This is a genomic window from Massilia sp. CCM 8734, from assembly GCF_011682155.1.
Classification (GTDB): Bacteria; Pseudomonadota; Gammaproteobacteria; order Burkholderiales; family Burkholderiaceae_D; genus Telluria_A; species Telluria_A rubra.
In genome coordinates this window covers 1-56220 of the sequence record NZ_WHJI01000011.1, presented here as the reverse complement: position 1 = coordinate 56220, position 56220 = coordinate 1, and the positions used below count along the sequence as shown (strand labels likewise).

The 56220-nt window shown below is 63.4% G+C and carries 53 protein-coding genes and 2 tRNA genes (1 of these 55 only partly in view); 28 read left to right on the top strand and 27 right to left on the bottom strand.

What is annotated here, in order from left to right; translation table 11 throughout:
- The 3 genes in view from F2P46_RS12445 to F2P46_RS12435 are tightly spaced (at most 2 nt apart) and all read left to right on the top strand, a layout consistent with a single transcriptional unit that may run on beyond the window.
- Window positions 1-217: the 3' end of a hypothetical protein gene (locus tag F2P46_RS12445; protein ID WP_166889587.1), read on the top strand. It extends 461 nt beyond the left edge of the window; the window shows 217 of its 678 coding nt (coding positions 462-678); its start codon lies beyond the left edge, outside the window; the stop codon is at window positions 215-217.
- A gap of 2 nt (window positions 218-219) precedes the next feature.
- A complete protein-coding gene (locus F2P46_RS12440; RefSeq protein WP_166889584.1) occupies window positions 220-411 on the top strand; it encodes a hypothetical protein in 192 nt (63 codons plus the stop codon).
- Window positions 392-1432: a tyrosine-type recombinase/integrase gene (locus F2P46_RS12435; RefSeq protein ID WP_166889581.1), complete on the top strand. Its 1041-nt coding sequence runs from the start codon at window positions 392-394 to the stop codon at window positions 1430-1432. Before F2P46_RS12440 ends, F2P46_RS12435 begins: the two co-directional genes overlap by 20 nt.
- A gap of 52 nt (window positions 1433-1484) precedes the next feature.
- Here F2P46_RS12435 and F2P46_RS12430 read toward each other — a convergent pair.
- Window positions 1485-1558 (bottom strand) — tRNA-Ile (locus F2P46_RS12430).
- A 133-nt stretch (window positions 1559-1691) separates the two neighbouring features.
- On the bottom strand, window positions 1692-3896 hold the full coding sequence (gene rpoD, locus F2P46_RS12425) for an RNA polymerase sigma factor RpoD (RefSeq protein WP_166889578.1): 2205 nt from the start codon (window positions 3894-3896) through the stop codon (window positions 1692-1694).
- Window positions 3897-4175: 279 nt separating this feature from the next.
- Here rpoD and F2P46_RS12420 point away from each other — a divergent pair, with 279 nt between their 5' ends.
- Complete coding sequence (locus F2P46_RS12420) at window positions 4176-4337, top strand: hypothetical protein (RefSeq protein ID WP_166889575.1); 162 nt, start codon at window positions 4176-4178, stop codon at window positions 4335-4337.
- 71 nt (window positions 4338-4408) lie between these two features.
- Here the strand turns inward: F2P46_RS12420 and dnaG are convergent, their stop codons facing one another.
- The 6 genes from dnaG to ybiB all read right to left on the bottom strand — a co-directional run bounded on the left by dnaG (window position 4409) and on the right by ybiB (window position 10444).
- The gene (gene dnaG / locus F2P46_RS12415; RefSeq protein WP_166889572.1) at window positions 4409-6193 is read right to left on the bottom strand and encodes a DNA primase; all 1785 of its coding nucleotides are present in this window, start codon (window positions 6191-6193) and stop codon (window positions 4409-4411) included.
- A 143-nt stretch (window positions 6194-6336) separates the two neighbouring features.
- Complete coding sequence (locus F2P46_RS12410; protein WP_166889569.1) at window positions 6337-6786, bottom strand: GatB/YqeY domain-containing protein; 450 nt, start codon at window positions 6784-6786, stop codon at window positions 6337-6339.
- A 161-nt stretch (window positions 6787-6947) separates the two neighbouring features.
- Window positions 6948-7160 carry a 30S ribosomal protein S21 gene (gene rpsU, locus F2P46_RS12405; protein ID WP_008451879.1) on the bottom strand — a complete coding sequence of 71 codons (213 nt, stop codon included), beginning with the start codon at window positions 7158-7160 and terminating at the stop codon, window positions 6948-6950.
- Window positions 7161-7281: 121 nt separating this feature from the next.
- Window positions 7282-8490, bottom strand: a complete 1209-nt coding sequence (locus tag F2P46_RS12400; RefSeq protein WP_166889565.1) for an NAD(P)/FAD-dependent oxidoreductase — start codon at window positions 8488-8490, stop codon at window positions 7282-7284.
- Between the two features lie 204 nt (window positions 8491-8694).
- On the bottom strand, window positions 8695-9471 hold the full coding sequence (gene cobA, locus F2P46_RS12395; protein WP_166889562.1) for a uroporphyrinogen-III C-methyltransferase: 777 nt from the start codon (window positions 9469-9471) through the stop codon (window positions 8695-8697).
- Window positions 9455-10444 (bottom strand): DNA-binding protein YbiB, encoded by a 990-nt coding sequence (ybiB, locus tag F2P46_RS12390; protein ID WP_166889559.1) that lies wholly within the window; start codon window positions 10442-10444, stop codon window positions 9455-9457. The genes cobA and ybiB overlap by 17 nt, the downstream gene beginning before the upstream one ends.
- 120 nt (window positions 10445-10564) lie before the next feature.
- Here ybiB and F2P46_RS12385 point away from each other — a divergent pair, with 120 nt between their 5' ends.
- The 4 genes from F2P46_RS12385 to F2P46_RS12370 all read left to right on the top strand — a co-directional run bounded on the left by F2P46_RS12385 (window position 10565) and on the right by F2P46_RS12370 (window position 14746).
- On the top strand, window positions 10565-12070 hold the full coding sequence (locus F2P46_RS12385) for a DUF4331 domain-containing protein (protein WP_166889556.1): 1506 nt from the start codon (window positions 10565-10567) through the stop codon (window positions 12068-12070).
- Window positions 12071-12091: 21 nt separating this feature from the next.
- Entirely contained in the window at window positions 12092-12331 is a 240-nt protein-coding gene (locus tag F2P46_RS12380; RefSeq protein ID WP_166889553.1) for a hypothetical protein, read from the top strand.
- 91 nt (window positions 12332-12422) lie between these two features.
- Window positions 12423-13622 carry a hypothetical protein gene (locus F2P46_RS12375; RefSeq protein ID WP_229509249.1) on the top strand — a complete coding sequence of 400 codons (1200 nt, stop codon included), beginning with the start codon at window positions 12423-12425 and terminating at the stop codon, window positions 13620-13622.
- Window positions 13622-14746 (top strand): HupE/UreJ family protein, encoded by a 1125-nt coding sequence (locus F2P46_RS12370; protein WP_166889924.1) that lies wholly within the window; start codon window positions 13622-13624, stop codon window positions 14744-14746. Before F2P46_RS12375 ends, F2P46_RS12370 begins: the two co-directional genes overlap by 1 nt.
- A gap of 67 nt (window positions 14747-14813) precedes the next feature.
- Here F2P46_RS12370 and F2P46_RS12365 read toward each other — a convergent pair whose 3' ends face one another.
- Window positions 14814-16502, bottom strand: a complete 1689-nt coding sequence (locus F2P46_RS12365; protein ID WP_166889550.1) for an alkaline phosphatase D family protein — start codon at window positions 16500-16502, stop codon at window positions 14814-14816.
- A gap of 175 nt (window positions 16503-16677) precedes the next feature.
- Between F2P46_RS12365 and F2P46_RS12360 the strand changes: the two genes are divergently transcribed.
- From F2P46_RS12360 to F2P46_RS12350, 3 genes are all read left to right on the top strand, one after another.
- The gene (locus F2P46_RS12360) at window positions 16678-17736 is read left to right on the top strand and encodes a 3-deoxy-7-phosphoheptulonate synthase (RefSeq protein ID WP_166889921.1); all 1059 of its coding nucleotides are present in this window, start codon (window positions 16678-16680) and stop codon (window positions 17734-17736) included.
- 95 nt (window positions 17737-17831) lie between these two features.
- Window positions 17832-18872, top strand: coding sequence for a tRNA (adenosine(37)-N6)-threonylcarbamoyltransferase complex transferase subunit TsaD (tsaD, locus tag F2P46_RS12355; protein ID WP_166889547.1), 1041 nt, complete (start codon window positions 17832-17834; stop codon window positions 18870-18872).
- Window positions 18873-18979: 107 nt separating this feature from the next.
- Complete coding sequence (locus tag F2P46_RS12350; RefSeq protein ID WP_166889543.1) at window positions 18980-19825, top strand: endonuclease/exonuclease/phosphatase family protein; 846 nt, start codon at window positions 18980-18982, stop codon at window positions 19823-19825.
- Window positions 19826-19847: 22 nt separating this feature from the next.
- Here F2P46_RS12350 and F2P46_RS12345 read toward each other — a convergent pair whose 3' ends face one another.
- The 6 genes from F2P46_RS12345 to plsY all read right to left on the bottom strand — a co-directional run bounded on the left by F2P46_RS12345 (window position 19848) and on the right by plsY (window position 24809).
- Window positions 19848-20645, bottom strand: a complete 798-nt coding sequence (locus F2P46_RS12345; protein WP_166889540.1) for an ABC transporter ATP-binding protein — start codon at window positions 20643-20645, stop codon at window positions 19848-19850.
- A gap of 1 nt (window position 20646) precedes the next feature.
- Entirely contained in the window at window positions 20647-21534 is an 888-nt protein-coding gene (ntrB, locus tag F2P46_RS12340) for a nitrate ABC transporter permease (protein WP_229509248.1), read from the bottom strand.
- A 26-nt stretch (window positions 21535-21560) separates the two neighbouring features.
- Window positions 21561-22799 (bottom strand): CmpA/NrtA family ABC transporter substrate-binding protein, encoded by a 1239-nt coding sequence (locus F2P46_RS12335; RefSeq protein WP_166889535.1) that lies wholly within the window; start codon window positions 22797-22799, stop codon window positions 21561-21563.
- 201 nt (window positions 22800-23000) lie between these two features.
- A complete protein-coding gene (locus tag F2P46_RS12330; protein ID WP_166889534.1) occupies window positions 23001-23291 on the bottom strand; it encodes a DUF427 domain-containing protein in 291 nt (96 codons plus the stop codon).
- A 1-nt stretch (window position 23292) separates the two neighbouring features.
- Window positions 23293-23967 (bottom strand): DsbA family oxidoreductase, encoded by a 675-nt coding sequence (locus tag F2P46_RS12325; protein ID WP_166889918.1) that lies wholly within the window; start codon window positions 23965-23967, stop codon window positions 23293-23295.
- Window positions 23968-24191: 224 nt separating this feature from the next.
- On the bottom strand, window positions 24192-24809 hold the full coding sequence (plsY, locus tag F2P46_RS12320; RefSeq protein WP_166889532.1) for a glycerol-3-phosphate 1-O-acyltransferase PlsY: 618 nt from the start codon (window positions 24807-24809) through the stop codon (window positions 24192-24194).
- 289 nt (window positions 24810-25098) lie between these two features.
- On the opposite strand from plsY, the gene F2P46_RS12315 reads away from it, so the two are divergent.
- Window positions 25099-26340 (top strand): TerD family protein, encoded by a 1242-nt coding sequence (locus F2P46_RS12315; protein WP_166889530.1) that lies wholly within the window; start codon window positions 25099-25101, stop codon window positions 26338-26340.
- Window positions 26341-26378: 38 nt separating this feature from the next.
- Here F2P46_RS12315 and F2P46_RS12310 read toward each other — a convergent pair whose 3' ends face one another.
- A complete protein-coding gene (locus F2P46_RS12310; protein WP_166889528.1) occupies window positions 26379-26870 on the bottom strand; it encodes an aminoacyl-tRNA deacylase in 492 nt (163 codons plus the stop codon).
- Window positions 26871-26908: 38 nt separating this feature from the next.
- On the opposite strand from F2P46_RS12310, the gene F2P46_RS12305 reads away from it, so the two are divergent.
- The gene (locus F2P46_RS12305) at window positions 26909-27883 is read left to right on the top strand and encodes an endonuclease/exonuclease/phosphatase family protein (protein ID WP_166889527.1); all 975 of its coding nucleotides are present in this window, start codon (window positions 26909-26911) and stop codon (window positions 27881-27883) included.
- Here the strand turns inward: F2P46_RS12305 and F2P46_RS12300 are convergent.
- Window positions 27864-30344 carry an EAL domain-containing protein gene (locus F2P46_RS12300; RefSeq protein ID WP_166889525.1) on the bottom strand — a complete coding sequence of 827 codons (2481 nt, stop codon included), beginning with the start codon at window positions 30342-30344 and terminating at the stop codon, window positions 27864-27866. The genes F2P46_RS12305 and F2P46_RS12300 overlap by 20 nt on opposite strands.
- 340 nt (window positions 30345-30684) lie before the next feature.
- Here F2P46_RS12300 and F2P46_RS12295 point away from each other — a divergent pair, with 340 nt between their 5' ends.
- The 3 genes from F2P46_RS12295 (at window position 30685) to F2P46_RS12285 (ending at window position 35589) form a co-directional block, all read left to right on the top strand.
- Window positions 30685-31905 carry an efflux RND transporter periplasmic adaptor subunit gene (locus F2P46_RS12295; RefSeq protein WP_166889522.1) on the top strand — a complete coding sequence of 407 codons (1221 nt, stop codon included), beginning with the start codon at window positions 30685-30687 and terminating at the stop codon, window positions 31903-31905.
- Window positions 31906-31909: 4 nt separating this feature from the next.
- Entirely contained in the window at window positions 31910-35035 is a 3126-nt protein-coding gene (locus F2P46_RS12290; protein WP_166889519.1) for an efflux RND transporter permease subunit, read from the top strand.
- Window positions 35036-35130: 95 nt separating this feature from the next.
- Complete coding sequence (locus F2P46_RS12285) at window positions 35131-35589, top strand: nuclear transport factor 2 family protein (protein ID WP_166889515.1); 459 nt, start codon at window positions 35131-35133, stop codon at window positions 35587-35589.
- Window positions 35590-35684: 95 nt separating this feature from the next.
- Here the strand turns inward: F2P46_RS12285 and F2P46_RS12280 are convergent, their stop codons facing one another.
- The 6 genes from F2P46_RS12280 to F2P46_RS12255 form a co-directional block, all read right to left on the bottom strand.
- Complete coding sequence (locus tag F2P46_RS12280) at window positions 35685-35849, bottom strand: hypothetical protein (protein ID WP_166889512.1); 165 nt, start codon at window positions 35847-35849, stop codon at window positions 35685-35687.
- A gap of 238 nt (window positions 35850-36087) precedes the next feature.
- Window positions 36088-36993 carry a site-specific tyrosine recombinase XerD gene (gene xerD / locus F2P46_RS12275; RefSeq protein ID WP_166889510.1) on the bottom strand — a complete coding sequence of 302 codons (906 nt, stop codon included), beginning with the start codon at window positions 36991-36993 and terminating at the stop codon, window positions 36088-36090.
- Window positions 36966-37466, bottom strand: coding sequence for a methylated-DNA--[protein]-cysteine S-methyltransferase (locus F2P46_RS12270; protein ID WP_229509247.1), 501 nt, complete (start codon window positions 37464-37466; stop codon window positions 36966-36968). Before F2P46_RS12270 ends, xerD begins: the two co-directional genes overlap by 28 nt.
- 338 nt (window positions 37467-37804) lie before the next feature.
- Complete coding sequence (locus F2P46_RS12265) at window positions 37805-39085, bottom strand: TRAP transporter large permease subunit (RefSeq protein WP_166889507.1); 1281 nt, start codon at window positions 39083-39085, stop codon at window positions 37805-37807.
- On the bottom strand, window positions 39082-39651 hold the full coding sequence (locus F2P46_RS12260; RefSeq protein WP_166889505.1) for a TRAP transporter small permease: 570 nt from the start codon (window positions 39649-39651) through the stop codon (window positions 39082-39084). The genes F2P46_RS12265 and F2P46_RS12260 overlap by 4 nt, the downstream gene beginning before the upstream one ends.
- A gap of 100 nt (window positions 39652-39751) precedes the next feature.
- Window positions 39752-40744: a TRAP transporter substrate-binding protein gene (locus F2P46_RS12255; RefSeq protein ID WP_166889503.1), complete on the bottom strand. Its 993-nt coding sequence runs from the start codon at window positions 40742-40744 to the stop codon at window positions 39752-39754.
- A gap of 126 nt (window positions 40745-40870) precedes the next feature.
- On the opposite strand from F2P46_RS12255, the gene F2P46_RS12250 reads away from it, so the two are divergent.
- The 4 genes from F2P46_RS12250 (at window position 40871) to F2P46_RS12235 (ending at window position 44464) form a co-directional block, all read left to right on the top strand.
- Window positions 40871-42859: a PAS domain S-box protein gene (locus F2P46_RS12250; protein WP_166889915.1), complete on the top strand. Its 1989-nt coding sequence runs from the start codon at window positions 40871-40873 to the stop codon at window positions 42857-42859.
- Between the two features lie 25 nt (window positions 42860-42884).
- Window positions 42885-43469 (top strand): response regulator transcription factor, encoded by a 585-nt coding sequence (locus F2P46_RS12245; protein WP_166889501.1) that lies wholly within the window; start codon window positions 42885-42887, stop codon window positions 43467-43469.
- A 119-nt stretch (window positions 43470-43588) separates the two neighbouring features.
- Window positions 43589-44056, top strand: coding sequence for a DUF2061 domain-containing protein (locus F2P46_RS12240; RefSeq protein WP_166889499.1), 468 nt, complete (start codon window positions 43589-43591; stop codon window positions 44054-44056).
- 33 nt (window positions 44057-44089) lie between these two features.
- Window positions 44090-44464: a DUF3052 family protein gene (locus F2P46_RS12235; RefSeq protein ID WP_166889496.1), complete on the top strand. Its 375-nt coding sequence runs from the start codon at window positions 44090-44092 to the stop codon at window positions 44462-44464.
- Between the two features lie 168 nt (window positions 44465-44632).
- Here F2P46_RS12235 and queG read toward each other — a convergent pair whose 3' ends face one another.
- Window positions 44633-45724 carry a tRNA epoxyqueuosine(34) reductase QueG gene (gene queG / locus F2P46_RS12230; RefSeq protein ID WP_166889493.1) on the bottom strand — a complete coding sequence of 364 codons (1092 nt, stop codon included), beginning with the start codon at window positions 45722-45724 and terminating at the stop codon, window positions 44633-44635.
- A gap of 55 nt (window positions 45725-45779) precedes the next feature.
- Between queG and tsaE the strand changes: the two genes are divergently transcribed.
- The 3 genes from tsaE to F2P46_RS12215 are packed head-to-tail and all read left to right on the top strand — an operon-like array spanning window position 45780 to window position 48555.
- Window positions 45780-46265, top strand: a complete 486-nt coding sequence (tsaE, locus tag F2P46_RS12225) for a tRNA (adenosine(37)-N6)-threonylcarbamoyltransferase complex ATPase subunit type 1 TsaE (RefSeq protein ID WP_166889490.1) — start codon at window positions 45780-45782, stop codon at window positions 46263-46265.
- Window positions 46265-47752: an N-acetylmuramoyl-L-alanine amidase gene (locus F2P46_RS12220; protein WP_229509246.1), complete on the top strand. Its 1488-nt coding sequence runs from the start codon at window positions 46265-46267 to the stop codon at window positions 47750-47752. Before tsaE ends, F2P46_RS12220 begins: the two co-directional genes overlap by 1 nt.
- Window positions 47749-48555, top strand: coding sequence for a D-hexose-6-phosphate mutarotase (locus F2P46_RS12215; protein ID WP_229509245.1), 807 nt, complete (start codon window positions 47749-47751; stop codon window positions 48553-48555). The genes F2P46_RS12220 and F2P46_RS12215 overlap by 4 nt, the downstream gene beginning before the upstream one ends.
- A 4-nt stretch (window positions 48556-48559) precedes the next feature.
- Here the strand turns inward: F2P46_RS12215 and F2P46_RS12210 are convergent, their stop codons facing one another.
- Together F2P46_RS12210 and F2P46_RS12205 are read right to left on the bottom strand one after the other, a co-directional pair.
- Complete coding sequence (locus tag F2P46_RS12210) at window positions 48560-49621, bottom strand: carbonic anhydrase family protein (RefSeq protein WP_166889484.1); 1062 nt, start codon at window positions 49619-49621, stop codon at window positions 48560-48562.
- Window positions 49622-49730: 109 nt separating this feature from the next.
- Window positions 49731-50375, bottom strand: a complete 645-nt coding sequence (locus F2P46_RS12205) for a VTT domain-containing protein (protein ID WP_166889481.1) — start codon at window positions 50373-50375, stop codon at window positions 49731-49733.
- 184 nt (window positions 50376-50559) lie between these two features.
- Between F2P46_RS12205 and F2P46_RS12200 the strand changes: the two genes are divergently transcribed.
- The 5 genes from F2P46_RS12200 (at window position 50560) to F2P46_RS12180 (ending at window position 55914) form a co-directional block, all read left to right on the top strand.
- Entirely contained in the window at window positions 50560-51492 is a 933-nt protein-coding gene (locus F2P46_RS12200; RefSeq protein ID WP_166889479.1) for a peptidylprolyl isomerase, read from the top strand.
- 241 nt (window positions 51493-51733) lie between these two features.
- Entirely contained in the window at window positions 51734-53602 is a 1869-nt protein-coding gene (gene mutL, locus F2P46_RS12195) for a DNA mismatch repair endonuclease MutL (RefSeq protein WP_166889476.1), read from the top strand.
- Window positions 53599-54825, top strand: coding sequence for a multidrug effflux MFS transporter (locus F2P46_RS12190; RefSeq protein WP_166889473.1), 1227 nt, complete (start codon window positions 53599-53601; stop codon window positions 54823-54825). The genes mutL and F2P46_RS12190 overlap by 4 nt, the downstream gene beginning before the upstream one ends.
- Window positions 54826-54841: 16 nt before the next feature.
- Complete coding sequence (gene miaA / locus F2P46_RS12185) at window positions 54842-55786, top strand: tRNA (adenosine(37)-N6)-dimethylallyltransferase MiaA (RefSeq protein ID WP_166889470.1); 945 nt, start codon at window positions 54842-54844, stop codon at window positions 55784-55786.
- A gap of 51 nt (window positions 55787-55837) precedes the next feature.
- Window positions 55838-55914, top strand: a tRNA-Met gene (locus F2P46_RS12180).
- 86 nt (window positions 55915-56000) lie between these two features.
- Here F2P46_RS12180 and F2P46_RS37030 read toward each other — a convergent pair.
- A partial coding sequence (locus F2P46_RS37030; protein WP_208296599.1) for a hypothetical protein occupies window positions 56001-56220 on the bottom strand: 220 nt, incomplete at its 5' end.

Genomic DNA, 56220 nt, shown 5'->3' with positions numbered 1-56220 from the left:
ATTTCTCGACAATTACATAGTCGAGCTGGGAATCGATGATGCAATAAGCACGTACAACATGATGAGGGGAATAACAAAAGGAATAGAGAGAGCTGCGTCGGAAATCGGCGAAGCGAATGTAGTTAATACAATTCTGGGTAAGTTTATCGCGACTAAAATTCAACTTGAGAAAAAGCGTGACTTGATAATTGAGATGAAACAAGAGAGAGTAATATAAACATGAAAAATTCAATCGAACTAGTCAATCCAACCGGGCAGGAACTGAATGAAGACGAAATCATTTTGCCACTGTGCATAGCTGAACGCTATAACGTCATTGGCGGAAAATTTTACGACAAGAAAACCAATGTGCTCGCATTTGAAATCATTGGAAACAAAATCATGCAAAACAATGACGATCAAGGCAGTTAAGACCGGCTGGCAGGTCAACATTCAACCAGGCGGGAGAAGTGGAAAGCGCGTCAAAAAGACCTTTACCACGAAAGCCGAGGCGCTTGCATGGGAGCGGCATGTTCAAGCTAAAGTAATGCAAGCGCCCGAATGGACACCACCGAAAAAGGATGCTCGTAAACTCTCTGACCTAGTTGATATCTGGTTTCGCCACCACGGTTCAGGTCTGAGTGCCGGTAAGGGTACAAACAGTCGTTTATTGGCGCTATGCGAGGCCATGGGAAACCCACGCTGCGATCTGTTCACCGCTGATCAATTTGCGGAATATCGAGCTTTGCGTATGGAGGCGGGGATCTCAGCGAACAACATGAACAGAGAGCAAGCTTACCTTCGTGCAGTGTTCAATGAACTCATTCGCCTAGGTCACTGGAAAAAGGAAAATCCGCTGAAAAGACTACGGGCTTTCAAAATTCAAGAGCGCGAACTTTCGTATCTAACTCCACCGCAGATTGTTCTGCTGCTGGACGAACTGTACAAAGCACAAAATCCCCACGTCGCGTTGGTCGCAACAGTGTGTCTCGCGACTGGAGCCCGATGGGGTGAGGTAGAAAGCTTGCGGACATCGCAGGCACGAAACGGGGTCATCCAGTTCGTTCAAACCAAATCCAGTAAAGCACGCGCAGTCCCAATCACAAAGGAGCTGGAAGAAGCTTTAGAAAATCACCAACGCACACATAGCGACGATGACCGATTTTTCTCAACCTGCTACGCAGCATTTCGGGACGGCATAAAACGCTCAAAGATTAAGCTGCCTGCCGGTCAAATGACCCATATCCTGAGACATACATTTGCAAGCCATTTTATGATGAATGGGGGCAACATTTTGGCGCTCAAAAATGTTCTAGGCCATCAAAGCCTGACCATGACAATGCGTTACGCCCACCTCTCGCCTGAGCATCTTCAAGAGACACGTCAGTTGAACCCTATAGCGGCGTTAAATTTGCGTTGTACTTTGGTTGACCCTTTGCTAGAAGCAGCATAAAAAAAGGGGCTGCAAAAATTTGCAACCCCTTGTTTTTACTACTAAATAAAGGTAGGCCCGGACGGACTTGAACCGTCGACCAAAGGATTATGAGTCCTCTGCTCTAACCAACTGAGCTACAGGCCCAAAATTTGTACTGAATAACTGTCGTGCTTGGAATACAGCCCCGGCATCGGTGCGGCAGGGAGCCCGCCATCACCAACTCCTCCCGTCACAAAGTGGCGTGAGGATATGGCTTTTCGTATCAGCCCGTCAAGGCTTAATTACCTTCCAGGAAGCTCTTGAGCTTGTCGGAGCGCGATGGGTGGCGCAGCTTGCGCAGTGCCTTCGCTTCGATCTGGCGAATCCGCTCGCGCGTGACGTCGAATTGCTTGCCCACTTCTTCCAGGGTGTGGTCGGTCGACATCTCGATGCCGAAACGCATGCGCAGCACCTTCGCTTCGCGCGGCGTCAGGGAGTCCAGCACATCCTTGACCACCCCGCGCATCGAAGCATGCAAGGCCGCGTCCGATGGCGCCAGGGTATTGTTGTCTTCGATGAAGTCGCCCAGGTGCGAATCGTCATCGTCGCCAATTGGCGTTTCCATCGAGATCGGCTCTTTCGCGATCTTCATGATCTTGCGGATCTTGTCTTCCGGCATTTCCATCTTGATCGCCAGGGTCGCCGGATCGGGTTCGGCGCCGGTTTCCTGCAAGATCTGGCGCGAGATGCGGTTCATCTTGTTGATCGTTTCGATCATGTGCACCGGGATGCGGATCGTGCGCGCCTGGTCGGCGATCGAGCGCGTGATGGCCTGGCGGATCCACCATGTCGCATAGGTGGAGAATTTATAGCCGCGACGGTATTCGAACTTGTCCACGGCCTTCATCAGGCCGATATTGCCTTCCTGGATCAGGTCGAGGAATTGCAGGCCGCGGTTGGTGTACTTCTTCGCGATCGAAATTACCAGACGCAAGTTAGCCTCGGTCATTTCACGCTTGGCCTTGCGCGCCTTCATTTCACCGGCCGCCATCTGGCGGTTAATGTTGCGCAAGTCAGGCAGCGGCAGCACCACGCGCGCCTGCAGGTCGATCAGGCGCTGCTGCAGTTCCTTGATCGTCGGAATATTGCGTCCGAGGATGGCCGAGTAGGCGTGGCCGGCGCCCACTTCGCCATCGACCCAGTCCAGGTTCGTTTCATTGCCCGGAAATACCTTGATGAAGTGGGCGCGCGGCATGCCGCACTTGTTCACCGCCACATCGAGGATTTGCTTCTCGATATGGCGCACTTCATCGACTTGCCCGCGCAGGGTGTCGCACAGCTTTTCCACCACCTTGGCGGTGAAGCGGATCCCGAGCAGCTCGTTGGAAATCGATTCCTGCGCCTTGACGTAGGCTTTCGAGTTGTAGCCATCTTTCTCGAAGGCCTTGCGCATCTTGTCGAACTGCACCGAGATGATGTCGAATTTTTCCAGCGCCTGGTTTTTCAGCGCTTCGAGCTGTTCGGCCGAGAAACCTGCGGCGCCGGAAGCGTTGTTCTCTTCTTCCTCTTCCTCTTCTTCCTCGTCGGCTTCTTCTTCGTCTTCATCCTCGTCGGTGGCGACCGGGGCCACGACCGGCTCGAGCGGCTCGTCCGGGTCGACCATGCCGTCGACGATCTCGTCGATCTTGATTTCGTCGTTCTGGATGCGGATCGCGGCGGAAATGATTTCGGCGATCGTCACCGGGCAGGCGGAAATAGCCTGGATCATGTCCTTGAGGCCATCTTCGATGCGCTTGGCAATCTCGATCTCGCCTTCGCGCGTGAGCAGCTCGACCGAGCCCATTTCGCGCATATACATGCGCACCGGGTCGGTGGTGCGGCCGAAGTCGGAATCGACCGTCGACAGCGCCGCCTCGGCTGCGGCCTCGGCTTCATCATCGCTGGTGACGGTGGCCACATTGTCGGACAGCAGCAAGGTTTCGGCATCGGGCGCGTGCTCATAGACCGCAATCCCCATGTCGTTGAAGGTGCCGATGATGCCTTCGATCGCTTCCGGATCGACGATGTTTTCGGGCAGGTGATCGTTGATTTCGGCGTAGGTGAGGAAACCGCGTTCCTTGCCGAACTTGATCAGGGTTTTCAGTTTCTGGCGCCGGCGTTCGAGCTCTTCCTCGGTCGCTTCGGTGTCCGACGAGAAGGCGTCTTTCAGCAGCGCCTTTTCCTTGGCCTTGCGGTCCTTGGCCTTGGCCTTGTCGACCGCTTTCAGCTCGGCCCGCTCGACCGCGTTGAGGGCGGCTACTTCATCGTTCTCGGGCTGGAATTCCTTCGGCTTGCGCCCGCGCCTGCCCGGTACCTTGACTGAGGGCAGCACGTAACCGGACGTGTCGATCGCGGCCAGCGCGGCGGCATCGGTGGTCTGGCTGACGACAGGCGTGGCGCTCGCGCTGGTACTGGCGCTGCGCGTTTCGGCCTTGTCTTGCGCTTTATCCGCCTTGGCGGACATTCTCGTTGGCTTATCAGCCGCTTTGGTTTCAGGTTTCTTGATTGGCACAGGCGCTTTCGATGTCACAACGACTAGCTTTATGGTGGATTAAGATAAAGTTTGTTGCCGGCCTTTTCGGCCCTACGTCCCCGGACCGGCCTTCGCAGGCCCCTCCGGCATTGCTGCACTCATAACACCTTTACATCACCTTACGGGCACGACCCGCGCGATTTCGGCAGTAGTCTACTGCATACAACGGCGGTTGGAGGCGCGAGCCGTGTGTGGCTGAAAAGCAAACCGATGTTTGCCACCGACAGCGCAACGCCGTCGCAACCAAAGCTGGCCCTGGCCGCCGACGCCCACCCTCTTTGCGCCGATCAAGAGCCTAACTCACTGAAAGAAATACAACTGACGGACAACGAAAAAATTTCTGCGAACACAACACTTATCGTTTTATTATAGCACGCAGTCCGTCTTTTTCCAGTGCCAAACGCCCCCTGTGCGGGCCTCCGATTTCATGCTTTGCGCGGGGTCTAACTCGGCCCCCCTTCATCCTCCAGCCGCTTCTGCTCGGCCATGATTTCGCGGTAGCGCACACCCACCTGATCTGAGGTCAGGCCGGCGGAAAACAACTGGGTCAGCTCCTGTTTAAGCGCTGCAAGTTTGATCTGCCTCACAGCCCCGACCAGCCACAATTTCACGCTGTCGATATCCGATTCCGGCTCCGAGGCAATTTCGGCGATCAAGCCGTCGTATTCGTTGCTGGTATCCTTCAAATGCTGGGACAAGGCCGCGAAGCCGCCGTTCGGCCCCAAGGCTTGGCCGCAGGCGACCAGGTACAGCAGGCGCTCGGCCGCGTCCGGGCCAAAATGGTTGAACGCGGCCAGCGCCGCCTCGTCCAGCTCCAGGCTGAGCGGCGGATGGGCCACCAGATGGCGCAAAATCTGCAATTCCAGCCCCACCGGTTCCGGCCGGCCCTGGCGCGGCGGCGCGCGGCGCGCCACCGAGACCGGCTTGGACAACTCGAACAGGGCCTCGATTTCGGCCGGGCTCGACTCGGTCATGCTGGCCAGGCCGCGCACGATCTGCAGGCGCAGCGAGCTGGGCGACATCGATTGCAGCAGCGGCTTGGCGTCGAACTGGACATGGGCGCGCCCTTCCGACGTGGAAAGATCGTGCTCGCCCGACACTTCGCGCAGCAAAAATTGCGACAGCGGCATCGCTTCGTGAATTTCTTGCTCGAATACATCGGTGCCGAATTCGCGCACAAAACTGTCCGGATCGTGCTCGGACGGCAAAAACAAGAATTTGATGATCTTGTTGTCGCTCACCTGCGGCAGGCAGGCTTCGAGCGCGCGGCGGGCGGCGCGGCGGCCAGCCTTGTCGCCATCGAAACTGAAAATCACGCTGTCGGTCTGGCGCAGCAACTTTTGCACGTGGGTACTGGTACACGCCGTGCCCAAGGTGGCCACCGCTTGCGGAAAGCCGAGCTGGGCCAGCGCGACCACATCCATATAGCCTTCCGTCACCAGCACGTAGCCAGCGTCGCGGATGGCCTGGCGCGCTTCGTACAGGCCGTACAGTTCCAGGCCCTTCTGGAACAGCGGGGTTTCCGGCGAGTTCAGGTATTTCGGTTCGCCCTGGTCCAGCACCCGCCCGCCGAAGCCGATTACCTGGCCCTTGGTATTGCGGATCGGGAACATGATGCGCTCGCGAAAGCGGTCATAACGCTTCTTGTTGCCGCCATCCTCGTCGACCTTGTCGATCACCAAGCCGGACTCGACCAGCGCCAGCACCTCGTAATCGGGGAACACGGTACGCAGGTTATCCCAGCCGGACGGGGCGTAGCCCATGCCGAAGCGGGCCGCCACTTCGCCGGTGAGGCCGCGGTTTTTCAGGTAGGCGATGGCATTCGTGGCGCCGCGTAACTGGCCCCGATAGTAATCGCAGGCCTGGGTCATGGCCTCGGTCAGGGCCAGCGCCTGGGCCTGGTTGGCCGCGCGTTGCAGTGGAGGAATTTTGTCATCCGCGTCGGGCACGACCATGCCGACACCCTGGGCCAGATCCTTGACGGCATCGATAAAGCCCATGCCCGAATACTCGATCAGGAAACCGACCGCGTTGCCATGCGCGCTGCAACCGAAGCAATGGTAAAACTGCTTGGTCGGGCTGACGGTAAAACTGGGGGATTTTTCGCTGTGGAACGGGCACAGGCCCATGAAATTGGCCCCGCCCTTCTTCAGCTGGACGTAGCGGCCGACCACATCGACGATGTCGATACGGTTGAGCAAATCGGTAAGGAAGGATTGTGGAATCACGTGCGATGAACAGTCTTTGTGTCAGGTCAGACTATACCGCCGCGCCCGCCGCAGATTTGATCTGCGACAAGACGCGGGCTTGCCGGCTTGCCGTGCCGGGGCGGCTTGCGCGAAAACGTTCCGCGCAACACGCCATACGACGATCAGGCCGGCGCGAGCGCCTTCTTGATCAAGCCCGACACGATGCCCATGTCGGTGCCTTTTGGCAATTTTGCCTTGAGCAAGCCCATGACCTTGCCCATGTCCTGCGCACCGGCAGCGCCGGACGCGCTCACGGCGGCGGCCACTTCGGCGGCGATCTCTTCTTCCGACAGGCCGGCCGGCATGTAGGCGGCGAGGATGACCAGTTCGGCCTTTTCGATATCGGCCAGGTCCTGGCGATTGCCATCTTCAAACTGGCTGATCGAATCCTTGCGCTGCTTGATCATTTTTTCGATGATCGTCTGGGTTTGTTCATCGTCGAGCTCGATGCGCTCGTCGACTTCGCGGCGCTTGATCTCGGCCAGGATCAGGCGGATCGTCAGCAGCTTGGCCGCTTCTTTCGCGCGCATCGCCGCTTTCATATCGTCGGTAATTTGTTCTTTCAAGCCCATGGCAATCCTCGTCTAAATAATGAATAAATATCAGGTAACACACAGCAAAAACCAAATAGCAAAACCCGCTGCGGTAAACCGGAGCGGGTCTGCGACTACAGTAAAAACAATGACCCGGACAGGCTGTTGGCCGTCACCGGATCAGGTTCGACTGGACAGTCTTAGAATAATTTCTTAGGCAGTTGCTGGCTGCGAATGCGCTTGTAGTGGCGCTTAACGGCAGCTGCCAGCTTGCGCTTGCGCTCAGCCGTTGGCTTTTCGTAGAACTCGCGTGCGCGCAGTTCGGTCAGCAGACCCGTTTTTTCGATGGTGCGTTTGAAGCGACGCATTGCGACTTCGAACGGCTCGTTTTCTTTAAGGCGAATAGTGGTCATGTAAAAATCAAACCGTTAGATTTAGGGAAGAACGAGATAATAGCACCGTTTCCCTCGCTGTGGAAGCTTTTCGCTTTTCCCCTGTTCCTTTTGCTGTTTCACAACACCGTCACGGAACCGCTCACACCGCCTGCCCGGCCGCCACCCCCGAGGCCCACGCCCACTGGAAGTTATAGCCGCCCAGCCAACCGGTCACATCGACCGCTTCGCCGATGAAATACAAACCCGGCACCTTGTTGGCCATCATCGATTGCTGCGACAGCTCGCGCGTATCGATGCCGCCCAGGGTCACCTCGGCCTTGCGGTAGCCTTCCGAGCCGGTCGGCACGATGGCCCAGCGGTTGATGGCGTCGCCCAGCTTGCGCAGCTTAGCGTCGGGCAAGTCGGCCAGGCGCGCGTCGGGTGTCAGGCCGGCCACCGCGATCAAGACCTCGGCCAGGCGCACCGGCAGCCACTGCGAGACCACGTTGCCCAGTTGCTTCTTGAGCGTGCTCTTGCCGTCGATCAGCTCCTGCGCCACATCCATCTCGGGCAGCAGGTTGACGATGATCGGCGTACCCGGCCGCCAGTAGCTGGAAATTTGCAGGATGGCCGGACCCGACAGGCCGCGGTGGGTGAACAGCAAATCCTCGCGAAAATGGCCGCGCTTGTTGCCCTTGCCCTTGTTCGAGCCCGTTTCCACCTCGACTTCGAGGGCGATGCCGGCCAGCGGCACGAAGGCTTCCCAGCTGGGGCCGTCGAAAGTGAGCGGCACCAGGCCCGGGCGCGGCTCGACCATGTTCAGGTCGAACTGGGCCGCGATGCGGTACCCGAAATCGGTCGCGCCGATTTTCGGGATCGACAAGCCGCCGGTGGCAATGACGACGCTGTCGGCCAGGATCTCGCCGCTGTCGGTAAGGATGAAAAAGCCCTCGGGGTTTTTTTCCAGCGACTCCACTTTGGACGGCATGCGCCAAGTCACATCCCCGCTGGCGCACTCGGCCTTGAGCATCTGGATAATCTGCTCGGCCGACTCATTACAAAACAGCTGGCCGCGATGTTTCTCGTGATAGCCGATGCGGTGTTTCTTAACGAGGGTCAGAAAATCCTGCGGGGTATACCGAGACAAAGCGCTCTTGCAGAAATGCGGGTTATCCGACAAAAAATTCTGCGGCGTCGCATTCATATTAGTGAAGTTACAACGCCCACCACCCGAAATCCTGATCTTCTCTGCAAGTTTCTCCGCATGATCGATCAACACCACCCGTTTGCCGCGCTGGGCGGCGACGGCCGCGCACATCATCCCGGCCGCGCCCGCGCCGATCACTGCTACATCAAATTGTTTTGCCATGGCGTATGCCGGTTTCCGCTAATCACTAAAACCGTGATTGTAAACCGCGCAGGCCCGCCAGGTCCCCGAACCACCGGTAGAAAGTCCTACAACCGGGGTCAGAGCTTTAACTTGCAACACTTTTGTTGCAAGTTAAAGCTCTGACCCCGGTTGTAGGAGTTTGAAGCTGGGGGCAGAGTGAAACTCTGCACAGCGTAGGAAAAGTCAGGCCGGTCGGGCGCGTGCCTGGAGTTGCTCGACGGCGATGTCGGCGCAGCGCACCACGTCGCCAATCACGATGATGCTGGGACTGCCGAGGCCGGACACGGCCAAATCGTCCGCCAAATCCGCCAGGGTCGTCAGCAGTTGCGTCTGCCCCGCCCCGGTCGCCGACTGGATCACGGCCACCGGCGTGCTGCCGGCCTTGCCGCCCGCCAGCAGTGCCGCCTGGATCTGCCTGCAACGCGCCACGCCCATGTAGATCACCAGGGTCAACCCGGTCTGCGCCAGCAAGGCCCAGTCGGGCGTGCGGGCGCTGCCCGCCTCGTCGCCACGCTCGTGGCCGGTCACGAAAATCGCGCCCGAGCTCCAGTCGCGGTGCGTCAACGGTACGCCGATCGATGAGGGCGCCGCCAACCCGCTGCTGATGCCGTTGATGACCTCGACCTCGATGCCTTCGGCCGTCAGGTGCGCGCGCTCTTCGCCGCCACGCCCAAAAATGAAGGGGTCGCCGCCCTTGAGCCGCACCACTTGCCGTCCGGCCCGCGCTTCGGCCACCATCAGCCGTTCGATGAATTCCTGCGAGGTCGAGCGGCAGCCGCCGCGCTTGCCCACCGGTACGATGCGCGCCGAGGGCGCGGCGTGCGCCAGGATCGCCAGGTTGACCAGGTCGTCCACCAGCAGCACGTCGGCCGCGCCGATCGCTTTCACCGCCTTCAAGGTCAGCAGCTCCGGATCGCCCGGACCAGCCCCGACCAGATAAACCTTACCTTTGTTCTCCATGATGCGCACCCGTGTTTGCTTGTATTGACTTCGAAACTAGCAAGCACTGTGCCACTTGCTCGGTGATCGAGGCGGGCACGGGCACGCTGCTCTCCAGCGCGCGGGCGGTCCAAGCCGCCGTGGTGGCCGCATCGCGCTCGGCCGGGGCCTCGGCCACGTCATCGCTTGGTGCATCGCGCTGCACCAGGATGGTGCGCTGGGCGCCATGGAACCAGTCGATCTGCTGCGCCCGGTTGGCGTTGGCCACGGTTTCGCCTTCGGTGCCGCGCATCAGGAAAGCGTCACCCCGCCCTTCGCGCGCAATGGTCGTGAAGTATTCACCCAGCATCTCCAGGTATTCCGGATGCGTGTACGAAACCAGCCGCAAGGCCGGCCCGGCGAATGGCTGCAAGATCTTGACCAGGGTATGCGTCGAGTTGCGCACGCCCAGGATGCGGCGCAGCGACAGCAATTGCGCCATCTTCGGGGCCAGCGTCTCGATCGGCATGAAAGCCGGCTTGCCCGCCGCGAACGAGGCCTGCACGTCGCCTGCCGAACCGGCCGCCTCAAATCCCATCTCACGAAGAATTTCAAAGCTTGTCACCCTGCCCGGATCGCTGCTCACGCCATGCATCAGCACCGGCACGCCTTCGCGCGCCAGCAGCAGCGCCAGCAGCGGGGTCAGGTTGGCCATCTTGCGCGAACCGTTGTAGGTAGGAATGAGCACCGGCGCGTACGCACCGGCCGGCGCCACCAGCGCCTCGAACGAGGCCTCGGCCGCGTCCAGGAAACCGGCGATCTCGTCCACCGACTCGCCCTTGATGCGCATCGCCAGCAAAATGCCGCCCAGTTCCAGGTCGGACACCCTGCCATCGAGCATCGCGCCGTACAGCGCCTGCGCGTTTTCGCGCGTCATGCTGCGCGCCCCTTTTTTGCCGCGCCCGATTTCTTTGATGAAAGTGGCGGCCAGGAATGGTTCGGTTGTTTTGTTCATGGGGTTCAGCTTAACACTGCATTCATAAAAATTTATTTGGCATAAAGTGAATCCGGCGACGAAGCCGCCGCGTATATCTGCATGCACATCAGTGTAAAAACCTATAACGAGGAGAGCAACATGAATCAGATGAGATTACGGGCGACCATCGGCGCGGTACTGGCAGGCAACCTGCTGGCCTGCGCATTCGCGCCGTCGGCATTCGCATCGAGCCACCGGGAAGCGCCTTTCATCACGCGCAATCCGAAGATCGATGCCACCGACTTTTACATGTTCCGCAGTTACCAGGCCGGCCGCAGCGATTTTACAACGCTGATTGCCAATTATGTGCCGCTGCAGGATGCCTACGGCGGCCCGAATTACTTCATGATGGACCCGGACGCGCTCTACGAAATCCATGTCGATAATAACGGCGACGCCAGGGAAGACATCACCTTCCAGTTCCGCTTCAAGAATACCAATAAAGATACGCAACTGACCGTGGGCGGTAAAAAAGTCTCGATTCCGCTGGTGATCAACGGCGGCCCGATCGCCGACGCCAACGCCGCCGGCGCCAATGTGCGCGAAACCTTCACCGTCACCGTAGTGCGCGGCGACCGTCGCAGCGGCGCCCGCGCCGTCGTCGCCAACGCCGACGGCGGCGGCACCACCTTCGACAAGCCGCTCGACAACATCGGCAACAAATCGATTCCCAACTACGACGCCTACGCCGCCCGCCACCTGTACAACGTCACCATCCCCGGCTGCACGGCGCCAGGCAAGCTGTTCGTCGGCCAGCGCAAGGACCCGTTCGTCGTCAACCTCGGCGAAACGTTCGACCTGATCAACATCAAGGCCCCGGCCGTCGAGTTCAGCGCCAACGCCGAAAAAGGCGCGAAGGATGACCTGGCCAACAAGAACGTGACCACCCTGAGCATGGAAGTGCCGACCTCGTGCCTGCTCAACGCCACCGCCGGCGACCCGGTCATCGGCGGCTGGACCACGGCCAGCCTGCGCCAGGGCCGCCTGATCAACCCCACGCCAAAATCGGACGCCGACGTCTCGAAAGAAGGCGGCGCCTGGGTCCAGGTATCGCGCCTGGGCATGCCGCTGGTCAATGAAGTCGTCATCGGCCTGAAAGACAAGGACCGTTTCAACCACAGCAAGCCAGCGGCCGACGGCCAGTTCGCCGACTACGTCACCAACCCGACCCTGCCCGCCCTGGTCGAGATTTTGTACGGCAGCGCCGGCGCCAAGGCCCCGACCAACTTCCCTCGCAACGACCTGGTGGCCACCTTCCTGACCGGGATCAAGGGCGTGAACCAGCCGAAGACCATCACCGCGTCCGAGATGCTGCGCTTGAATACCTCGATCGCAGCAACCGCGCCGGGCGCGCAAAAACGCCTCGGCGTGATTGAAGGCGACAACGCCGGCTTCCCGAACGGGCGCCGTCCGGGCGACGACGTGGTCGACGTTGCGCTGCGCGTCGTCATGGGCAAGCTGTGCACCATCAACATCGGCTGCGCACCGGCCGACGCTCCGGCCGGCGCGCTGCGCTTTACCGATGGCGCCTTCCTCGACGAGACGATGGTGGGCACCGCCTTCCCGTACCTCAAATCGCCAATCCCTGGTTCGCCACAGAAGTAATCACCACATCAGGAGAGCACCATGAAAAAACTCAGTCTGATCTGCGCCATGCTGTTGCTGGCCGCCTGTGGCAGCGACACGCAAACCTCGTCGCCGCCGGACGTGCCGACGCCGCCGCCGACGCCAAGCGGCCCTGTCGCCGACGCCTTTTTCACCACGGTGAAGACGACCGTGGCGGCGATGCCGGACGACAGCGAAGCGGTCGCCATCGACGCCACCGCCAGCACCGCGCCGGAAGACACGGAACCGTCGCCCTTGTAAGCACCCGCAGTCCCACCGGCCGGGAAGCCGCTTCCCGGCCGGCGTTCGTACCCCCAAAAAACAGAAAAGTCTCACGCACCGGGAACGCACCATGCCAACACGATTCGCACGCCTTACCGCGCCCGCGCTGCTGGCGTACGCGCTCCTGGCGCCGATGGCGCAAGGCGCGCCGCACATTCCGGCCAGCGGCGGCGCCGTGGTCGAACGCCTGCCGCGCCGCGCCGACCCGGTCCAGCGCGAACTGGCGAGCTTGCGCGCGCAACTGGCCGCCAGCCCGAGCGACCTGGCGCTGGCCACCCGCACCGCGCAGCGCTACATCGCGGTAGCGCGCCAGGAAACCGATCCGCGCTACTTCGGCTACGCCCAGGCCGCGCTGGCGCCGTGGTGGTCGATGGCGGCGCCCCCGCCCGAGGTGCGCCTGCTGCGCGCCATCCTGCTGCAAAGCACCCACCACTTCGCCGAAGCGCTGCGCGACCTGGACGCCATCGTCGCCGCCGACCCGGCCAATCCGCAAGCCTGGCTCACGCGCGCCATCGTGCAGACCGTGCGCGGCGACTACCAGGCCGCCACCGCGAGCTGCGCGCGCCTGTCGTCGCTGTCGACCGAACTGGTGACGATTACCTGCGTGGCGAATGTGGGCGCCATGACCGGACGTTCAGCCAAAAGCGAAGCGCTGCTCGAGATGACCCTGCGCCGCAACCAGGAAGCCGACGCCGGCATGCAGGTCTGGGTCCTGACCCTGCTCGGCGAAATGGCGCAGCGGCGCGGCGACGCCAGGGCCGCCGAAGAACGCTTCAGGCGCGCGCTGGCGCTGGACGCGCGCGACAGCTACCTGCTCGGCGCCTACGCCGACTTTTTGCTGGACCAGCGGCGCGCGCCCGAGGTCATTGCCCTCGTCAAGGACCACACCCGCATCGACGCCCTGCTGCTGCGCCATGCGCTGGCCCTGCGCCAGGGTGGCGCCGCCGGCACCGGCGACGCGTTGCGCAATGCCGACGCCGAACTGAAGGCACGTTTTGAGGCCGCCATGCGGCGCGGTGACACCGTCCACCAGCGCGAACAGGCGCGCTACGAACTGCACATCCGCGCTAACGCCAACAACGCACTGGCGCTGGCTCAGCAAAACTGGGCGGTGCAAAAGGAATCGGCCGACATGATCATTCTGCTCGAAGCGGCCGCCAAAGCGGGCGACAAGGCCGCCGCCGCACCGGTCATCGACTGGGTCGCCAGACATGCGCTGGAAGACGTGGCCGTGGCGCGCCTGGTCAAGCAGATCAGGGCGGGCGCGTGATGGGGCACGGCTTCCTGGCCCTCCTGACGCTGGCCCTGGCCCTGGTGGCCGCGCCGGCGCGCGCCCACAAGCCCAGCGACAGCTACCTGACCCTCAAGGTCGGCGGTCACCAGATCAGCGGCCAATGGGACATCGCCCTGCGCGACCTGGATTTTGCTTTGAATCTCGACCAGAACGGCGACGGCGCGCTGACCTGGGATGAAATCCGCAGCCAGCACGACACCATCGCCAACTACGCGCTGGCGCGCCTGGCGCTCACCAGCGGCGACGCCCCCTGCCCCATCGTCGCCGGCGAGCAGTTGATCGACAATCACACCGACGGCGCCTACACGGTGCTGCGTTTTCGCGCCACCTGCCCCGCCGCCGGCGCGGCCCTGGGCGTTAGCTACCGCCTGTTTGCCGACCTCGATCCGCAGCACAAGGGCCTGGTCAAGCTGGAACATGACGGCGCCACATCGACGGCCATCTTCAGCCCGGAGGCGGCGCGCCAGGACCTGCCGCTGCGCGCAGCGGGCAAGTTCGCCCAGTTCGCCGACTACGTCAAGCACGGCGTCTGGCATATCTGGATCGGCTTCGACCACATCCTGTTCCTGCTCTCGCTGCTGCTGCCGGCGGTGATCGCGCCGCTCGCGATGAAACAGGCGCAAACCCTCAGGGCGGCCTTTATCGACGTGCTCAAGGTGGTAACCGCGTTCACGCTGGCGCACTCGCTGACATTGACCCTGGCCAGCCTGCAGGTGCTGTCGCTGCCGTCGCGCTGGGTGGAGTCGGCGATTGCGGCCTCGGTGGTGCTGGCGGCGGTGAATAACCTTTACCCGCTGTTTCGCGGACGGCGGCCATTGGCGGCGTTTGCGTTCGGCCTGATTCACGGCTTCGGCTTTGCCGGCGTGCTGGCCGGCCTGGGACTGCCGCAAGGTGCGCTGGTGCTAAGCCTGGCCGGTTTTAACGTGGGCGTGGAACTGGGGCAGCTGGCGATTGTGGCGGCGTTCCTGCCGCTGGCATTCCTGGCGCGCCGCACCTGGTTCTACCGCCAGTTGATGAGCACCGGCTCGGTCGTCATCGCCCTGATCGCCGGCGTATGGCTGTTCGAGCGCGCCTTCGACATGAAGGTGCTGCCCGTGTAGTTAGTGCGTGGTTTCGGGGACGCAGCCGCATTCCACCGTGCGCCTCGTCCTCCTTTTTTGTCCAGCGTTATGCTGCGATCAGCTTGCGGTTGGCGGCGCCCGGCAGCGTCTTGAGGACCTTGCCTGGCACGACCGTGTAGCTGGTCGACTTGACCGTGCTCACAAAACGGTACTCGGCGCGCGCCTCTAGCGGCGTCACCGACACCACCATGAAGCCGCGCGACTTCGTTTCCGCGTACACCAGCGGCCCGATGATCTGTTCCAGGCCCGCCGCCACCAGCGCCGGATCTTCGTTCTTGAAAATCTCCTCGAAACCCGGCGAGGTCACCGACGACACTCCGAACTCCACCCCGACCGCCTGCCCGTTCATGTCGGCCAGGTCGCTGGCCCACGCGTTGTGCGTGTCGCCGGCCAGCACCACCAGGTTCTTGTTCAGCGCTTTGGCGGTGGCCAGCACAGTTTCGCGCGCGGCCTGGTAGCCGTCCCACGCATCGAGGTTGTATGGCACCGATGGCTGGGCCAGGATCTGCTGTTCGGCCGCGCTCAAGCTGGCCGGCGCGGTCTTCGCCTTTGCCAGCAGCGCAACGTAGGCGCCGAAGCCGATTGCGCCCAGCACCAGCGGCGCCGGCAGGTTCATGCGCGCCATCAGCACCTGCTGGCCCAGCATCTGCCAGGTGGCGCCCGACTTGGTCATCTGGCCTTTGAGCCAGGCGGTTTGGTCGGCGCCCATCAGCTGGCGCGCCGGGTTGCCCGCATCGGCCGCGAAGGCGGCGCCGTTGAACGCGCCGCCAGCGCCGACGTAGCTTGGGTAAGCGAGCTGTTTGTCGCGCCCGATCACGCGCGTGTCGAGCATGTGCAGCGACAGCAGGTTGCCAAAGTCGAAGGAACGGTAGATGCGATCGGGCTTGCTGGCGTCCGGCAGGCGGATCGGCATCCACTCGTTGTAGGCCTGGATCGCCATCTGGCGGCGTGCCAGGAACAAGCCTTCGGTGGCCGGGTCGTGGTTCTCCGCGCCTTCGCGCCAGGTGTCGTTGGCCAGTTCGTGATCGTCCCACACGGTGATGAAGGGCATGCGCGCGTGCAGCGCCTGCAGGTCCTTGTCGGCGCGGTACTGGGCATAGCGGCGCCGGTAGTCGCTCAGGGTAATGATTTCGTTGGCCGGCACCGACACGCGGCCCATCGCCTCGGCGTCCTTGGCGGCGTAACCGTCCTTGGCGTATTCGTAGATATAGTCGCCCAAATGGATGGCGGCGTCGATGTCGTTCAGTTTTGCCGCTTCTGCGTAGACGTGGAAGTAGCCGGCCGGGTAGTTGGTGCAGCTGAACACCGCCAGTTTGACCTGCGCCAGGTTGCCGCTGCCAATCGTCTTGGTGCGGCCGACCGGCGAGACCACGCCGTATGCCACGAAGCGGTAGTAATAGGCGCGGTTGGCGGCCAGCCCGGTCACGTCGACCTTGACGGTGTAGTCCCGCGCCGGGTTGGTAGCGGTGCTGCCTTTGGCGGCGATGACGGCGAAGTTGCTGTCTTCGGAGAGCTCCCAACTGACGTCGATCTCGCCGCTGGCGGTGGTGCCGATGCGGGTCCAGACGATGACGCGGTCGCTCAGCGGATCGCCGCTGGCGACGCCGTGCGCGAAGCGGACATCGATGTCGCCGCCATCGCTGCCGCCGCAGCCGGCCAATGCGACGCCGGACGCCGCGACGGTCCCGAGCGAGAGGTTGCGAAGGAACTTGCGGCGCGAATTCGGTTGGGTCATGACAGCTCGTGATAGGCAGTTGAGAAGCCGGCAAGCTTAAACGGGCGACATGACTCGTTGATGACACGCACCGTCGCAATCGGGCCGGCTTTTGATGCAGCTTGTGCAAGAGCGCCCGATTCGGGCTAAACTCCCGTATCCACGCCGAAAAACACGAGAAAAAGCAGCCTTCATGATTACTACTCCAGACATCGAAAATACCAACGTCACCTCGTTCGCGACCATGCCGACCCCGGAAGAGCTGCACAAGCGCCTTCCCCTGACCGACAGCGCGTTCGCCACGGTCATGCAGGGCCGCGCCGCCCTGCGCGACATCATCGACCGCAAGGACAAGCGCCTGTTCGTCGTCGTCGGCCCGTGCTCGATCCACGACCCGGTGGCCGGCATCGACTATGCGCACCGCCTCAAGGCGCTGCAGGCCGAAGTGGCCGACACCATGCTGCTGGTGATGCGTGTATATTTCGAAAAACCGCGCACCACGACCGGCTGGAAGGGCTATATCAACGACCCGCACATGGACGATTCCTTCCGGGTCGACGAAGGCATGGAAAAGGCGCGCCGCTTCCTGCTGGACGTCTGCGAAATGGGCCTGCCCACCGCCACCGAAGCGCTGGACCCGATCTCGCCGCAGTACCTGGGCGACCTGATCGCCTGGACCGCGATCGGCGCGCGCACCACCGAATCGCAGACGCACCGCGAGATGTCGTCGGGTTTGTCGACACCGGTCGGTTTCAAGAACGGCACCGATGGCGACATCAGCATCGCGATCAACGCCATTTTGTCGTCGGCGCATCCGCACTCGTTCCTGGGCATCAACGGTCAGGGCACGGTGTCGATCGTGCGCACTAGCGGCAACGCCTACGGGCACGTGGTGCTGCGCGGCGGCGATGGACGTCCGAATTACGATTCAGTGTCGATCGCGATTGCGGAGCAAGCGCTGGAAAAAGCCAAGCTGCCGGCCAACCTGGTAGTCGACTGCTCGCATGCGAACAGCTACAAGAAGCCGGAGTTGCAGCCGCTGGTGATGTCGGACGTGGTGCAGCAGATCCGGCACGGGAACAAGTCGCTGGTGGGCGTGATGATCGAGTCGAATATCGTCGGCGGCAACCAGAAGATTCCGGCGGATCTGACGCAGTTGAAGTATGGTTGTTCGGTGACCGACGGCTGCATCGATTGGGATGCCACCGAGAAAATGCTGCGCGCCGCGCACGCGGAGCTGTTGCAGCGGCCTTAAAGCCAAGCCCCCTCAGAGCCGTCGTTCCCGCCTGCGCGGGAACGACGGGGCAGTGCTTTACAATGGCGCATTCCCTCTTATCTTCCGTACCCTCCATGATTGTTCTCGGCGTCGAATCCTCCTGCGATGAAACCGGCCTTGCGTTGTACGACACGCAACGCGGCTTGCTCTCCCACGCCCTGCATTCGCAGGTCGCCATGCACGAAGAATATGGCGGCGTGGTGCCGGAACTGGCCTCGCGCGACCATATCCGGCGCGCCATCCCGCTGCTCGAAGAAACCCTCTCGCGCGCCGGCGTGGCCATGGCCGACATCGACGCCATCGCCTACACCCAGGGCCCGGGCCTGGCCGGTGCGCTGCTGGTCGGCTCGTCGATCGCGTGCAGCCTCGCGCTGGCGCTCGACAAACCGGTGCTCGGCGTGCACCACCTCGAAGGCCACCTGCTCTCGCCGCTGCTGGCAAGCGATCCGCCGCAGTTCCCCTTCATCGCGCTGCTCGTTTCGGGTGGCCATACGCAGCTGATGCGGGTCGATGGCGTCGGCCAGTACACCCTGCTCGGCGAAACCCTAGACGACGCGGCCGGCGAGGCGTTCGACAAGTCGGCCAAGCTGCTCGGCCTGGGCTACCCCGGCGGCCCGGCGATTTCACGCCTGGCCGAATTCGGCGATCCGCTGGCCTACAAGCTGCCGCGTCCCATGCTGCACTCGAAAGACTTCAACTTCAGCTTCTCGGGCCTGAAAACGGCCGTGCTGACGGTGGTGAAGAACCACGAAGAAAAAGTCATCGCCAATATCTGCGAACAGGACAAGGCCAACATCGCGCGCGGCTTCGTCGACGCCATCGTCGATGTCTTGACCGCCAAGTGCGTCAGCGCGCTGCGCCATACGGGCCTCAAACGGCTGGTGATCGCCGGCGGCGTGGGCGCCAACTCGCAGCTGCGCGCCTCGCTCAATGCGGCGGCGTCGGCCAAAAAATTCCGCGTGTTCTATCCGGAGCTGGAATTTTGCACCGATAACGGCGCCATGATCGCCTTTGCCGGCGCCATGCGCCTGCAAATCAACCCCGACGCGGCCACGCGCGACTACGGCTTCAATGTGCGCCCGCGCTGGCCGCTCGACGAAATCAAGGTGGTCTGACAAACACCCGCGCCGGGAACCTTCGGCGCGGATGCCGATCCTACCGTGTACCGTATTTTCCCAAAGAATGGCACACTCGCCCGGTTCTGTTTTTCCGGAGGTGCTGTATGCGTGTTGTTAGCTGGAATATTCACTGGGGTTGCGGCAAGGATGGCAGGATCCGCATCCACGCCATCATCGATGTGTTGCGCAAATTAAATCCCGATGTGATTTGCCTGCAAGAAGTTGCGTCAAATCATGCTGAGCTCGAAGGCAACGCGACATCCAACCAATTCCGCCAGTTGGCGGGCGCCTTCGGTGGCTACCAGCCGGTGATCGAACCGACCAGCGAAATCTACCAGAACAACCTGCCGCGCCAGTTCGGCAATATGTTGCTCTCCAAATACCGCATCAACCAGGTACACCGCTACCTGCTGCCGTGGCCGCCCGATCCGAACAGTCCGGCCGGCATGCCGCGCGGGCTGATCGAAGCCGTCATCGACGCCCCCGGCGGCAAGGTGCGCGTGCTGACCACGCACCTGGAATTTTACTCGCCGCTGCAGCGCATGGCGCAGGTGCGGCATCTCAAATACCTGCATTGGGAAGCGTGCGAACGGGCGCGCATCTTTCAACCGGACCCGACCATGGATTCGCCCTACCAGCTCGGTTTCCGCCCCGGTTCCGCGATCTATTGCGGCGACTTCAACTTCACGCCCGATTCGCCCGACTACCAGGAATTGATCGCGCCCGACGATAGCATCGCGCTGCCGCTGGTGGACGCCTGGCGCCTGCGCCATCCAGAGATCGCGCGCGCGCCCACCGCCGGCTTGCATGGCTTCAAGTGGCCGGAGCGGGCCGATTGCTTCGACTACTTTTTCGTCACGAACGATCTGGCGCAACGCGTGACCGAGGTGGAAGTGCAGTCGGAAACGGCGGCCTCGGACCATCAACCGATCGTGCTCGATATCGCCTGACAGGCTGCGGCGCCGCCCTGCCCTACGCCGCCTGCGGCCGTGCCTGGCGCTGATACAAAAACGCCAGCACGCACGTGCGGTAGTCCATGTACTGCCGGTCATGCGCCAGCGCCAGCCGCTCGCGCGGGCGCGCCAGCGCTACCCGCACGATGTCGCCGATGGTGGCGGCCGGCCCGTTGCTCATCATCACGATGCGGTCCGACAGCAGCACCGCCTCGTCCACGTCGTGGGTCACCATCACCACGGTGGAACCGGTGCTGGCCACGATGCGCAGCAATTCATCTTGCAGGTGCGCGCGCGTGAGGGCGTCGAGCGCGCCGAAGGGCTCGTCCATCAGCAGCACCTTCGGCTCCATCGACAGCGCGCGGGCGATGCCGACGCGCTGCTTCATGCCGCCCGAAATTTCGTTCGGCCGCTTGCGGGCCGCCGCGCCCAGGCCCACCAGCGCCAGCGCCGCCGTGGTGCGCTCGCGCATCTGGCTGCCTGACTCCTTGCTCGCGAACACGCGCTCGACCGCCAGGTACACATTCTCGAAGCAGCTCAGCCATGGCAGCAGCGAGTGATTCTGGAACACCACGCCGCGCTCGGGCGATGGTCCGGCAATCTCGCGCCCGGCGCAGATCAGGACGCCGTCGGTAGCCTTGGTCAAGCCCGCCAGCAGGTTAAGCAGGGTCGACTTGCCGCAACCCGAGTGGCCGATCAGGGTGACGAACTCGCCCTGCGCCACCGTCAGGTTGACGTTGCTGAGCGCGTGAAAGCGACCCTTGCGGGTGTCGAACACCATCTCGGCGTGCTGCACTTCAATGAATTTCTTGTTCATGTCAGGTCCCCGCTTCGTCGTAGGTAAAGGCCTTGGCCAGCGTCACCAGGGCAAGTTCGAGCACCAGCCCGACCACGCCGATGACGACGATGGCGATGATGATGTGCGGCACGTTCAGGTTGTTCCACTCGTCCCACACCCAGAAACCGATGCCGACGCCGCCGGTCAGCATCTCGGCCGCGACGATCACCAGCCAGGCGGTGCCGATGGCCAGGCGCACGCCGGTCAGCATGTGCGGCAACACCGAGGGCAGCAAGATCCTGGTGAAAATTTTCCACTCCGACAGTTGCAGCACGCGCGCCACGTTCATGTAGTCCTGCGGCACGCGCTGCACGCCGCTAGCGGTGTTGACGATCATCGGCCAGATCGAGCAGATGAAGATCGACCAGATCGCCGCCGGATCGGCCGACTTGAACACCAGCAAGCCAATCGGCAGCCAGGCCAACGGCGAGACCGGCTTGAGCAGGCTGATGATCGGGTTGAACATGCCCGCCAGAAAGCTGAAACGCCCGATCAGGAAGCCGAGCGGAATCCCGACCGCCGCCGCCAAGCCGAAACCGAGCGCCACCCGCTTGAGCGAGGCCAGGATATTCCAGCCGATGCCCTGGTCGTTGGGGCCGTTGCGGTAGAACGGGTCGGCGAACATGCGCAGCGCTTCGGCGAAGGTGACGGCGGGCGAAGGAAAACTGCTGTTGTTGAGCGACAAAATCTGCCACAGCAGCACCAGCAGGCCCAGTCCCAGCAGCGGCGGCAGCACGGCCAGGAAGAAGGCGCGCAGAGGCGGCTTTCCGTGGCTCAATATCACGCCCTGGCTGGCGAGGCGCTCGCTGCGCGCACGTTTTTCCGGCGTGGGCGCGGCCAGCGGAGCGGCGGCGTTCATCGATTCCATTACGGCACTCATCATGGGCTCCCGGTTCAGGCTTTGATCTTGAAGGAATCGGCGTAGGCTTTGGGATTCTTGCCATCCCAAACCGTTCCGTCGACCATTTTTACCGTGCGCAGCGGCGATGTCGGCACGCTTACTTTGGCCATGGCGGCGGCCTCGCTGTACAGCGCGATCTGGTTGACCCTGGTGGCGGTGGCCAGGTAATCGGGCTCGGTCTTGAGCAAGCCCCAGCGCTTGTGCTGGGTCATGAACCACATGCCGTCCGACAAATACGGATAGTTGACCACGCCGTCGTTGTAGAACTTCATGCAGTTCGGATCGTCCCAGGTCTTGCCCAGGCCGTTCTGGTAGCGCCCCAGGATGCGCTGGTTGATCACATCGACCGAGGTGTTCACGTAAGACTTGTCGGCGATGGTGGCGGCCATCCTGGTCTTGTTGACGAGGCCGGCGTCGATCCACTTGCTCGCCTCCAGCACGGCGGCGATCAGGGCGCGCGCGCTGTTCGGGTATTTTGTGGCCCACTCGAGCGTCGTACCGAGGGTTTTTTCGGGATGGTCTTTCCAGATGTCCTGGGTGGTGGCGGCGGTGATGCCGACCCCATCCACGATGGCGCGGTGGTTCCACGGTTCGCCCACGCAGAAGCCGTCCATATTGCCGACCCGCATATTGGCCACCATCTGCGGCGGCGGCACGGTGATCACCTTGGCATCCTTGAGCGGGTTGATGCCGTAGGTGGCCAGCCAGTAGTACAGCCACATGGCGTGGGTGCCGGTCGGAAAAGTCTGGGCGAAGGCATACTCGCGCTTGTCCGTTTGCATCAACTTGGCGAGGGAGGCGCCGTCCACGCCGCCTTTGTCGGCCACTTTTTTGGAGAGGGTGATGGCCTGGCCGTTGTGGTTCAGGTTCATCAGGACCGCCATGTCCTTTCTGGCGCCGCCCACGCCCATCTGGACACCATACAGCAGGCCATAGAGCACGTGCGCGGCGTCGAGTTCGCCGTTGACCAGTTTGTCGCGTACGCTGGCCCAGGACGATTCCTTGCTCAGGACGATCTTGATGCCGTATTTTTTATCGAAGCCGAGCACCGAGGCCATGACCACGGAGGCGCAGTCGGTCAGGGGGATGAAGCCGACCTTGATCTCTTCTTTTTCGGGTTTGTCGGAACCGGCGGCGAACACGCCGCCGCTGGCAAGGCCGGTCAACGAGACGGCGGCGCCAGCCTTGAGAAGGGTGCGGCGGGTCAGCTTGGTGGTGCGGTCGGTGGTCATGGTTCCCTCGTTTGGCAAGCGAGGCGCGGACGTGCGCCCTTACCAACAGCACAGCAAGCGGCGTGCCAGCGGGAAACGAGAGTGAGGGAGAGGGAATTTAACGGCAGGAGGCGCCGCGATGGGGGTTTTGGGCACCGTTATTGTGCGGCGCACCAAAACGGGAAGCCGCTTCCGGCAATGCCGGAGACGACGGTTTTCAGGTCAACGCTGAACGGTCACGCCCTTCCAGAACGCCACATGCCCCGCAATCTGCCTGGCCGCATCGAACGGCGCGCGGTAGGTCCACACCGCGTCGCGATTGGTTTCCCCATCGACCAGCAAACTGAAATAGTTCGCCGTCCCCTTCCACGGGCACTTGGTCTCGGTCGCGCTCGGCTGCAAATATTCCTGCTTTACCGCCGACATCGGGAAATACACATTGTTTTCAACGATCTGCACGTGCTCATCCGATGCTTCGGCAATCACGGCGCCGTTCCAGCTGGCTGTTGGCATCTTATTGCTCCGTTGAAGTGACGTTGTCTGTCGATTCGGCCGCGATCTGGCGCAGCGCCTGTTCGAACACGTCCGGCGGCTGTCCGCCGGAAATCAAATGACGGTCGTTGATGATGATCGCCGGCACCGAATGGATGCCCTGCCGCTGGTAGAACTGCTCGCGCTCGCGCACCTCGGCGGCATACGCGCCGCTGGCGAGCACCTCGGCCGCCGCCGCCGCGTCCAGGCCCACTTCGCCCGCCACCCGCGCCAGCACGGCATGATCGCCCGGGCTGTCGCCCTTGGTGAAGTAAGCTTCGAACAAGGCCATTTTCAGTTCGCGCTGGCGCCCCTGCTGCTCGGCCCAGTGCAGCAAACGGTGCGCGTCGAAGGTGTTGTAGATGCGGCTGCGCGCACCCATGTCGAAGGTAAAGCCCAGCTCGGCCCCGCGTGCGCGGATCATCTCGCGCGTCTGCGCGCCCTGCTCCGGCGTGGCGCCGTATTTTTCGCTCAGGTGTTCGCCGATATCCTGGCCTTCGGCCACCATGCGCGGATTGAGTTCAAACGGTTGGAAGTGCAGTTCGGCGCTGGCCACGCCGTCCAGGCGGCCAATCGCCTGTTCCAGCGACTTCAGGCCAATCACGCACCAGGGGCAGGAGATGTCGGATACAAAATCAATTTTCAGCTTGGTCACCAGGGGCTCCTGTCAGTCGGGCGTTCCATTCTAGCAGCCTGTCGGACTTGGGATCGTCGGCTGCAAAAATACCTGGGACGGTCCATATTTCGCCGCTTTCTCGGCCAATAGCTCGCTATTGGCACTGCGAAATCGTCAAAATATGGCCTCGCCCAGCTATTTTTTCGCTTCGACTCCCCAAGTCCGACAGGCTGCTAGCCCCAAGCGGCGCAAGCGACTTGCACACCCTATTTTTTGGCCTCGCCCGATTTGCTGCCGATCTTGCTTTCCTTGCCGGCCATCAAGTTGGCGATGTTCTGGTTGTGGCGGTACAGCAGCAGCGAACTCATCGCCAGGACGGCGAAAAACAGTTCATTGATGCCGAACATGACCCCGAAATACAGCGGTGAGAACACCGACGCCACCAGCGCCGCCAGCGACGAATAACGGAAGGTGTAAGCCACCGCCAGCCACACCAGCGCGGTGGCCAGGCCCAGCCAGATGTTGATCCCGAGCAGCACGCCGAGCGCGGTCGCCACGCCCTTGCCGCCCACGAAGCGGAAAAACACCGGCCACAGGTGCCCCAGGAACACCGCAATGGCCACCAGCGCGATGCCGGCCGTGCCCACGCCAAACTTGGGCGCCAGCAAAATCGCCAGCCACACCGCGAACCAACCTTTGGCGGCGTCGCCGATCAGGGTGGCGATCGCCGCGCCCTTGTTACCGCTGCGCAGCACGTTGGTCGCGCCCGGGTTTTTGGAACCGTAGGTGCGCGGGTCCGACAGGCCGTACACGCGGCTCATCACCACGGCGAAGGAAATCGAGCCGATCAGGTAGGCGACGATGGCGAAAATTGCTGTATTCATATTGTCTCTCGTGTTGTGAACAGGCGCCACGCGCCGGGCGTGAATATACACCATAGTCGCGGCCCGATCACCCCCGGCCGGGACGCATGCCCGCGCCAACCTCGCTTCCACCCCGCCGGCAGTTGGCGCGCAGCGACACCGGGACGCTGCACGGATCGCATGCATATTGCGCAAAAGAAACGACGATCCGTGCAATATTGGCTTCTTTGCACGCTATAATTCCCGCATGCAGCGCCAGCTCACCGCCACAAGGCGTGACCGTTGGCGCCACCACTTTTTGAGGATGAAGATGAACGAGATAGGACGCGGACAAAAAGGGAAGCTGGCCGACATAGGCTGCTCCGGCCCCTTCACCGTCACAGTGGAGATGGCGCCGGCCGGGCTGGTGATCGACGTTGCCTGCTTCGGGCTGGACGCCAACAGCCGCCTGTCGGACGAGCGCTTCATGATCTTTTTCAACCAGAAGGCCAGTCCCGCCGATGCCGTCAAGTACGACACGCGCGGCGACGCCAGCATCTTTGCGATCGACCTGGCCAGGCTGCCGGCCAGCATCGAGCGCTTGGTGTTCGCCGCCTCCATCGATGGCGAGGGCGACATGAAGCGCCTCGGGCAAAGCGCGATGACCCTGGGTTCGGCGCGCTTCGGTTTTTCCGGGGCCGATTTCGACACCGAAAAGGCGGTCATCGTCGGTGAACTGTATCTGCGCGACGGCGCCTGGCGCTACGGCGCCGTGGGCCAGGGCTTTGCCGGCGGCCTGTCGGCCCTGCTCGCCCATTACGGCGGCGCGGAAGATACCGGCGCCAAGGCCCCGGCGGCTCCGGTGGCTCCGGCGGCTCCCAGGGTGTCGCTGTCCAAGGTCACCCTGACCAAGCCCAGCGAGCGGCATGTGGTCTCGCTGGTCAAAGGCGCGGGCGCGCCCGCCAAGCTGGTGGTGCGCGCCACCTGGCAGGACAACGGCGACAACAATAGCGGCAACGACGACCTCGACCTGCGCGTCGGCCTGCTGCTGCCCGATGGCCGCATGAAATTCATCACCGCGCCCGACCGTTCCGGCGCCTTCGACAGCGCGCCCTATGTGCACCACATGGGCGACGTCCAGCTTGCCTCCGCCAAACAACCGGCCACCGAAACGGTCGAAGTCAATCCGGCCGTGGCCCAGCTCTCGGGCGGACGGGTGGCGCTGGTGTTCAGCGTCTACTCGGCGCTGGGCAATGGTTCGGTCTCGGTGGCCTCGCTCAAGCCGATTATGCGCATGGAGTACGGCGAGCAAGTGGTCGAATGCGCCTTCGACTTCAACGGCAGCCCGGCGGCCGGCAACAGCAGCGTGTACACCTACGTGATCGGCACCGCCATCATCGACGGCGACCAGATCTCGCTGGGGCCGTCGGGCCAGACCTCGGAGCCGGGCAGCGAGAATACGCCCTGGCTGCAATGGGACGGCGAGCGCGTGCGCGTCACCATGGACGGCCCGATGGTGTTCAAAGGGAAACACAACAGCGGCTTCAACGGCAGCTCGTACAGATACTCCTGACGGCCCGCACCGAACAGGGACCAGCGCGGCCGGGCGCCCTATTCTTCCAGCGCGCAACTGACCGCGCGCGCCGCCAGCAGCGTCACCAGCACCTGCGGCGCGATGCCGACCAGGTAGCCGCGCCGCCCGCCATTGATATAAATCTTTTCCAGCGCCAGGATGCCTTGCTCCACATACACCGGCAAGGCCTTCCTGGTGCCGAACGGCGAGGTGCCGCCGATCTGGTAGCCGGAATGGCGCTGCGCCACCTCCGGCTTGCACGGCTCGACCGACTTGCAGGGAATCGCGCGCGCCAGGTTCTTGGTCGACACCTTGCAGTCGCCGTGCATCAGCACGATCAGCGGCTTGGCCGCCTCGTCCTGCATCACCAGCGTCTTGACCACCGTATGTTCGGGCACGCCGAGCTCGCGCGCCGACACCGAGGTGCCGCCATGTTCTTCGTACGGATACGGGTGTTCTGAAAAATCGACCCGGTGCTTGCGCAGGAACTGCGTCGCCGGTGTTTCGGAAATATGCTCTTTCTTGGCCATGCGTGATACGCTAAACGTTCAATGAGGAGTTTCTTATTATGCAGCAAGAAATTCGCTTTGCCACGTTTAACCTGTACAACCTCGCCCCACCGGGCGTGAAGCTGTACGACAATCTCTTGCCCTCCACCCCGGAGGAGTACGAGGCCAAGCTGGACTGGACCGCGCGCCAGATCGACCTGCTCGACGCCGACGTGATCGGTTTCCAGGAGATCTTTTCGCAAGCCGCCCTGCTTGACGCGCTGGCGCGCACCCGCCGCTACCGCAACGCCTTTCACGTCGGCTTCGATCCCGATCCGGCCGCCGAACGCCTCACGCCGAGCGTGGCGCTGGTGTCGCGCCTGCCGCTGGCCGCGCCCGGCGTGGCGCACCTGGCATTTCCCGAGGGTGTGGCGCTGCCGCCCGGCAGCCGCGAGGCCGACCGCTTTTCGCGCGCCGTGATCCATGCGCCGGTGATCGTCTCGCCCGACTGCACGGTCGATGTGGTGGTGGTGCACCTCAAGTCCAAGCGCCCCGACTACCGCAATGGCGACAATAGCGAAGATGCGCAACTGTACGCGCTGGCCTGCCTGCGCTCGCTGATCCGGCGCGGCACCGAGGCCGCCGCCCTGCGCGTGTTCCTGAGTCAATTAGCCAAGGAAAAACGCCGTCCGCGCGTGGTGCTGGGCGACTTCAACGACGTGGCCGACGCGGTGACCACCATGCTCGTGCTGGGCAACGGCAACACCCTGGGCGACCGCATGTTCGACGCCTACCAGTTGCAGCAGCGGCAAGACCATCTGCGCCATGTGGGTTTTTCCATCGTGCACGACAGCCACTACACGACCATCGACCACATCCTGGTGTCGGAAGAATTCAACGCTGCCTTGCCCAACGCCATCGGCGAAGTGGTGGACGTGGTCTACCTGAACGACCACGTGGTGCTGGAGCTGCCCGAGGCGTCCGACCACGGCCAGGTGCTGGCGCGCATCCGCCTGTTCGACGGCCCGCGCGGGTTTAACGAGGGCGCGGCTTGAGGTCCGGCTCGGTCGAAGCCATGCTGGCGTAATAGCCCTGGTAATCGTCGCAGCCGTGCTGCTGCAAGAACATCAGCTGCTCGGCCGTCTCGACCCCCTCGGCGATCACGCGCAGCTTGAGGCTGCGCGCCACCGCGATGATGGCGGGAATCAGGTTGGCCGTGGTATCGTACTCGGGAATCTCGTCCACGAAGGAGCGGTCGATCTTGAGCTTGGTCAACGGGTAGCGGCGCAAGAAGTTCAGGCTCGAATAGCCGGTGCCGAAGTCGTCGATCGTCAGTTGCACCCCACGCTCGCGCAGGGCGGCGACGGTGGCCACGGTCGCCTCGTCGCCGCGCATGATGACGCTTTCGGTGATTTCCAGGTCGAGGAACTCGGGCGCCAGCCCGGACAGGCGCAGCGCTTCATCGACGCTGTGCACCAGCCCGCCGTGCAGGAACTGCGCGCCCGACAAATTGACCGCCACCACCACCGGACAGCCTTCATCGCGCCACGCGCGCGCCTGCGAACAGGCTTGGCGCAGCACCCACTCGCCGATCGGCACCATCAGCCCGCATTCTTCGGCCACGGGAATGAACTGGTGCGGCATGAGCAGCCCGCGCTGCGGATGGCGCCAGCGCAGCAGCGCTTCGACGCCGATGGTCAGGCCTGTGGCGATGTTGACCTCGGGCTGGTATTCGAGCAAAAACTCCTCGTTCGACAGCGCGTGCCGCAATTCGTTCTCGATCTGCACCCGCTCGATGACATGCGCGTTCATGTCGGCGTTGAAAAAACTGAAGGCGTTGCGCCCGTTCTGCTTGGCGTGATACATGGCCACGTCGGCATGTCGCAACAGGGTATCAACGTCGAGCCCGTCGTCCGGGCAGATCGCGATGCCGATCGAGACCGACAGGCTGATCGTGTGGCCATTGCTGCGCACCGGCTGCGCCACCGCGCGCATGACGCTGGTGGCCACGTGGGCGGCCTGGTCGACCCCGCCGATGTCGGCCAGGATCACCACGAACTCGTCGCCGCCCTGGCGGCTGACCGTATCGACCCCGCGCACGCAGCCGGTCAGGCGCGTGGCCACTTCCTTGAGCACGGCGTCGCCCACGTGGTGGCCGAAACTGTCGTTGATACCCTTGAAGCGGTCCAGGTCGAGGAACATGACCGCCACCTTGTTGTGCTGGCGCCGCGCCGACACCAGCGCCTGCTGCAGGCGGTCGAGGAACAGCACGCGGTTCGGCAGGTCGGTCAGGAAGTCGTGTTCGGCCAGGTGGCGGGTCTGTTCCTCGGCACGCTTGCGCTCGGTAATGTCGGTCATGATCGCCATGTAATTGGAGACCTGCTCGGCGCTGTCGCGGATCGCCGTGACCGCCACCCACACCGGGTAATCGTCGTCCTCGCGCCGCACGCAGCAGACCTCGCCTTCCCAGTGGTCGTGCACGGCGACAAAATCCCAGATCTGCTGGTAGAACGCGGGTTCGTGCATGCCCGAACGCAAGCCCGGCACTTCGCCGCCCATCACCTCGCCCGCCTCGATGCCGCTCAAGGTGGTGAACGCCTGGTTGACGGCGATGACCCGGTAATGGCGGTCGGTGATCAGGATGGCGTCGCGCGAATTTTCGAACACGCGCGCCGCCATGGCCAGCGCATGCTCGGCCGCCTTGCGCGGGGAAATGTCGCGCAGCACCGCGTAGGACAGGAATTCGTGGTCCAGGGTGACCGAGGTGAGCAGCACTTCGGCCCAGATATGGGTGCCGTCCGCCAGGCAAAATTCCCACTCGTAGCGATAGTTGCCGTCGATGAAAGCGTGCGCCGTCAGGGCGGCGTCGGCCACCACCGAGGTTTCGCCGGTGGCCTGCACCTCGGGCGAAAAATCGAGCAGGGTCTTGCCGACCAGGTCTTGCTGGCCGCCGCAGCGGAACAGCGCCACGGCGGCCGGATTGACATCGACGATGCTGTTGCCCTTGATGAGCACGATGGCGTCGGTCGAACGTTCGAACAACTGGCGGAAGTTCGTACCCGCCTCGATCAGCTCGGCCTCGTCGACCTTGCGCTTGCTGATGTCGACTTCCATGCAGAACAATTGCTGCGTCACGCCGTCGCGCAGCACCGGGAAGTGGGTCGAATACAGCCAGCGCTCGGCGCCGTCGAGGCGCCGGATGCGCCAGTCGCGCGGCGGCGCCGTGCGCCCGGTCTTCCACACCGATTCGAGGGTGTTTTTGAAGTCTTCCTCGCGCTCCAGGTGCGAGGCCAGGCTGGTCAGGGGACGCCCGACCGCCTCGGCGGCGGAAACGCCGAACACGTCGGCGCAGGTATGGTTCCAGTAGCGCACGATGCCGTTGCGGTCGGTACTATGCACGGCCACCGTCGGCGCCAGTTCAAGGGCAGCGACGAAGCGGTACAGGACGTCGAGCGCTTCGCGTCCCGGTCCTTCCGGCTCGATACTGCCCGCTTCGGCAGGTTTGTTGGCACTCACGGTAATCCCTTCATCTCATTGGTCAAGGCCGGCGGCTGGCCGGTCCGTATCGTGAATAGTAGTTAGACCCATTCTGACCACGCGGGTTCGGTTCCTTTTGCGCGCACGCAAAGCCAAGGCCGGGAGAATTGTTTCTTATCCGCAAAATTTGCGCTTTGTCGGGTTTTTTTGCAGTTCGTCGTGCCGGAATGGCGGTCTGTCGCATTCGGCGTGCGCGCGCGGCGCGCATTTTCTATAGTGACAACATGCGCACCTGCCTCCATCCCGCACCCGGGACGGAGCGGCGGCGCTCCCGAACCGCCTCCAGCCACCCGTCCGACCAGAAGAAGACCAAGCCACCATGAAACTCGAGACCTTGCCCAGCGCGCCGGCCCAGATTCCCCTTCGCAAGCCACGCTGGCGCGCCCCCGCGCTCGGCGTACTGGTCGTCGCCGCCAGCGCCGGCGCCTGGTTCGCCCTGGCCGGCCCCAAGCCGGCCGAGGCCACCGCAACACCGGCGGCCAAGGCCGAGCCGGTGTACGAACTGGCGCGCGCCGACGTGGCGGCGGTTGCTAGCGCCGCCCTGAGCGTGAACATGCCGCTGTCCGGCTCGCTGGCGCCGCTGACCCAGGCCACCGTCAAGTCCAAGGTTTCCGGCCAGGTGCTGGAAACGACCGTGCAGGAAGGCATGAACGTGGCCGCCGGGCAGGTCCTGGCGCGCCTCGACCAGGCCGACCAGAAAGCGCGCCTGGCGCAGCAGCAAGCCGCGCTCGACGAGGCCAGCGCGCGCCTGTCGATGGCCACCAAGAACAATGCCAACAGCGGCGCTTTGCTGGCGCAAAAATACATTTCGCAAAACGCTTACGACACCACCGACAACAGCGTGGCGCTGGCGCGCGCCAGCGTGCGCGCGGCCCAGGCCCAGGTCGACCTGGCGCGCATCGCCTTGAACGACACGGTCATCCGCGCGCCGCTGGCCGGGGTGGTCAGCAAGCGCCACGTGCAGGCGGGCGACAAGCTCTCGCCCGACATGCCGGCGTTTTCCATCGTCAACCTGAGGCAATTGACGCTCGAGGCGCAGGTGCCGGCCTCCGACATTCCTCGTGTAAAAATCGGCCATGAAGTGAACTTCCGGGTCGACGGCTATCCGGCCCGCACCTTTACCGGCAAGGTGACGCGCATCAACCCGACCACCGAAACCGGTTCGCGCGCGATGCTGGTCTATATCAGTGTCGACAATGCCGACAGCGCCCTGCGCGGCGGCATGTTCGCCAAGGGATCGATCACCACGCAAAAGTCCGCCGTGCGCCCGCTGCTGCCTTTCGCGGCCCTGCGCAAGGACAAGGAGAAGGACGTGGTCTACGTGGTCGAAGCCGGCAAGGTGGTCTCGCGCCCGGTCACCCTGGGCCTGCGCAACGAAGATGAAGGCATGGTCGAAGTGACCGAAGGGATCGAACCGGGCGCGCGCGTGATCACCGCCAGGTTAGATGCGGTCAAGCCGGGCAGCCAGGTCAAGCTCAGCGAGCCGGCCGCCACCGCCGCCAACACGGCGCCAGCGGCCCCCGCCGCCCCGAAAGGCTGACACCATGTGGATCACAACAACCAGTATCAAGAATCCGGTGTTCGCCACGATGGTGATGGTGGCGCTGGTCGTGCTCGGCCTGTTCTCGTACCGCCGGCTGGGGGTGGAAAGCATGCCCAATGTCGCCATTCCGGTGGCCTACGTGCAGGTCAACTACCCCGGCGCCTCGCCCGAGCAGGTCGAGAACGACATCACCCGTCCGCTCGAAGACGCCATCAACACCGTCAGCGGCGTGAAGAAAATCCGCAGCAATTCCTGGGAAGGCCGGGCCGGGGTGCAGGTCGAATTCCACCTGTCGACCAATATGGACAAGGCCATGACCGACATGCGCGACAAGATCGGGCTGGCGCGCCCCGGATTTCCGAAGGAAGCCAAGGAACCGTTCATCGCCCGTGAAGAAGGCGACAACAGCCGCGCCATCGTCGAACTGTCGCTCATGTCCGACACCCGCAAGCTGCGCGAACTGTCGACCCTGACCGAGCAAGTCATCACCAAGCGCCTGCAAGGCGTGGCCGGCGTCGGCCAGGTGCGCGTGCACGGCACCACCAACCGCCAGATCCTGGTGCACATCCGGCCCGATGGCCTGACCAGCCAGAACATCGGCGTGGACGAAGTGCTGCGCGCGATCCAGAGCACCAACACCAATCTGCCGGCCGGCAATATCGCGTATGGCGCGGCCGAACGGCTGGTGCGCATCGAAGGCAAGATCAAGGATGCGCGCGGTTTTAACAAGATTATCGTGGCGCGCCGCGCCAGCGGCCCGGTGTACCTCGACCAGGTGGCCGATGTGATCGACGGCGAGCAGGAAGAATCCTCGATCTCGCGCATCAACGGCAAGCGCGCCATCACGCTCGAAGTGACCAAGATCCAGGACGCCAACGTGGTCGAAGTGGGCACCGCAGTCAAGAAGGCGGTGACGGCGCTCGGCACCACCTTGCCGGCCGATATACACCTCGCCATCGTCGAAGACCAGTCCGAGCGCGTGCAAAAGCAGCTCGACAACGTCAAGCGCACCATCGTGGAAGGCGCGCTGCTGACCATGCTGATCGTGTTCCTGTTCTTGCACTCGTGGCGCAGCACCATCATCACCGGGTTGACGTTGCCGATTTCGGTGATGGCCAGCTTCATCGCCATGAAGTTCTTCGGTTTCACGCTCAACTTCCTCACGCTCATGGCCCTGTCGCTGTGCATCGGCCTGTTGATCGACGACGCCATCGTGGTGCGTGAAAACATCGTGCGCCACCTCGGCATGGGCAAGAGCCACCACCAGGCCGCCAACGACGGCACCAACGAAATCGGGCTGGCGGTGATGGCCACCACGTTTGCGATCGTGGCCGTGTTCGTGCCGGTCGCTTTCATGGAAGGCATCATCGGACGCTTCTTCCTGCAGTTCGGGATCACGGTGGCGGTGGCGGTGATGGTGTCGCTGTTCGTCAGCTTCACGCTCGACCCGATGCTCTCGTCGGTGTGGCGCGACCCGGTCAAGGACCGTTTCAAGTACCTGCCCTGGCTCGGGCGCGGCATGGAGAGAATCGAGCATGGCATCGAACGCCTGCACCTCTGGTACGGCAAGGTGCTGGAACTGGCGCTGCGCTGGCGCAAGGCCACCCTGGCGCTGGCCGCCGCCCTGTTTGTCGGCAGCCTGGCCTTGACCCCGCTGATCGGCGGCGAGATGTTCCCGGAAACCGACGACGGCTATATCCACATGGAGTTCAAGGCCCCGGTCGGGTCGAGCCTGGAATACACCGACCAGAAGATGCAGCAGGTCGAAGCGGCGCTCAAGGAGTTCAAGGACATCGATAGCGCGATCACCACCGTGGGCACCGACAACGGACGCCACACGGCCCAGATGAACCTGAAACTGACAGACCGGAACAAGACCCGCCGGCGCTCGCAGAAGGAAGTCGAACGCCTGATCCGCGAGCGCCTGCAAGCGGTCGCCGGGATCACCATGTCGGTCGGCTGGAAGCCGATCTTCATCGCGATCCTGGGCCAGGATGAAGCCAAGCTCGACGCCGTGGCGCACCAGTTGATGGACAAGATGCGCGCCATCAAGGGCATCGCCGACCTGGAATACAGCCAGGAAGGGGCCAACCCGGCCACCATCGTCAAGATCAACAACGAACTGGCCAGCGACCTGGGGCTGTCGACCCAGCAGATCGGGCTGGCGCTGCGGCCCTTCGTGGCGGGCGACCAGATCAGCCGCTGGCTGGCGCCGGACGGACAGAATTACGACGTCAACGTGCAGTTGCCCAAGTCGGGACGCCAGAAGGTGGCCGACCTGGCCGACCTGTCGGTGGCCTCGACCAAGCGCGATGCCGATGGCAATCCGGTGATGGTGCCGCTGCGCCAGGTGGTCGAATTCGTGCCGTCGACCAGCCCCCAGGTGCTCAAGCGCCAGGCGCTGGAACGGCGGGTGGCGATCTACGCCAGCGCCGAAGGGCGTCCGACCGGCGACGTGGACGGCGACGTCAAGCTGGCCATGAAGAGCATCACGCTGCCCGACGGCGTGCGTTTCGACGTCGGCGGCGACGCCGAGCAGATGGCCGAAACCATGGGCGCGGCCGGGGCGGCGCTGGGGATCGCGGTGATCTTCATCTACCTGGTGCTGGCCTCGCAGTTCGGCAGCTTCCTGCAGCCAATCGCGATCATGGTGTCGCTGCCCTTGTCGATGATCGGGGTGCTGATTGCCCTGCTGGTGACGGGCAGCACCCTGAATATTTTCTCGGTGATCGGGATTGTGATGCTGATGGGGCTGGTGACCAAGAACGCGATCTTGCTGGTCGACTTCACCAATCACGGCCAGCGCGAGGGCAAGAACCAGCACGATGCGATCCTGGAAGCGGGGCAAGTGCGCCTGCGGCCGATCCTGATGACGACCCTGGCGATGATCTTCGGGATGCTGCCGATGGCGATCGGCATGGGCGACGGCGGCGAATCGCAGGCGCCGATGGGACGCGCGGTAATCGGCGGGGTGATTACCTCAACCCTGCTGACCTTGGTGGTGGTGCCGGTGGCGTACACCTACCTCGACAGCCTGGGCAAGCGCGCGGCGCGCTGGTTCAAGGGTGATCAAAAGGACGAGCACGAGGGCCGGCATGAAGAAGACAAGGTCGCGCTCGGCGTTTGACCAGCCGCGCCATTTTTGAATCGCAACACGCGTCGATGGCATGGGGACCGGTTTGAGGTTCCCATGCGCGTCGCGCCTGCCAACGAAGGATACCCATGCAACGCTCTTTACTGTTTTTGCTGTGCGCAGCAGCGCCGCTGATGGCGCAGGCGGCCGATGCCACCGATAATGCCTTGATCGAGCGCGCGGTGCGCGACTATATCGAGTCGCAACACGAGGCCGATCCGGCGCGCATGGAACGCGGCCTCGATCCCAAGCTCGCCAAGCGCACCTACTGGCAGGCGGCCGACGGCACGGAATTCATCATGCAGACCGATTTCGACGCCATGGTCAAGGTCGCCAAGACCTACAACCGGGACGGGAGCAAATTTCCGGCGCAGCCGCGGGTGGACATCAAGATCCTCGATGTCGACCAGCGTGTGGCAACCGTCAAGCTGAGCGCCGACGAGTGGATCGACTATATGCACCTGTACAAGAACCAGCGCAGCGAGTGGAAGATCGTCAATGTGCTCTGGCAGTACCATGACACCGCACGCCAGGTGAACAAAAAGTAGGTTTGCCGGCCGCTTGCCGAGGCGCTGCGCCGGCTGCCGGTCCCGGCGCGAACCTGGCCGGACCTGCCTGCGCCAGTGGCCGGGAGAGGCCTTGCCTATTCCGGCTTCGCTTCCTCGGCGTCATCGTCATCCGGCGCCTCATTGTCTTCACCGCCAGGCGTCGTTTTGGCTTCCAGCTTGCGCTTGGCCTTCTCGTCCGCCTTTTTCTTTTTTTCTAATTCCCTCTGCCGCTTTTCGTACTGGAAATTAGTTTTAGCCATGGATCACCTCTTGGGTTATAAAAGAAAGGGGGGGGTAGTAAGTTAAGTAAGTGCACATAAATTCTTGTAATTTCCAGCTTCCATAAGCGGCGCCTTGCTGTGTTGCCCACCGCTAGCAGTGCTCGCACTGCGTCGCGGCGTGCGCCTTGCCAGGCATCCGCTTCTGTTCGCTAGAAATCACAATAATTTCTGCACACTTACTTAGCATTATGACGCAGTTATGCGTTCGGCATTTGAATTAACCACGTGGGTGATGCTCGGCGTGCAGTCGCTTCATGCGCTCGCGCGCAACATGGGTGTAAATCTGGGTCGTTGAAATATCGGCATGCCCCAGCAGAAGTTGCACAACCCGCAAGTCGGCCCCGTGATTGAGCAAATGCGTGGCGAACGCGTGGCGCAAGGTGTGCGGCGACAAGGGCGCCGTGATCCCCGCCGTGCCCGCATGCTTCTTGATCAGGATCCAGAACATCTGGCGCGTCATCGGTCCCCCGCGCCCGGTCACGAACAGCGCATCGTCCACCTGGCCGTTCAGGATGACGCCACGCGCGTCTTTCAGGTAGCGCTCGATCCACCGGCGCGCTTCCTGGCCAAATGGCACCAGCCGCGTTTTACTGCCCTTGCCGGTGATGCGCAGCACGCCATCGTTCAGGCTCAGCTCCATCATTTTCAAGGTCACCAGCTCCGACACCCGCAGGCCGCTCGCATACATCACTTCGAGCATGGTGCGCTCGCGCAGCCCGAGCGGGGTGCTCACGTCGGGCGCCTGCAGCAAGGCTTCCACCTGCGCTTCGGTCAGGGTATGCACGAAACGCTGCGGCTGCTTGGCCGACGCCATCTGCAAACACGGATCGGCCGTGACATCCTTGTTGCGCAGCGCCAGCTGGTAAAAGCGCTTGAGCACCGACAGGCGCCGGTTGGCCGTGCTCGGCTTGGACTCGGCATGGCGGTCGGAAAAATACGCTTCCAGCTCGCTGGCGCCGACCGCGTGCAGGCTGGCCAGCGCCGGGCGCGTCACTTCGAGCCAGCGCGCGAACAGGCGCAGGTCGCGCCGGTAGGCGTCGATCGAATTCTTGGCCAGGCCCTGCTCGAGCCACAGCTGGTCGCAGAAGGCGTCGATCAGTTGAAGATTGATTGCTGTTGCCATGGTCCCTTGCCGGCCCCTTCGTGCGCGAGCAGCCAGCGCTTGACGCCCAGGTGGAAACCATTTTCATCGTCATGGTTCGAAAAGCCGCCCAGCCCGCCCGCGGCGGTGACCCGGTGGCACGGAATGATGATCGGAAACCAGTTGGCGCCGCACGCCTGCCCCACCGCGCGCGGGGCCGAGCCGATGTGTTTGGCGACCTGGCCGTACGTGCGCACGGTGCCGCGCGGGATCGACGCGATCGCTTCCCACACCTTGCGCTGGAAGACGCTGCCGGCCTCCAGCAACGGCAAACTGAAGCGGAAATCGGGATCGCGCAGGTATTGCCCGACCTGCTGCGCGGCCAGCGCGGCGACCGGGTCAAGCGCCTCTTTCGCACCGAAATGGGGCGGCAGGTACACCAGTTCGCGCACGCGGCCCGCGTCGGTGCGGATGCCGACCGCGCCGAAGGGCGCCTCCACGATGGCGGAAAACATGTGCTCTGCTTGAGGGTTCATACACGAGAGTATATGCCGAGACGGCGTCAAACCAATCCGCCGCGCTTTCGGGCAGACGAAAAAAAAACGCACCTCGCGGTGCGTTCCAAACTTTATTCACGTTCCCGGCTGTTTGGACATGCCAACAGCATTCTGTAAAACGCGTGTCTCCTCGATATTTCTCCGGTATGGACTACCGTTTCTTCTATCTTCCCACTCCCCCAACCTGCAATCCGTTCGCCCCCATCCGCACCAGTATGGTGCTGGATCGGTGCCCATCATAACTTATTTGATTTAAGAAAATGTGGCTTTTTTTTCACGGTGGGGGAAAATATATTTCACTTGTAAATTAAATTAGGCAGCCACAGCGAGATCTGTGGTACGTAGGTCACGATCACCAGGAAGCCGAGCATCGTCAACAGCCACGGCATCACCGCCACCGTCAATTCCGAAATGCCCATCTTGGTAATGCCCGAGGCCACGTACAGATTGAGCCCGACCGGTGGATGGCACATGCCCACTTCCATGTTGACGATGATCAGGATGCCGAAGTGCACCGGATCGATGCCCAGCTTCATCGCCACCGGGAACAGGATCGGCGCCATGATCAGGACGATCGACGACGGTTCCATCACGTTGCCCGCCAACAGCAGCAAGATATTGACCACCAGCAGGAAGCTGACCACGCCCAGGCCCTGGCCGGTAATCCAGGCGGCCATCGCTTGCGGAATGCCTTCGCTGGTCATCAGGAAGGAGAACAGCATCGCGTTGGTGATGATGTACAGCAGCATGGCCGACATCGAGGCCGAATCGAGCAGCACCTTGGCCACTTGCTTGAGCTTTAAGTCCTTGTAGACGAACACGGCGATGATGAAGGCGTACACCGCCGCCATCGCGGCCGCTTCGGTCGGGGTGAACTTGCCCGAATAAATCCCGCCCATCACGATGACGATCAGCAGCAAGCCCCAGGCGCTCTTGCGGAAGGCCAGCCAGCGCTCGCCCCAGCTCGCCTTAGGCATGCGCGGATAGTTATGCTTGCGCGCCAGGAACCAGGTGGTCAGGCCCAGCAGGCTGGCCAGCATGATGCCCGGCACCACGCCGGCCATGAACAGCTGGCCGACCGAGGTATTCGTGGTGACCGAATACATCACCATCACGATCGATGGCGGAATCAAGATCCCGAGCGCGCCCGAGGTGGTAACGACGCCGGCGCCGAAGCCGCGCGGATAGCCCTGGCGCACCATGGCCGGCAGGATGATCGAGCCGATCGCCACCACCGTGGCCGGGCTGGAACCGGATACCGCCGCGAACAGCGCGCACGCCACCACGCCGCCCAATGCCAGGCCGCCGTGCCAGTGGCCGACCATCGCCGTGGCGAAGTTGATCATGCGCCGCGCCACCCCGCCGTGCGTGAGGAAATTGCCCGCCAAAATGAAGAACGGAATCGCCATGATTTCGAACTTCTCGATGCCGGTAAACAGCTTGAGCGCGACCGACTGGATCGGCACGTCGGTCATGGTGAACAGGAAGGTCAGGACGGTCAGGCCGAGCGAGATCGAAATCGGCATGCCCGTGAGCATCAGGACGATCAGCAGGCTGAAGATGATGAGGGCGCTCATGCGGCACCGCCTTTCGCTGCGGCGATCTCGTCTTCCAGGCCTTCGACATGGCCGTGGTCATGCTTGGGCAGCTCGCCGGTGCGGATGAAATGCACGGCCACCTGGATGAAGCGGAAGCACATCAGGTAGGACCCGAGCGGCACCGCCAGGTACACCAGCCACATCGGCACTTCGAGGTCGGACGAGGTCTGGTCGGTGTGCGCCATGTGCCAGACGAAATTGGCGCCCAGGGTGCCGACGATGGCGGTAAAGGTCGCCCCGGCCAAGAGGCCGAACACGATGAACTTGTTGCGCCACGGGGTGTCCAGGCGGTTGATCAGCACATCGATGCCGACGTGGATGCCGGTGCGCACGCCGTAGGCCGCGCCGAACTTGGCCATCCAGACGAACATGTAGATGCACAGTTCCTGGGCCCAGCTGGTATTGACTTGAATCAGCCAGTCCTGCACCACGGGAATGGGCAGGCCGGACAGGTAGCGGTGGACCACCGCGACGAACACAACGAGCGTGGCTGCGCCCATCAGGCTCGCAATGATCCACTCTTCCAGATGGTCGAGAAATTTCATGTCGAATCCTTATGTTGAATCTGTAAATCAAGGAAAGGGAATGGAGAAATGCGTGCGGGCGGGCGCCGCATGGCGCGGCGCCCGCCCGGGACCTGCGTGTTTACTTCGCTGTGGCGGCGGTCTTGTTGATCGAGGCGATCAGCTCGGCGCCGATACGGCTTTCCATCTGTTTATGCACTGGCAACAACACCTTGCGCCATTCGGCCTGTTCGGCGGCGCTTGGCGTGTAGATGGCGGTCTTGCCGGTTTTCTTGATCGCTTCCAGCGCCATGTCGTTATCGCGCTGGGCGATGGCTTTTTCGAACGTGGTGGCGTCGCGCATCGCCGTCGTCAGGCTGGTGCGTATATCGGCCGGCAAGCCATCCCAGAACTTCTTGTTGACGATGACGGCATAGCCCAGGTAGCCGTGGTTGGACAGGGTCACGTGCTTCTGCACTTCGTGCATTTTCTGGGTGAACATGTTCGACGGCGGATTCTCGGTACCGTCGACCACGCCGGTCTGGAGCGCCTGGTACACCTCGGAGAAGGCCAGCACCTGCGGATTGGCGCCGAGTGCGCGCATCTGCGCGTCGAGCACCTTGGACGACTGGATGCGCAGCTTCTGGCCACGGAAATCGGCCGGCACGCGCAACTGCTTGTTGGCCGACATCACCTTGAAGCCGTTATCCCAGTACGCCAGGCCGGTAATGCCTTTTGGCTCGAGCTTTTGCAGCAAGCTCTTGCCGATCGGGCCCTCGGTCACGCTGTACAGCGCGGCCTTGGTCGGGAAAATGTACGGCAGGTCGAACGCTTCGAATTCTTTCACGCCCAGCGGACCGAACTTGGCCAGCGACGGGGCCAGCATCTGCACCGCGCCCAGTTGCAGGGCTTCGAGCTCTTCCTTGTCCTTGTAGAGCTGGCTGTTCGGGTAGACTTCCACCTTGACGCGGCCCTTGGTGGCTTTCTCGGCCAGCTCCTTGAAGCGCTCGGCGGCCTGGCCTTTGGGGGTATCGGTTGCCACGACATGGCTGAACTTGATCACGATCGGCGCTTGCGCCCATGCATTGAAACTGAGTGTGGCGGCGAGCGCGACGACGAACGACTTCATTTTCATACTTATCTCCATATTTACGAAAACCAACGTTTCTTGACCGCAATGCGGAATTCCGACCTACATTCTGCACTGCAACAGTGGATATCCACAATAGCCAAGACCGACTATTACGGACAAGGTGTGATGATGACTTCAACCGCGCGGCCCGCAAGGCCTCCCTTTGTGCTTGGCGGCCCCTGGCGCTGGCTGTTACCGGTACTGTTGGTACTGTTGTTTTTAGCGGTACTGTTCTGGCTGCCGTGGCAGGCGCGCCAGATGGAAGCCACCGAGCGCCAGGAACAATTGATTGCCGACACACTGTGGGTCGAGCAAACCATCCGTTTCGAGCTGACCCGCAACGAAGAAGCGCTGGCCGCGCTCGGCGCCGAACTGGCCGAGGGCAAGCTGGCCGCACCCGCGCTGCAGGCGCGCCTGGCCCAGATGCTCAAGCTCAGCCACGAGCTCGAGCAGGTGCGCTGGTTCGACCCCGGCCTGCGCCTGCAGGCGGCCAGCGCCGCGCCCGGCGCGCCGGCCCTGCGCGCGCCGGCCCGGGACGCCGCCGAGATGGCGCGCGCCGGGCGCCTCGGGCGCTACGCCGAACCGTACGCCGGTGCCCTGCCCGGCCAGCACCTGCTCGACTACCACCTGCCGCTGTTTCGCGACGGCGCCTACGCGGGCAGCCTGGTGGCCACGGTCGACCTGAAGATCCTGCTCGACGAAACCGTGCCCTGGTGGTTCGCGCAGGATAACGCCATTTCCCTGGTCGACCGCGACGATGGCGTGCTGGCCAAGCGCGCCGCCGCCGGTCCCGGGCGCGGCGTGTACACCCACAAACGCGCGCTCGACCTGACCGGCGCCACGCTCATGCTGGCCACCGACAGCGTCAAGAGCGAACCGCGCCTGCTGCCCAATCTGCTGGTCGGCTCGGTGGTGCTGCTGGCGCTGGGCCTGTTGGCCAGCCTGATGGCGCTGTGGCGCCACATCGCGCGCCGCCTGGCGGCCGAAGGCGCGCTGCGCCAGCAGATGGCGTTTCGCACCGCCATGGAAAATTCGCTGGTCACCGGCCTGCGCGCGCGCGACCTGGAAGGAAGGGTCACCTACGTCAACCCGGCGTTTTGCAAGATGGTCGGCTTGCCGGCCGAGGAACTGCTGGGCAAGACCCCGCCCATGCCCTACTGGGCGCCGGAAGCGATGGCGGTCTACCAGCAGCGCTTCGCCGCCGTGCTGGCGGGCCAGGCGACCGAGCAGTTCGAAACCATCTTCCAGCGCAGCGACGGCGTGCGCGTGCCGGTGCTCATTTTCGAAGCGCCGCTGGTCGACAGCGACGCGCGCCAGACCGGCTGGATGAGTTCGATTCTCGATATATCGGACCTGAAACGGGTCGAAGAACTCAATCGCCAGCAGCAGGAAAAGTTGCAGGCCAGCGCGCGCCTGGCCACCATGGGCGAGATTTCCTCGATGCTGGCGCACGAGCTGAACCAGCCGCTGGCGGCCATCGCCAGCTACACCACCGGCGCCCTGAACGTGCTGGGACGGGCCAGCGCCCAAGGACAAAGCGTCGACGCCGGCCTGTTGCAGCCGGCCCTGGAACAGGCCAGCCTGCAAGCCCAGCGCGCCGGCCAGATCATCCGCAGCGTCCACGAGTTCGTCAAAAAGCGCGAACCGCAGCGCCAGCGGATCGGCGTGCATGCCCTGGTCGACGGCATTTACGCCCTGATCGAACTGCAGGCGCGCAAATTCTACGTGATGGTCGAGACCAGCATCGCGCCCGACCTGCCGTGCGTGAGCGCCGACCGCATGATGCTCGAGCAAGTCTTGCTGAACCTGACGCGCAACGGCATCGAAGCCATGCAAGACATCGCTCCCGGCCGGCGCCTGCTGCGCATCGCCGCCAGTTGCGCGCATGGCCAGGTGTGCGTGGCCGTGATCGACCAGGGCCACGGGATTGCGCCGGAAGTGGCCGCACGCCTGTTTTCGCCCTTCTTCTCGACCAAGGCCGAAGGCATGGGGATGGGCTTGTCGGTGTGCCGCAGCGCCGTCGAATTCCACGGCGGCAGCCTGAAACACGCCGCCAATCCGGACGGCGGCACCATCTTCAGCTTCAGCTTGCCGGCGCAAGCGGCCCCGCTGGGGTAGACTACGCGAAAAACCGGAGACTCCCATGTTGCATATCGTCGATGACGAGGACGTTCTGCGCGACTCGCTCGTCTGGCTGGCGCGCTCGCGCGGTATCGAAGCCTGCGGGCACGCCAGCGCCCAACTTTTTCTTGATCAAGCCGCAGCCCGCTTCGACGCCCAGGGCGACTGCCTGCTGCTCGATGTGCGCATGCCCGACATCAACGGCGTGGCCGTGTTCGACCAGTTGATCGCGCGCGGCCTGACCGCGCGCCTGCCCGTCATCTTCCTGACCGGCCACGGCGACGTGCCGATGGCGGTCGACAGCCTCAAGCGCGGCGCCTTCGACTTCTTCGAAAAACCGTTCGACGGCAACCGCCTGATGGACCGGGTGGAACAAGCGCTGGCCCTGTCGCGCCAGGCCGGCGCCGGCGCGCTGGTGCAGGCGCGCCTGGCCAGCCTGTCGGCGCGCGAACGCGAAGTGCTCGACCTGATCCTGGCCGGCAAGATGAACAAGGTCGTCGCCGACCAGCTCGGCATCAGCATGCGCACGGTGGAAGTGCACCGTGCCCACATCTTCGACAAAATGCAGGTCAAAACCGCGGTGGAGCTGGCCGGCTTGCTGAAATAGGCGAGCAGGACACGCCGGCATAGCCTCACGCTATGGCCCCGAGTGACACAATTCACTGCCCTTTCTAAATGCGAACGATTATCATTTACTGATCGAGCACGCATTCGAAAGACAGCATCATGGTCAGGGCCGCCGCACAAACCACCAGCAGGATCGCCACCCACATGGTCATCGCCTTCGCGCTGGCCTGGCTGATGACCGGCTCGCTCGCGCTGGGCGGGCTGGCCGCCGTGATCGAGCCGATCCTCAACGTGGCCTTGCTGCCGCTGCACGAGAAAGCCTGGCACGCCCTGGACAAGCTGGCGCGCACGGCGCGCGGGCGGATGCTGGCGCTGGGCCTGGAAAAGCTCAGCCAGACCGGCTTGCACATTGCGGTGGCATTCGGCGTGATGGCCTGGGCCAGCGGCTCGCTCGCCTTTGGCGGCCTGGCGGCGCTGATCGAACCGGTGCTCAACGTCATCGTCCTGCCCTTCCACGACCGCCTGTGGGACCGCTTCGACAAAGGTGTCCGCAGAGAAACCGAACAACATAATCAAAATGAAAATGAACGCAATGGTGCGTACCCCGGTCAAACACTGGTAGCATAATTTCGCTTCCTAATTCAATCTGGGTACGATCCGATGAGCGAAAAGACGATAGCCGACAAGATGTACCTGAAGACTGCCAGGTCGCTGGCGGTTTTCAATGGCGCGGTCCATCCGGCCATGATGGAACAGTTGCCGAAGAACTTGATCAACGAGGAAGAAGGGCCGGCCGACGTGGTGCTGGTCTTCGCGCTGAACCAGGCCGAGCTTGAAAAATGGTTTCCCGCCGCCTTGCGGCGGCTGGGCGAGAAGGGGTCCTTATGGGTGGCTTACCTCAAGCCGAGCGCGCCCAAGGCCACCGACCTCACGCGCGACACCATTTTTGCGTGGGCCAAGGAACGCGGGGTGACGGGCGTGGCGATGGCGTCGATGGACAGCGACTGGTCGGCGGTGAGGTTGAAGCGCTTGTAGCGCTTCAAGCAGAATAGCGTCGATGCGTGGCTTGTCGAGCACCCAATGTCGCTTTCCGATTCGGTCAACTTCAAAACCGTCGTTCCCGCCTTCGCGGGAACGACGGTTTTACGGGTAACGTGCTAACTGTGTCTCAGTTTCCGTTACGTTGCAGCGCATATTGCGCCCTCAAGCATGCCGCCCCAGCGCCCACGCCACATGCTCGCGCACCATCGGCGAGGCGTGGTCCGCGCGCGCCCGCAAGGCCGCCACGATGGCGGCATCGCCCTTGCGCCCCTCGGCCGCATTGCCCAAGCCCACCGCCAGGTTGCGCAGCCAGCGCTCGTGCCCGATGCGCCGGATCGGACTGCCCTCCAGCCTGCGCCCGAACTCTTCCTCGCTCCAGGCGAACAAACTGACCATATCGGCACTGCCGAGCGCATTGCGTTCAGCAAAATCGGGCACCACCGCCCTTTGCGCGAACTTATTCCACGGGCACGCGGTCTGACAATCATCGCAGCCATACACCCGGTTGCCGATCAGCGCCCGCAGCTCTTCCGGGATGCTGTTTTTTAACTCAATGGTCAGGTACGAAATGCAGCGGCGCGCATCGAGCCGTCCGGGCGCCAAAATCGCCTGGGTCGGGCAGGCTGTGATGCACGCACTGCACTGGCCGCAATGGGCGCTGGCCGGCGCATCGACCGGCAACGCCACGTCCACCAGGATTTCGCCAATGAAAAACATCGACCCCGCATCGCGATTCAGGATCAAGGTGTGCTTGCCGCGCCAGCCGATCCCGGCTTTTTCGGCCAGCGGCAGCTCCATCACCGGCGCCGAATCGGTAAACACCCGAAAACCCAGCTGCCCGGTCTCGCGCTCGATCCGCTCGGCCAGTTGCTGCAAGCGGCTGCGCAACACCTTATGGTAATCGCGGCCGCGCGCATAGATCGAAATGACGGCCGCGCCCGGGTCGCGCAGGCGCGCCGCCTCGCGCTCGCGCCAGTCGTCTGGCGTGGCGGGCGGCAAATAATCCATGCGCGCACTGATGACCCGCACCGTGCCCGGCACCAGTTCGGCCGGACGGGCGCGCTTCATGCCATGGCTGGCCATGTAATCCATGTCGCCATGGCGGCCGGCGTCGAGCCAGGCTTGCAAGCCCGCTTCGGCCTGCGACAGGTCGGCGTCGCTGATGCGCACCTCGCCAAAGCCGAGCTCGCGGCCCCAGTGCTTGATGGACTGCGCTAAAGCGGACAGATCTGGTTGGTCAGGGGAAGAAAGCATGCTGGGCGGGAGTACAATCGAAGGCTGGCAAACATCACAGCGACTATTCTATTCCATGCAGCACTTCAAAGCCCACCTCCATGACGAAGCCGGCACCAACGCACTGGGCGCCGCACTGGCGCGCGCGCTGCTGCCGGGGCTGTCCATCCACCTGCATGGCGACCTCGGCGCCGGCAAGACCGCCCTCACCCGCGCGCTGCTGCACGCGGCCGGGCACGCCGGCAGCGTCAAGAGCCCGACCTACACCTTGTCCGAGCCGTACCGCATCGAACTGGCCGGGCGCGCCGTGAATGTCATCCATTTCGACCTGTACCGCATGGCCAGCGCGGAAGAATTCCTGGACGCCGGTTTCCGTGAAGAATTTAACGGTGACAACATTTGCATCGTCGAATGGCCCGAAAAAGCCGATCCGGTGCTGCCGCCCCCCGACCTGCGTGTATTCCTTCACGTTGCCGGGCTCGGCCGTGATGTAGAATTGCAAGCGTTGTCTGACCTGGGTTTGCTATGCCTCAACCGCCTTACATTCGCACCAAACCTTTGATGCCGGGAGCAATAAGCCGGCGCACCATCCTGAAAGCTGGCGGCACCCTGCTGCTTTCCGTCTTTCCCGTGCTGCCCGCTAGCGCCGCGCAAATTCTCGCGGTGCGTGTCTGGCCGGCCGCCGATTACACCCGCGTCACGCTCGAAAACGACAGCGACCTCAAAGTCACGCACTTCACCGTGCCCGACCCGCAGCGCCTCGTGGTCGACATCGAAGGACTCGAACTCAATCCGACCCTGAAAAGCCTGGTGGCCAAGATCCAGTCGGGCGACCCGTACATCAAGCAGGTGCGCGTGGGCCAGAACCGGCCCAACGTGGTGCGCCTGGTGTTCGACCTGAAAGAAGAAATCAAGCCGCAGGTGTTTACGCTCGCGCCGGTGGGCAACTACAAGCACCGCCTGATTTTCGACCTGTATCCGGTCAAGGCGGTCGACCCGATCGCGGCGATGATCGAAAAAGGCGAGTGGTCGCGCGCCGATGCGCCGCCCGGCAACCCTGAACTGCCGACGCCTGCGCCCAAGCCGCCGCTCGCCGCGACGCCGCCGCCGGTGGCCGCCACACCGCCTGCCGCCACGCCAGCGCTGCCAGCGGTGGTCACGCCGCCGGTGGTGGTGGTGGTGCCGCCCGCGCAGCAGCCGGCGCCGTTGCCGCCGGCCGGCCCGGTACTGGCCCAGCCGGCCGTGCCGACGCCCAAACCCGAACTTCCCGAGCCGGCCCCGATCCGTCCCGACCCGCCGCGCGTGGCCGCGCAAAAGAACGACAAAGGCGGCAAGGTGGTGCGCATGATGACCATCGCGCTCGACCCCGGCCACGGCGGCGAAGACCCGGGCGCGATCGGCGCCTCGGGCACGCGCGAAAAGGACATCGTGCTGGCCATCGCCAAGCGGCTCAAGTTCAAGCTGGAAGAGCAGCCCAACATGCGCGTCATGCTCACCCGCGACGGCGACTACTTCGTGCCGCTCGGCGTGCGCGTCGAGAAAGCGCGCAAGGTGCAGGCCGACCTGTTCGTCTCGATCCACGCCGACGCCTTCATGCTGCCGACCGCGCGCGGCTCGTCGGTGTTCGTGCTGTCCGAAAAAGGCGCCACCTCGACCGCCGCGCGCTGGCTCGCCAACAAGGAAAACCTGGCCGACGCCATCGGCGGCGTGAACATCCAGAGCCACGACAAGCAGATCGCCAGCGTGCTGCTGGACCTGTCGACGACGGCCCAGATCAACGACTCCATGAAGCTCGGCAAAGCGGTGCTTGGCGAAATCAGCGGCATCGCCAAGCTGCACAAAGGCTCGGTCGAACAGGCCGGCTTCGCGGTGCTCAAGGCGCCCGACATCCCGTCGATCCTGATCGAGACGGCCTTCATCTCGAATCCCGAAGAAGAAGCCAAGCTGCGCGACAACGGCTACCAGGACCAGATCGCGGCCGCCATCACCAAGGGCATCAAGCGCTATTTCGCGGCCAATCCGCCGCTGGCCAAGGGCCGCCAGACATGAGCGAGACGATGACCAACACCATCGAGATGGTCGACTACGGCCAACTGCCGGCCGTGCGCATCCGCGGCGCCGACGGCGCCCAGGCCATCGTCACCTTGTACGGCGCGCACCTGGTGTCGTGGCAGGGCGCCGATGGCGCCGAGCGCCTGTTCTGCAGCGCCGCATCCAGGCTTGACGGCAGCCGTCCGATTCGCGGCGGCGTGCCGGTGATCTTCCCCCAGTTCGCCGAACGCGGCGCCGGCATGCGCCACGGCTTTGCGCGCGTGGTTACCTGGCGCTTGCAAGAGAGCGGCGCGGGCTTCGCCGTCTTCGCGCTGGCGTCTGGCGACCTGCCGCCCGCGCTGGCGCAAGCGTGGCCGCACGGCTTCGCCTTGACCTTGCGGGTGGAAGTGAACGGCGGCGTGCTGGCGCTGGCGTTCGAGGTGAGCAACACGGGCGCTGATGCGTTTGCGTTTTCGGCCGCGCTGCACACCTACTTTGCGGTCGGCGAGCTGGCGCGCGTGCGCATCGGCGGCGTGCAGGAAGGCGAGCTGCACATCGACGACAAGTTCGACCGCATCTACCAGGGCATCGAAGGCGGCATGCTGCTCGCCGACGGCCAGTCCACCCTGCGCCTTGCGCAAAGCGGCTTCACCGACGCGGTGGTGTGGAACCCGGGTGCGCTCGACGCGGCCGCGCTGGGCGACATGCTTGATGCCGAGTACCAGCGCTTCGTGTGCATTGAACCGGCCCTGATCGAACCGCTGACCCTGGCCCCGGGCGCGGCCTGGCGCGGCGCGCACACGGTGTGCATCGACGCATAGGCTCTTAGTTCGATTCCTTGATCATGCGTCCCGAGCTGGCCTGGATCGGCCGGGCGTTGAGCGGATACATGCGCGAGAACAGCGCCATCTGTGCCGGCGAGGCCTGCATCGGCTGCTTCATCACGAGCCACAGCACGCCCTCGTTGCAGGGCGGCGTGGTGAGCGACCCCATGAAAGTGAAGTAATCGCGGCGCTGCGGCAGCATCTCGGCCACGTCCAGCACCACATTCGGATTGACGACGTCGAGCTTTTCGAGCGGCAGGTTGTTCCACACCGTCTGGATCATAGTGTTCCCCTTGCCGCGTTCGAGCAGCACCGCCAGCACCGCCAGCTTGCCCTCCGGGTCTTTATGCACCATGTGCACCACCATCTCGAAACCCTTGCCATTGACGCGTTCCTCGGACGGGCGATGGAAGTGAAATTGCAGCAGTTCGTACGAACGGTTCTGCACCGTGATGAAATTGCCGCCGCCGACCGTCACCTGCACCGTGTGGCCGTTATCGACCACGTTGAAGCCCGTCGGCTTGTAATCGAAGGTGATCTGTTCGAGGTCGACCTTCATGCCATCGCGCAGATCGATCGGCGACTGGCGCGTGCCGGTATCGCACTTGCTCCAGGCCGCGTTGATTTTGCCCCAGTTGGCCGGGCCGGTCTCGCCCTCGTACGACCAGTGGTCGCTGTGGAAAGGACGCGCCGGCGGCGGCTGGGTGATCGCGCTGACCGCTTCGCGGCGCGTCACCGACACCTTTTTCGCCTTGGCGGCGGCGGCCAGGCGGGCTGCCTGGTTGGCGCGCATGAGGGCCAGGCGCGCCGCGATCTTGGCCGACAGCTCGGCTTCGGCGTCCGCTTCGCTCAGGGCCTGGGCGGCAGCGGCCTTGGCCGACGGCGGCGCCGGCTTGGGCGTTTCGAGCGCCGCCAGTTTGACTGGCTCGGCCTTGGACGCGCCGGGCTTGGCGGCAGCGGCGGCAGGGGTGGCAGCGGCCGGTTTGGCGGCGGCGTGAGGATCGTTGGCGCTTGCCGTCGAGATGGCCAGCGTGCAAGCGAAGAGGGCGATCAAGTTGCGCATGATGTTCCAGAAAGTAAGAAATACAGTCTGGTTATCGGCGGGTATGCTCGGAAACTTGAGTCCACAAAGCAACATCGGCGCGGAAATGTCGCGCCGATGGGGGAAGTGTTTAACGGCTGAGCATCTTTCGACTGACTTTATACACGCCGCCGAGCAGCAGCGGGATGATGGCCGCGCCCACGCCGAGCAGCACGATCAGGGTCAGGTTATCGCGCACGATAGGCATGTTGCCAAAGAAAAAGCCCGCCGTGACCAGGCTGACCACCCACAACAGCGCGCCGGTGATGTTATAGAGCTGGAAACGGGTATGTGTCATGTCCGACACGCCCGCCACGAACGGAGCGAAGGTGCGCACGACCGGCACGAAACGCGCCAGGATGATGGTCTTGCCGCCGTGCTTTTCAAAGAACTCGTGAGTGCGGTGCAAGGCATCCTTGTTGAGCCAGCGGTAATTATGGGTAAATACGCGCTGCCCGATGGCTTCGCCGATCCAGTAATTGAGGGTGTTGCCGGTGACGGCGGCGGTGACCAGCAAAGCCGTCAAGATCCAGGGATCGAGCTGGCCGGTCGCGCAGGCTGCGCCCGCAATGAATAAAAGAGTATCGCCAGGAAAGAAGAACAACACCACCAGGCCGGTCTCGCAGAACACGATGGCAAACAGGACGGCGTACACGTAGACACCATATTGGGCCAGCAACACCCCCAGCGTCTTATCGACATGCAGAATCATGTCGAAGAATTGCATCAGATCCATAAATATCCTAAAAGGTAGCGCCGCATAATAACATCACTCGGCGTCAAAATTTGTATCCGCCACAGGGGGTCCCGCAAGAAAATTGCGCCACATCAGAAGTTTCCTGACCAGCTATCTTGCGGTTTACAATTGTGTCGAGCGGCGCAGCCGACGCCATGCGAGCCAACCGACCTGGAGACAACAGATGGATGTACAACACCGAATAAACAAGGCCGGCATCGTTGCGGCCGTGCTGGCCGGCGGCCTGGCGTTGCCGGCGCACGGCGCCACGGTAGCCAGGGAACTGCCATCGAAGAACACCGTGGCCGACGTGATCAAGGCATCGAAACCATCGGACTGGCGCGCGCTCGATCCCGACAATACCCTATATATGGAGGTGCCTGGCGGACGGGTGGTCATCGAACTGGCGCCCACATTTGCTCCACAGCACGCCGTCAACATCAAAATGCTGGCCCGCGAGAACTATTTCGACGGCCTGGCGATCATCCGTTCGCAGGACAACTGGGTAGTGCAATGGGGCGACCCGGATGAAAAGAACCCGCGACCGATGAAAACCGCCAAGGCCACCTTGCCCGCCGAATTCACGGTCCCGATGAAAAACGACAGCCGTTTCACGCGCCTGCCGGACCGCGACGGCTATGCGCGGCAGGTAGGGCACTCGAACGGTTTCCCATCGGCGCGCGACCCGAAAACCGGCCAGGCCTGGCTGGCCCACTGCTACGGCATGGTTGGGGTGGGGCGCGACAACGGCGCCGACAGTGGCGGCGGCTCCTCCCTGTACGTCGTGATCGGGCACGCCCCGCGCCACCTGGACCGCAACATCACGGTGGTGGGGCGGGTGATTGCCGGCATGCCGCTGCTATCGACGCTGCCGCGCGGTCCGGCGCCGATGGGTTTCTACGAAAAGAAAGAGCAGCACGTCCCGATCGCCTCGTTCAAGGTAGCGGCCGACGTGCCCGAGGCCGAGCGCACCAAATGGGAAGTCATGCGCACCGACAGCGCCGCCTACAAAGCGGCGGTCGAAGCCCAGCGCAACCGCGGCGGCCCCTGGACCAAAGTGGCCGCCGGCCACATCGACCTCTGCAACGCCCCCATCCCCGTGCGCGAACAACAATAATATCCACACCGGGGTCAGAGCTTTTACTTGCAATTCTTTCGTTACAGAATCGTGCTCGGACCCCGGTGATGGTACATTGGCGCCACACTTCGCGACACTCATTCTTCCATGTCGTCGAAATCAGAGCTGTTCACAGTGTTGGGGTTCCGGGTTTTACAATGTTGCGAGTTAAAGCTCTGACCCCGGTGGGAAGTTGGGGGCGTGCTGCGGCATTCGCGGGCACTGGGGATATAATTCGCGCATGAACGCTCCTATTTCCGCGCACCGCCCGATCCAGGCCCTCCCCGACCAGCTGATTTCGCAAATTGCCGCCGGCGAGGTGGTCGAGCGACCGTCCGCCGTGGTCAAGGAGTTGCTCGAAAACGCGCTCGACGCCGGCGCCACCCAGATCACCGTGCGCCTGGAAGAAGGCGGCGTGAAACGCATCGCCATCACCGATAACGGCCGCGGCATCGCCCCCGACCAGCTACCGCTCGCCCTGGCCCGCCACGCCACGTCGAAAATCGCGTCCCTGACCGACCTGGAAAACGTGGCCACCCTCGGCTTTCGCGGCGAGGCGCTCGCCTCGATCGCGGCCGTGGCCGCCGTCTCGGTCACCTCGCGCACCGCCGACGCCCCGCACGCCTGGGAAATCGTCGGCTCCCATCTCGGAACCGTCGCGCCAGCCTCCGGCGCGCACGGCACCACGATTGATGTCCAGGACCTGTACTTCAATACGCCGGCCCGGCGCAAATTCCTCAAGTCGGAACAGACCGAATACGGCCATTGCGCGGAAGTGGTGCGCCGCATCGCGCTGGCGCGCCCAGACGTGGCGTTTTCGCTGTCGCACAACGGCCGCACCATCGATCACTGGAACGTGAGCGAGATGGCGCGCCGCAGCGCCCATATCCTCGGCAACGACTTCGCCGAGGCGCGCCTGGCCATCGACGAAAGCGCCGGCCCCCTGCGCGTGCACGGCTACGCCGGCCTGCCGACCGCCTCCAAGGCGCGCGCCGACGGCCAGTTCTTCTACGTGAACGGACGCTATGTGCGCGACAAGCTGCTGGTGCACGCGGTGCGCGCCGCCTACCAGGACGTGCTGCATGGCGACCGCTTCCCCTCCTATGTGCTGGCGCTCGACCTCGACCCGGCGCTGGTCGATGTCAACGTGCACCCGTCGAAAATCGAGGTGCGCTTTCGCGACAGCCGCGCGGTGCACCAGTTTGTATTCCACGCGGTGCAGCGCGCGCTGGCCAAGACCTCGGCCACGGACCACGGCAATGCGCCGGCGCCGCAGATGGCGGCCGAGGTGGGCGGGGTGTCGTCGTGGCGCCGCGAACATGAGCAAACCAGTTTCGGCGCCCAGCTCTCGGCCACCTATTCGCCTTCGCCCTACCCGCCCGGCAGCCGCTACGACGGCCCCGGTGTGGCGCAGACCATGGACAGCTACGGCGCGCTGTTCGCTGCTTCGTCCAGCGCGGCCAGCGCCCCGGTCACGCCCTACACCGCGCTAACGCAGACGATGTCGAACCATGAATACCCGCTCGGCTTCGCCCTGGCCCAGCTGCACGGTATTTATATACTGGCGCAGAACACCAAGGGCCTGGTGCTGGTCGACATGCACGCCGCGCACGAACGGATTCTGTACGAACAGCTGAAAAACGCGCTCGACGCGCAGGTCGGCGGCCAGGAGATGCAAGTCCAGGCCCTGCTGATCCCGGTCACCTTTTTCGCCGACGCGGTCGAAGTGGGCACCGCCCAGGAAAACCGCGACACCTTGCAGGCGCTCGGCTTCGACATCGCGGCGCTCTCGCCCACCACGCTGGCGGTGCGCTCGGTGCCGGCCCTGCTCAAGAACGCCGACGCGCAAACGCTGGCGCGCGACGTGCTGCGCGACGTGCGCGAATTCGGCGGCTCGCGCGTGCTGATCGAGCGCCGCAACGAGCTCCTTGGGACCCTGGCTTGCCACACGGCGGTGCGCGCCAACCGCATCCTGAACCAGCCCGAAATGAACGCCCTGCTGCGCCAGATGGAAAGCACGGAACGCGCCGACCAGTGCAACCACGGGCGCCCGACCTGGGTGCAGCTCGATATCTCGTCGCTCGACAAGCTGTTTTTGCGCGGTCAATGACGATGCGCCAGCCCGACACCATCGCTCCGCTGGAGCCGTACGCGCACGCGCCTGTTCTTCTGCTGATCATCGGCCTGCTGATGCTGCAGCCCCTGTCCACCGACTTGTACCTGGCGTCGCTCCCCAGCCTGGCCAGCGGCTTCGGCGCGCCCGCCGCCACCGTGCAACTAACCTTGTCGATGTTCGTGATCGGCTTCGGTGGCGCACAGCTGATCGTCGGACCGCTGTCGGACCGCTTCGGACGCCGCCCGGTGCTGATCTGGGGCCTGTCGCTGTACGTGGTGGCTAGCCTGCTGTGCGCGGCCGCACCCGATATCGCCTTGCTGATCGTGGCGCGCTTCCTGCAGGCGCTGGGCTGCTGCTCGGGCGTGATCGTCGCGCGCGCGATCGTGCGCGACGCCTACCCGCCGGCCGACAGCGTGCGCGTGATCGCGCGCGCCAGCTCCTGGATTTCGCTCGCGCCGCTCACCGGGCCGATTCTCGGCTCCTACCTGCAGGTGGCCTTCGGCTGGCGCGCCGCCTTCGTGGCGCTGTCGGTCCTGTCGTTGCTGCTGCTGGCGGCGGTGGTGCTGCGCCTGCCCGAGACGAACATGCATAAAAACCCCAGGGCGACCGACTTGAGCGGCCTCGCGGCGAACTACCGGCTGGTGCTCGGTTCGCGCGAATTCTGGGCTCACGCACTGCCCGGCGCACTGTCGTTCGGATCGATCTTCGCCTTCATTTCCGGTTCCTCGCTGGTGCTGATCCGCGTGCTGGGCGTGCCGACCGAGTGGTTCGGCTACTGCTTCGCGATTGGCGTATCGGGCTACCTGGCCGGCACCATCGTGTGCCGCCGCTTGCTGCCCTTGTTCGGCGCAGCGGTCACGCTGCGCATCGGCAGCACCGTCTCGCTGGCCGCCGGCGCCGTGTTCCTGGCCGCCGTCGGCGCGGGACTGGCGCATTGGAGCGTGGTGGTGCTGTCCCTGTTCATGACGATGGGGGCGCACGGCGTCAATTTTCCGGTGTCGCAATCGGGTTCGGTCACGCCCTTCCCGCAGCAGGCCGGCACCGCCGCCGGCTTGATGGGGGATTTATATATGTGCGTCGCGTTCGCGGTCGGCAGCGTGGTCGGCGCGAGCTTCGACGGCACGCTGTATCCGCTGGCGCTGGTATCGTGCGCGCTCGGCCTGGCCGTATTCGCGTCGGTGCGCCTGACCGCCACGCCACTGAGGGTCACGCAATGAAACCAAGGATCACGCCATGAAGCCGTTCGCCGTTGCCATCATGGGTCCGACCGCGTCGGGCAAGACCGCCGCCGCGCTGGCGATTGCGCGCGCCATCCCCGCCGAAATCATCTCCGTCGATTCGGCGCTGGTGTACCGCGAGATGGATATCGGCACCGCCAAGCCGACGCCCGAGGAACTGGCCAGCGCGCCGCATCACCTGATCGACATCATCGACCCGACCGAATCGTATTCGGTGGCCCAGTTCCGCGACGATACGCTGCGCCTGGTGGCCGAGATCAACGGGCGCGGCAAACTGGCGCTGCTGGTCGGCGGAACCATGATGTACTTCAAGGGCCTGGCCGACGGCCTGGACGACCTGCCGGTGGCCGATCCGGCCCTGCGCGTGCAGCTCGACGCCGAAGCGGCCGTCATCGGCTGGCCCGGCATGCACGACAAGCTGCGCGCGCTCGATCCCGCAACGGCCGACAGGCTCGCGCCCAACGACGCCCAGCGCATCAACCGCGCACTCGAAATCATCGCCCTCTCGGGCAAACCGATGTCGGAGCTGCTGGCCAAACGCGAAAAAACCGCGCTGCCCTTCGATCTGCTCTCGTTCGGGCTGGAGCCATCGGACCGCAGCGTGCTGCACGCGCGCATCGCGACCCGCTTCGACCAGATGCTGGGCACGGGCGACGATGCCGGCATCGTGGCCGAAGTGGCGGCGTTGCGCGCGCGCGGCGACCTGCACGCCGGCTTGCCATCGATGCGCTGCGTGGGCTATCGCCAGGCGTGGGATTATCTCGATGGCAAGATCGATCGCGCCGCCCTGCGCGAAACCGGCATCATCGCCACCCGCCAACTGGCCAAGCGCCAGCTGACCTGGCTGCGTTCGATGCCGGACCGGGTGGTAATTGATTGTCTGAGTGACAATCCGGCCGGGCAGATGCTGGACTTGCTTGTGGCTCGGCAGAAAAAATAATCGCACAGCCTTGACATGGAAAAATGAGATCTCTATAATCTTGGTCTGTCGGGTGATATAGCTCAGTTGGTTAGAGCACAGCATTCATAATGCTGGGGTCGGTGGTTCAAGTCCACCTATCACCACCACGAACACGGCAAATAACGATTTGCCTTAAAACCCCTGAGAACTCAAGCGCTCAGGGGTTTTTTTACGTTCGTGGCATCGTGGCTTGCTAAGTAAGTGTGCAGAAATTATTGTGATTTATAGCGAACAGAAGCGGATGCCTGGCAAGGCGCACGCCGCGACGCAGTGCGAGCACTGCTAGCAGCCTGTCGGACTTGGAGAGTCGAAGCGAAAAATAGCTGGGCGAGGCCAGATTTTGACGATTTCGCAGTGCCAATAGCGAGCTATTGGCCGAGAAAGCGGCGAAATATGGGCCGTCCCAGGTATTT

Coding starts and splice junctions, on each gene's coding strand:
- F2P46_RS12235 (WP_166889496.1), top strand. CDS start 44,090: ATGAGCGAAAAGACGATAGCCGACAAGATGTACCTGAAGACTGCCAGG.
- F2P46_RS12315 (WP_166889530.1), top strand. CDS start 25,099: ATGAACGAGATAGGACGCGGACAAAAAGGGAAGCTGGCCGACATAGGC.
- F2P46_RS12350 (WP_166889543.1), top strand. CDS start 18,980: ATGCGTGTTGTTAGCTGGAATATTCACTGGGGTTGCGGCAAGGATGGC.
- plsY (WP_166889532.1), bottom strand. CDS start 24,809: ATGAATACAGCAATTTTCGCCATCGTCGCCTACCTGATCGGCTCGATT.
- F2P46_RS12205 (WP_166889481.1), bottom strand. CDS start 50,375: ATGGATCTGATGCAATTCTTCGACATGATTCTGCATGTCGATAAGACG.
- F2P46_RS12375 (WP_229509249.1), top strand. CDS start 12,423: ATGCCAACACGATTCGCACGCCTTACCGCGCCCGCGCTGCTGGCGTAC.
- tsaD (WP_166889547.1), top strand. CDS start 17,832: ATGATTGTTCTCGGCGTCGAATCCTCCTGCGATGAAACCGGCCTTGCG.
- rpoD (WP_166889578.1), bottom strand. CDS start 3,896: ATGTCCGCCAAGGCGGATAAAGCGCAAGACAAGGCCGAAACGCGCAGC.
- F2P46_RS12285 (WP_166889515.1), top strand. CDS start 35,131: ATGCAACGCTCTTTACTGTTTTTGCTGTGCGCAGCAGCGCCGCTGATG.
- F2P46_RS12385 (WP_166889556.1), top strand. CDS start 10,565: ATGAATCAGATGAGATTACGGGCGACCATCGGCGCGGTACTGGCAGGC.
- F2P46_RS12330 (WP_166889534.1), bottom strand. CDS start 23,291: ATGCCAACAGCCAGCTGGAACGGCGCCGTGATTGCCGAAGCATCGGAT.
- F2P46_RS12435 (WP_166889581.1), top strand. CDS start 392: ATGACGATCAAGGCAGTTAAGACCGGCTGGCAGGTCAACATTCAACCA.
- tsaE (WP_166889490.1), top strand. CDS start 45,780: ATGCAGCACTTCAAAGCCCACCTCCATGACGAAGCCGGCACCAACGCA.
- F2P46_RS12380 (WP_166889553.1), top strand. CDS start 12,092: ATGAAAAAACTCAGTCTGATCTGCGCCATGCTGTTGCTGGCCGCCTGT.
- F2P46_RS12280 (WP_166889512.1), bottom strand. CDS start 35,849: ATGGCTAAAACTAATTTCCAGTACGAAAAGCGGCAGAGGGAATTAGAA.
- F2P46_RS12240 (WP_166889499.1), top strand. CDS start 43,589: ATGGTCAGGGCCGCCGCACAAACCACCAGCAGGATCGCCACCCACATG.
- F2P46_RS12410 (WP_166889569.1), bottom strand. CDS start 6,786: ATGGGCTTGAAAGAACAAATTACCGACGATATGAAAGCGGCGATGCGC.
- F2P46_RS12290 (WP_166889519.1), top strand. CDS start 31,910: ATGTGGATCACAACAACCAGTATCAAGAATCCGGTGTTCGCCACGATG.
- cobA (WP_166889562.1), bottom strand. CDS start 9,471: ATGGAGAACAAAGGTAAGGTTTATCTGGTCGGGGCTGGTCCGGGCGAT.
- F2P46_RS12220 (WP_229509246.1), top strand. CDS start 46,265: ATGCCGGGAGCAATAAGCCGGCGCACCATCCTGAAAGCTGGCGGCACC.
- mutL (WP_166889476.1), top strand. CDS start 51,734: ATGAACGCTCCTATTTCCGCGCACCGCCCGATCCAGGCCCTCCCCGAC.
- F2P46_RS12305 (WP_166889527.1), top strand. CDS start 26,909: ATGCAGCAAGAAATTCGCTTTGCCACGTTTAACCTGTACAACCTCGCC.
- F2P46_RS12215 (WP_229509245.1), top strand. CDS start 47,749: ATGAGCGAGACGATGACCAACACCATCGAGATGGTCGACTACGGCCAA.
- F2P46_RS12400 (WP_166889565.1), bottom strand. CDS start 8,490: ATGGCAAAACAATTTGATGTAGCAGTGATCGGCGCGGGCGCGGCCGGG.
- rpsU (WP_008451879.1), bottom strand. CDS start 7,160: ATGACCACTATTCGCCTTAAAGAAAACGAGCCGTTCGAAGTCGCAATG.
- ybiB (WP_166889559.1), bottom strand. CDS start 10,444: ATGAACAAAACAACCGAACCATTCCTGGCCGCCACTTTCATCAAAGAA.
- F2P46_RS12200 (WP_166889479.1), top strand. CDS start 50,560: ATGGATGTACAACACCGAATAAACAAGGCCGGCATCGTTGCGGCCGTG.
- F2P46_RS12345 (WP_166889540.1), bottom strand. CDS start 20,645: ATGAACAAGAAATTCATTGAAGTGCAGCACGCCGAGATGGTGTTCGAC.
- xerD (WP_166889510.1), bottom strand. CDS start 36,993: ATGGCAACAGCAATCAATCTTCAACTGATCGACGCCTTCTGCGACCAG.
- F2P46_RS12310 (WP_166889528.1), bottom strand. CDS start 26,870: ATGGCCAAGAAAGAGCATATTTCCGAAACACCGGCGACGCAGTTCCTG.
- miaA (WP_166889470.1), top strand. CDS start 54,842: ATGAAGCCGTTCGCCGTTGCCATCATGGGTCCGACCGCGTCGGGCAAG.
- F2P46_RS12420 (WP_166889575.1), top strand. CDS start 4,176: ATGTTTGCCACCGACAGCGCAACGCCGTCGCAACCAAAGCTGGCCCTG.
- F2P46_RS12440 (WP_166889584.1), top strand. CDS start 220: ATGAAAAATTCAATCGAACTAGTCAATCCAACCGGGCAGGAACTGAAT.
- F2P46_RS12190 (WP_166889473.1), top strand. CDS start 53,599: ATGACGATGCGCCAGCCCGACACCATCGCTCCGCTGGAGCCGTACGCG.
- F2P46_RS12265 (WP_166889507.1), bottom strand. CDS start 39,085: ATGAGCGCCCTCATCATCTTCAGCCTGCTGATCGTCCTGATGCTCACG.
- F2P46_RS12245 (WP_166889501.1), top strand. CDS start 42,885: ATGTTGCATATCGTCGATGACGAGGACGTTCTGCGCGACTCGCTCGTC.
- ntrB (WP_229509248.1), bottom strand. CDS start 21,534: ATGGAATCGATGAACGCCGCCGCTCCGCTGGCCGCGCCCACGCCGGAA.
- queG (WP_166889493.1), bottom strand. CDS start 45,724: ATGCTTTCTTCCCCTGACCAACCAGATCTGTCCGCTTTAGCGCAGTCC.
- F2P46_RS12270 (WP_229509247.1), bottom strand. CDS start 37,466: ATGTTTTCCGCCATCGTGGAGGCGCCCTTCGGCGCGGTCGGCATCCGC.
- F2P46_RS12250 (WP_166889915.1), top strand. CDS start 40,871: ATGACTTCAACCGCGCGGCCCGCAAGGCCTCCCTTTGTGCTTGGCGGC.
- F2P46_RS12260 (WP_166889505.1), bottom strand. CDS start 39,651: ATGAAATTTCTCGACCATCTGGAAGAGTGGATCATTGCGAGCCTGATG.
- F2P46_RS12365 (WP_166889550.1), bottom strand. CDS start 16,502: ATGACCCAACCGAATTCGCGCCGCAAGTTCCTTCGCAACCTCTCGCTC.
- F2P46_RS12370 (WP_166889924.1), top strand. CDS start 13,622: ATGGGGCACGGCTTCCTGGCCCTCCTGACGCTGGCCCTGGCCCTGGTG.
- F2P46_RS12295 (WP_166889522.1), top strand. CDS start 30,685: ATGAAACTCGAGACCTTGCCCAGCGCGCCGGCCCAGATTCCCCTTCGC.
- F2P46_RS12255 (WP_166889503.1), bottom strand. CDS start 40,744: ATGAAAATGAAGTCGTTCGTCGTCGCGCTCGCCGCCACACTCAGTTTC.
- F2P46_RS12210 (WP_166889484.1), bottom strand. CDS start 49,621: ATGCGCAACTTGATCGCCCTCTTCGCTTGCACGCTGGCCATCTCGACG.
- F2P46_RS12335 (WP_166889535.1), bottom strand. CDS start 22,799: ATGACCACCGACCGCACCACCAAGCTGACCCGCCGCACCCTTCTCAAG.